48 protein-coding genes and 1 pseudogene (2 of these 49 cut by a window edge) are annotated in these 57,671 nt (G+C 65.7%); 14 read left to right on the top strand and 35 right to left on the bottom strand.

Annotated elements, in window-relative coordinates:
- Window positions 1-436, bottom strand: partial view of a cytochrome b gene (locus tag BGI01S_RS22250; RefSeq protein ID WP_042328195.1) — the 5' portion only. Its footprint begins 119 nt before the window's first position; only the first 436 of its 555 coding nucleotides appear in the window; the start codon lies at window positions 434-436; its stop codon lies off the left edge, out of view.
- 220 nt (window positions 437-656) lie between these two features.
- On the opposite strand from BGI01S_RS22250, the pseudogene BGI01S_RS29780 reads away from it, so the two are divergent.
- A pseudogene (locus tag BGI01S_RS29780) lies at window positions 657-869 on the top strand (sensor domain-containing diguanylate cyclase); the annotation flags it as partial.
- 125 nt (window positions 870-994) lie between these two features.
- A complete protein-coding gene (locus BGI01S_RS22240) occupies window positions 995-2,245 on the top strand; it encodes an arsenic transporter (protein WP_042328193.1) in 1,251 nt (416 codons plus the stop codon).
- 86 nt (window positions 2,246-2,331) lie between these two features.
- On the opposite strand, the gene BGI01S_RS22235 is transcribed toward BGI01S_RS22240, so the two are convergent.
- The gene (locus BGI01S_RS22235; RefSeq protein WP_042328192.1) at window positions 2,332-2,550 is read right to left on the bottom strand and encodes a hypothetical protein; all 219 of its coding nucleotides are present in this window, start codon (window positions 2,548-2,550) and stop codon (window positions 2,332-2,334) included.
- A gap of 537 nt (window positions 2,551-3,087) precedes the next feature.
- Here BGI01S_RS22235 and BGI01S_RS22230 point away from each other — a divergent pair.
- The 6 genes from BGI01S_RS22230 to BGI01S_RS22205 all read left to right on the top strand — a co-directional run bounded on the left by BGI01S_RS22230 (window position 3,088) and on the right by BGI01S_RS22205 (window position 11,768).
- The gene (locus BGI01S_RS22230) at window positions 3,088-3,381 is read left to right on the top strand and encodes a hypothetical protein (protein ID WP_042328191.1); all 294 of its coding nucleotides are present in this window, start codon (window positions 3,088-3,090) and stop codon (window positions 3,379-3,381) included.
- A gap of 240 nt (window positions 3,382-3,621) precedes the next feature.
- Window positions 3,622-5,193 (top strand): efflux transporter outer membrane subunit, encoded by a 1,572-nt coding sequence (locus tag BGI01S_RS22225; protein WP_052400512.1) that lies wholly within the window; start codon window positions 3,622-3,624, stop codon window positions 5,191-5,193.
- Window positions 5,194-5,509: 316 nt separating this feature from the next.
- Complete coding sequence (locus BGI01S_RS22220; protein WP_084585464.1) at window positions 5,510-6,541, top strand: efflux RND transporter periplasmic adaptor subunit; 1,032 nt, start codon at window positions 5,510-5,512, stop codon at window positions 6,539-6,541.
- On the top strand, window positions 6,538-9,693 hold the full coding sequence (locus tag BGI01S_RS22215) for an efflux RND transporter permease subunit (protein ID WP_042328189.1): 3,156 nt from the start codon (window positions 6,538-6,540) through the stop codon (window positions 9,691-9,693). Before BGI01S_RS22220 ends, BGI01S_RS22215 begins: the two co-directional genes overlap by 4 nt.
- A 15-nt stretch (window positions 9,694-9,708) precedes the next feature.
- Window positions 9,709-10,419 carry a response regulator gene (locus BGI01S_RS22210; protein WP_042328188.1) on the top strand — a complete coding sequence of 237 codons (711 nt, stop codon included), beginning with the start codon at window positions 9,709-9,711 and terminating at the stop codon, window positions 10,417-10,419.
- Window positions 10,419-11,768 carry an ATP-binding protein gene (locus BGI01S_RS22205; protein WP_042328187.1) on the top strand — a complete coding sequence of 450 codons (1,350 nt, stop codon included), beginning with the start codon at window positions 10,419-10,421 and terminating at the stop codon, window positions 11,766-11,768. Before BGI01S_RS22210 ends, BGI01S_RS22205 begins: the two co-directional genes overlap by 1 nt.
- Before the next feature lie 70 nt (window positions 11,769-11,838).
- Here the strand turns inward: BGI01S_RS22205 and BGI01S_RS22200 are convergent, their stop codons facing one another.
- The 4 genes from BGI01S_RS22200 to BGI01S_RS22185 all read right to left on the bottom strand — a co-directional run bounded on the left by BGI01S_RS22200 (window position 11,839) and on the right by BGI01S_RS22185 (window position 14,193).
- On the bottom strand, window positions 11,839-12,105 hold the full coding sequence (locus BGI01S_RS22200) for a hypothetical protein (RefSeq protein WP_042328186.1): 267 nt from the start codon (window positions 12,103-12,105) through the stop codon (window positions 11,839-11,841).
- Between the two features lie 104 nt (window positions 12,106-12,209).
- Window positions 12,210-12,560 carry a DUF1634 domain-containing protein gene (locus BGI01S_RS22195; protein ID WP_052400511.1) on the bottom strand — a complete coding sequence of 117 codons (351 nt, stop codon included), beginning with the start codon at window positions 12,558-12,560 and terminating at the stop codon, window positions 12,210-12,212.
- On the bottom strand, window positions 12,557-13,429 hold the full coding sequence (locus tag BGI01S_RS22190) for a sulfite exporter TauE/SafE family protein (protein WP_042328296.1): 873 nt from the start codon (window positions 13,427-13,429) through the stop codon (window positions 12,557-12,559). Before BGI01S_RS22190 ends, BGI01S_RS22195 begins: the two co-directional genes overlap by 4 nt.
- A 17-nt stretch (window positions 13,430-13,446) precedes the next feature.
- Window positions 13,447-14,193, bottom strand: coding sequence for a GntR family transcriptional regulator (locus tag BGI01S_RS22185; RefSeq protein ID WP_042328185.1), 747 nt, complete (start codon window positions 14,191-14,193; stop codon window positions 13,447-13,449).
- Between the two features lie 239 nt (window positions 14,194-14,432).
- Here BGI01S_RS22185 and BGI01S_RS22180 point away from each other — a divergent pair, with 239 nt between their 5' ends.
- The gene (locus BGI01S_RS22180; RefSeq protein ID WP_255219764.1) at window positions 14,433-15,200 is read left to right on the top strand and encodes a carbonic anhydrase family protein; all 768 of its coding nucleotides are present in this window, start codon (window positions 14,433-14,435) and stop codon (window positions 15,198-15,200) included.
- Window positions 15,201-15,455: 255 nt separating this feature from the next.
- Here BGI01S_RS22180 and BGI01S_RS22175 read toward each other — a convergent pair whose 3' ends face one another.
- The 4 genes from BGI01S_RS22175 to coxB all read right to left on the bottom strand — a co-directional run bounded on the left by BGI01S_RS22175 (window position 15,456) and on the right by coxB (window position 20,459).
- Window positions 15,456-16,781 carry a ferredoxin reductase family protein gene (locus BGI01S_RS22175; protein WP_052400510.1) on the bottom strand — a complete coding sequence of 442 codons (1,326 nt, stop codon included), beginning with the start codon at window positions 16,779-16,781 and terminating at the stop codon, window positions 15,456-15,458.
- Between the two features lie 110 nt (window positions 16,782-16,891).
- On the bottom strand, window positions 16,892-17,230 hold the full coding sequence (locus tag BGI01S_RS22170; RefSeq protein WP_042328183.1) for a hypothetical protein: 339 nt from the start codon (window positions 17,228-17,230) through the stop codon (window positions 16,892-16,894).
- The gene (gene ctaD / locus BGI01S_RS22165; RefSeq protein WP_042328182.1) at window positions 17,227-19,764 is read right to left on the bottom strand and encodes a cytochrome c oxidase subunit I; all 2,538 of its coding nucleotides are present in this window, start codon (window positions 19,762-19,764) and stop codon (window positions 17,227-17,229) included. The genes BGI01S_RS22170 and ctaD overlap by 4 nt, the downstream gene beginning before the upstream one ends.
- A complete protein-coding gene (gene coxB / locus BGI01S_RS22160) occupies window positions 19,761-20,459 on the bottom strand; it encodes a cytochrome c oxidase subunit II (protein WP_232624448.1) in 699 nt (232 codons plus the stop codon). The genes ctaD and coxB overlap by 4 nt, the downstream gene beginning before the upstream one ends.
- A 51-nt stretch (window positions 20,460-20,510) precedes the next feature.
- On the opposite strand from coxB, the gene BGI01S_RS22155 reads away from it, so the two are divergent.
- Window positions 20,511-21,023 (top strand): DUF2231 domain-containing protein, encoded by a 513-nt coding sequence (locus tag BGI01S_RS22155; protein ID WP_042328180.1) that lies wholly within the window; start codon window positions 20,511-20,513, stop codon window positions 21,021-21,023.
- On the opposite strand, the gene BGI01S_RS22150 is transcribed toward BGI01S_RS22155, so the two are convergent.
- The 12 genes from BGI01S_RS22150 to bcsD form a co-directional block, all read right to left on the bottom strand.
- Window positions 20,987-21,499: a CopD family protein gene (locus BGI01S_RS22150; protein ID WP_042328179.1), complete on the bottom strand. Its 513-nt coding sequence runs from the start codon at window positions 21,497-21,499 to the stop codon at window positions 20,987-20,989. The two genes, BGI01S_RS22155 and BGI01S_RS22150, sit on opposite strands and share 37 nt — an antisense overlap.
- Entirely contained in the window at window positions 21,496-22,218 is a 723-nt protein-coding gene (locus BGI01S_RS22145) for a cytochrome c oxidase assembly protein (protein WP_174447430.1), read from the bottom strand. Before BGI01S_RS22145 ends, BGI01S_RS22150 begins: the two co-directional genes overlap by 4 nt.
- A 315-nt stretch (window positions 22,219-22,533) precedes the next feature.
- Window positions 22,534-24,024, bottom strand: coding sequence for a CHASE2 domain-containing protein (locus BGI01S_RS22140; protein WP_042328291.1), 1,491 nt, complete (start codon window positions 24,022-24,024; stop codon window positions 22,534-22,536).
- A 38-nt stretch (window positions 24,025-24,062) separates the two neighbouring features.
- Window positions 24,063-24,629: an OmpA family protein gene (locus BGI01S_RS22135; protein WP_042328178.1), complete on the bottom strand. Its 567-nt coding sequence runs from the start codon at window positions 24,627-24,629 to the stop codon at window positions 24,063-24,065.
- 62 nt (window positions 24,630-24,691) lie between these two features.
- Entirely contained in the window at window positions 24,692-25,174 is a 483-nt protein-coding gene (locus BGI01S_RS22130) for a FecR family protein (protein ID WP_042328290.1), read from the bottom strand.
- Window positions 25,175-26,148: 974 nt separating this feature from the next.
- Window positions 26,149-30,867: a cellulose synthase subunit BcsC-related outer membrane protein gene (locus tag BGI01S_RS22125; protein WP_042328177.1), complete on the bottom strand. Its 4,719-nt coding sequence runs from the start codon at window positions 30,865-30,867 to the stop codon at window positions 26,149-26,151.
- Window positions 30,858-32,042 (bottom strand): cellulose synthase complex periplasmic endoglucanase BcsZ, encoded by a 1,185-nt coding sequence (gene bcsZ, locus BGI01S_RS22120; RefSeq protein WP_042328176.1) that lies wholly within the window; start codon window positions 32,040-32,042, stop codon window positions 30,858-30,860. The genes BGI01S_RS22125 and bcsZ overlap by 10 nt, the downstream gene beginning before the upstream one ends.
- Before the next feature lie 10 nt (window positions 32,043-32,052).
- Window positions 32,053-34,629, bottom strand: a complete 2,577-nt coding sequence (gene bcsB, locus BGI01S_RS22115; protein ID WP_042328175.1) for a cellulose biosynthesis cyclic di-GMP-binding regulatory protein BcsB — start codon at window positions 34,627-34,629, stop codon at window positions 32,053-32,055.
- Window positions 34,630-34,632: 3 nt separating this feature from the next.
- Window positions 34,633-36,855: a UDP-forming cellulose synthase catalytic subunit gene (bcsA, locus tag BGI01S_RS22110; RefSeq protein WP_042328174.1), complete on the bottom strand. Its 2,223-nt coding sequence runs from the start codon at window positions 36,853-36,855 to the stop codon at window positions 34,633-34,635.
- A complete protein-coding gene (gene bcsQ / locus BGI01S_RS22105; RefSeq protein WP_042328173.1) occupies window positions 36,852-37,640 on the bottom strand; it encodes a cellulose biosynthesis protein BcsQ in 789 nt (262 codons plus the stop codon). Before bcsQ ends, bcsA begins: the two co-directional genes overlap by 4 nt.
- Window positions 37,637-38,704: a cellulose biosynthesis protein BcsP gene (gene bcsP / locus BGI01S_RS31305; RefSeq protein WP_042328171.1), complete on the bottom strand. Its 1,068-nt coding sequence runs from the start codon at window positions 38,702-38,704 to the stop codon at window positions 37,637-37,639. The genes bcsQ and bcsP overlap by 4 nt, the downstream gene beginning before the upstream one ends.
- A 277-nt stretch (window positions 38,705-38,981) precedes the next feature.
- The gene (bcsD, locus tag BGI01S_RS22095) at window positions 38,982-39,437 is read right to left on the bottom strand and encodes a cellulose biosynthesis protein BcsD (protein ID WP_042328170.1); all 456 of its coding nucleotides are present in this window, start codon (window positions 39,435-39,437) and stop codon (window positions 38,982-38,984) included.
- Window positions 39,438-40,044: 607 nt separating this feature from the next.
- On the opposite strand from bcsD, the gene BGI01S_RS22090 reads away from it, so the two are divergent.
- Entirely contained in the window at window positions 40,045-41,193 is a 1,149-nt protein-coding gene (locus tag BGI01S_RS22090) for a sensor domain-containing diguanylate cyclase (protein WP_042328169.1), read from the top strand.
- 176 nt (window positions 41,194-41,369) lie between these two features.
- On the top strand, window positions 41,370-43,703 hold the full coding sequence (locus BGI01S_RS22085; protein WP_042328168.1) for a bifunctional diguanylate cyclase/phosphodiesterase: 2,334 nt from the start codon (window positions 41,370-41,372) through the stop codon (window positions 43,701-43,703).
- A gap of 81 nt (window positions 43,704-43,784) precedes the next feature.
- On the opposite strand, the gene hpaI is transcribed toward BGI01S_RS22085, so the two are convergent.
- From hpaI to BGI01S_RS22050, 7 genes are all read right to left on the bottom strand, one after another.
- A complete protein-coding gene (hpaI, locus tag BGI01S_RS22080; protein ID WP_042328167.1) occupies window positions 43,785-44,594 on the bottom strand; it encodes a 4-hydroxy-2-oxoheptanedioate aldolase in 810 nt (269 codons plus the stop codon).
- Between the two features lie 10 nt (window positions 44,595-44,604).
- The gene (hpaH, locus tag BGI01S_RS22075; RefSeq protein WP_042328166.1) at window positions 44,605-45,408 is read right to left on the bottom strand and encodes a 2-oxo-hept-4-ene-1,7-dioate hydratase; all 804 of its coding nucleotides are present in this window, start codon (window positions 45,406-45,408) and stop codon (window positions 44,605-44,607) included.
- An 84-nt stretch (window positions 45,409-45,492) separates the two neighbouring features.
- On the bottom strand, window positions 45,493-45,891 hold the full coding sequence (locus BGI01S_RS22070) for a 5-carboxymethyl-2-hydroxymuconate Delta-isomerase (RefSeq protein WP_042328165.1): 399 nt from the start codon (window positions 45,889-45,891) through the stop codon (window positions 45,493-45,495).
- A gap of 16 nt (window positions 45,892-45,907) precedes the next feature.
- Window positions 45,908-46,771: a 3,4-dihydroxyphenylacetate 2,3-dioxygenase gene (hpaD, locus tag BGI01S_RS22065; RefSeq protein ID WP_042328164.1), complete on the bottom strand. Its 864-nt coding sequence runs from the start codon at window positions 46,769-46,771 to the stop codon at window positions 45,908-45,910.
- Window positions 46,772-46,845: 74 nt separating this feature from the next.
- Window positions 46,846-48,303 carry a 5-carboxymethyl-2-hydroxymuconate semialdehyde dehydrogenase gene (gene hpaE / locus BGI01S_RS22060; protein WP_042328163.1) on the bottom strand — a complete coding sequence of 486 codons (1,458 nt, stop codon included), beginning with the start codon at window positions 48,301-48,303 and terminating at the stop codon, window positions 46,846-46,848.
- Between the two features lie 78 nt (window positions 48,304-48,381).
- Window positions 48,382-49,140: a fumarylacetoacetate hydrolase family protein gene (locus BGI01S_RS22055; RefSeq protein WP_042328162.1), complete on the bottom strand. Its 759-nt coding sequence runs from the start codon at window positions 49,138-49,140 to the stop codon at window positions 48,382-48,384.
- Window positions 49,137-49,910: a fumarylacetoacetate hydrolase family protein gene (locus BGI01S_RS22050; RefSeq protein ID WP_042328161.1), complete on the bottom strand. Its 774-nt coding sequence runs from the start codon at window positions 49,908-49,910 to the stop codon at window positions 49,137-49,139. Before BGI01S_RS22050 ends, BGI01S_RS22055 begins: the two co-directional genes overlap by 4 nt.
- A 184-nt stretch (window positions 49,911-50,094) precedes the next feature.
- Between BGI01S_RS22050 and hpaR the strand changes: the two genes are divergently transcribed.
- Window positions 50,095-50,502, top strand: a complete 408-nt coding sequence (gene hpaR / locus BGI01S_RS22045) for a homoprotocatechuate degradation operon regulator HpaR (protein ID WP_042328160.1) — start codon at window positions 50,095-50,097, stop codon at window positions 50,500-50,502.
- A 27-nt stretch (window positions 50,503-50,529) separates the two neighbouring features.
- Here the strand turns inward: hpaR and BGI01S_RS22040 are convergent, their stop codons facing one another.
- The 3 genes from BGI01S_RS22040 to BGI01S_RS22030 form a co-directional block, all read right to left on the bottom strand.
- A complete protein-coding gene (locus BGI01S_RS22040) occupies window positions 50,530-51,666 on the bottom strand; it encodes a DSD1 family PLP-dependent enzyme (protein ID WP_042328159.1) in 1,137 nt (378 codons plus the stop codon).
- Window positions 51,667-51,695: 29 nt separating this feature from the next.
- Window positions 51,696-52,349, bottom strand: a complete 654-nt coding sequence (locus tag BGI01S_RS22035) for an HAD-IA family hydrolase (RefSeq protein WP_042328158.1) — start codon at window positions 52,347-52,349, stop codon at window positions 51,696-51,698.
- 106 nt (window positions 52,350-52,455) lie between these two features.
- On the bottom strand, window positions 52,456-53,364 hold the full coding sequence (locus BGI01S_RS22030) for a LysR family transcriptional regulator (protein WP_042328157.1): 909 nt from the start codon (window positions 53,362-53,364) through the stop codon (window positions 52,456-52,458).
- A 222-nt stretch (window positions 53,365-53,586) separates the two neighbouring features.
- On the opposite strand from BGI01S_RS22030, the gene BGI01S_RS22025 reads away from it, so the two are divergent.
- Window positions 53,587-54,684, top strand: a complete 1,098-nt coding sequence (locus BGI01S_RS22025; RefSeq protein ID WP_042328156.1) for a hypothetical protein — start codon at window positions 53,587-53,589, stop codon at window positions 54,682-54,684.
- A gap of 72 nt (window positions 54,685-54,756) precedes the next feature.
- On the opposite strand, the gene aroQ is transcribed toward BGI01S_RS22025, so the two are convergent.
- The 3 genes in view from aroQ to BGI01S_RS22010 are tightly spaced (at most 51 nt apart) and all read right to left on the bottom strand, a layout consistent with a single transcriptional unit that may run on beyond the window.
- On the bottom strand, window positions 54,757-55,194 hold the full coding sequence (gene aroQ, locus BGI01S_RS22020) for a type II 3-dehydroquinate dehydratase (protein WP_042328155.1): 438 nt from the start codon (window positions 55,192-55,194) through the stop codon (window positions 54,757-54,759).
- A gap of 51 nt (window positions 55,195-55,245) precedes the next feature.
- Window positions 55,246-56,313 (bottom strand): Gfo/Idh/MocA family protein, encoded by a 1,068-nt coding sequence (locus tag BGI01S_RS22015; RefSeq protein ID WP_042328154.1) that lies wholly within the window; start codon window positions 56,311-56,313, stop codon window positions 55,246-55,248.
- A gap of 46 nt (window positions 56,314-56,359) precedes the next feature.
- Window positions 56,360-57,671, bottom strand: partial view of an MFS transporter gene (locus BGI01S_RS22010; protein ID WP_042328152.1) — the 3' portion only. 95 nt of this gene lie beyond the right edge of the window; 1,312 of the gene's 1,407 nt are visible here — the last part of the coding sequence; the start codon falls outside the window, past its right edge; it ends in the stop codon at window positions 56,360-56,362.

The following is a 57,671-nucleotide window of genomic DNA, read 5'->3' as shown; positions in this document are numbered from 1 at the left end:
GGACCGTGCGCAGCGTGGCCTTGAGCGCCTGATCCGGGCCGATGAGGGTGGGCAGCGGCAAGACGCCGAGGTACACCACCTGGATGCCGGCCGCCGAGCTGTAGAAGTAGCCGGACAGCGGAATCGCCAGCATCAGCAGATACAGCAGGCCGTGCACCAGATGCGCGGCCGCTTTCTGCCACGCGGGCGTGGCGGCGTCGAGCGGCGGCGCGCGGTGGCTGGCGCGCCACAGCACGCGGAGCACGGCGAGCACGAACACGGTCACGCCGATCCACTTGTGCCACGAGAAGTACTTCAGCTTGGTCGGCGTGAAGCCGGGGATATCGGTCATGATCCAGCCGATATAGAAGCCGCAGACGATCAGCGCCGCGATCAGCCAGTGCAGTGCGATGGCCGCGCCGTTGTAGCGTTCAGAGCCGGAAGGACGTGAGGGCATGTTGTTGTGCTCGTGGATTGCGAGGTATTGCCTGCGGTTGCCTCGATGTTGCCAGGCGTATTGCCGGGGCAATGCATGTGAATGCGGATGGTAGGGATGCCGATGAAAACTGAATAGGCGGGTGCGAGGGAACAGATTGTTGTAGCGGTGACGCTAATGTGATTGAAATACGCGCGCGCTGTGGTAATTTCCGGCTGACCCGCCAGAAGGAACCACACCCATGACCGGCACTGGAAAGCAATCTGTCGCCCTCAGCGCGAATTTTTTGCGGCACGATCTGCATGAAGCAGCGCCTCGCGCCGCACGCGTCGAAGGCTACATGGAACACGACGCCGCCGTCTATCGCACGCTGCTCGAATCGACCGAAGCGATCCTGTGGAAGATCGACTGGGCCACGATGGAGTTCGCCTATGTCGGCTCGCAGATCGAAGCGTCGCGAGCGGCGGCGACCGCACGGGCATGCTACGTGCGATGCGGCTTGCTCGAGGCATCCGTTTGTCGTCGACGCTTACCAGCGCCAACGCGCGCGCATACGACCATCCATCCAGGGCCCATGCTGTGAATTCCGTTTTTCTGTCTTGGGGCATCGCCGCCATCGCCACGGCCGGCGTCATCACGCGGCCATTCAAGTGGCCCGAAGCCGTGTGGGCCGTCGCGGGCGCGCTATTGCTGGTGTCGCTCGGACTGCTGCCGGCGCACCTCGCGTTCGAGGCGATCGGCAAGGGCACCGACGTCTATCTGTTTCTGTTCGGCATGATGCTGCTGTCGGAAGTCGGCCGTCGTGAAGGACTGTTCGACTGGGTCGCGGTGCTCGCGGTCAATCATGCAAAGGGTTCGCCGCGCCGGCTGTTCGTGCTGGTGTACCTGGTCGGCGTGGTGATCACCGCGTTTCTGTCGAACGATGCCACCGCCGTCGTGCTCACGCCGGCCGTGTTCGCCGCCGCGAAGAAAGCGAAGACGCCGCCGCTGCCGTTGCTGTTCGTCTGCGCGTTCGTCGCCAACGCGGCGAGCTTCGTGCTGCCGATTTCGAACCCGGCCAACATCGTGCTGTACGGCAACCACACGCCCGCGCTGGGCGCGTGGATGATGCGCTTCGCGTTGCCGTCGGTGCTGTCGATCGTCGCGACCTACGCGATGCTGCGCTGGACCCAGCGCGACGCGCTTGCCGGCGTCTGCGAGGCGAATCTCGAAGCGGTCGAACTGTCATCGAGCGGCCGGGTCGCGTTGGCCGGCATCGCGGTGACGGCGGGCGTGCTGCTGACGGTCTCCGCGTACGATGTCCCGCTCGGCATGCCCACCGCGATCCTCGGCGCGCTGACCGCGCTGCTAGTGCTGCTGATTGAGCGCAAGTCGCCGCTGCCGATGATCCGCGAGATTTCGTGGAGCGTGCTGCCGCTGGTCGCGGCGTTGTTCGTGCTGGTCGAGATGCTGGATCACACGGGTGTCATTTCGACACTCGCCACCACACTTCGGCGCGCGACCGAACACAACGAACTGGCGACGGCGGGTTGGGCGGGCGCGATCGTCGCGTTCGGCAGCAACCTGATGAACAATCTGCCGGCCGGATTGATCGCAAGTTCGACGGTGATGCAGGCGCACAGCCCGGAGCGCGTGATCGACGCGCTGCTGATCGGCGTCGATCTCGGACCGAACCTGTCGATCACCGGTTCGCTCGCGACGATTCTCTGGCTCAACGCGATTCGGCGTGAAGGCGAGGACGTGAGCTTCATGAAATTCCTGAAGGTCGGCGTGCTCGTGATGGTACCGGCGCTGGTGCTGGCGCTCGGCGCGCGGCTGCTGACGGGCTGAGCGGGGGAAGGCGGAAGCACTGCGGGTCGATGGGTCGTGCGCGCCGACCTTGGCGCTGCGGCGCGGCGAATCGCGCTGCTCGCGCGCTACCGTTCGGCGCAGACCGTTTGCTTCGCTTCGCCCAGCATGCGCAGTGTCGCTTCGAGCCGCGCGACGCGCGCGCGTTGCGACGGCATCATCGACGCATCGTGCAACGCGCGCAGCCGTCGATGCCAGTACGACAGCGGAAAGCGATCGCGCGTCGAGATCCGCCCGAAGACGACTTCAAGGTGCGCGATTTCCCTGTCTATGTCCTGATAGCCCATCTGCTGTTTCCGCAAAGTGTGGAGTGGTCCGACGCTAGTCAAGATCAGACAGCAAGCGCCATTCCACCGCGCCGCGATGCCCGCGATGCTCACGCGGGCGCGGTCTCGCTTTGGGTCGGATACGGATCGAATGCGCGTGGAAGCCCGGCCGTTCCGATGGTGTGCTCGTGACGCTGAAGTGCCGTGACGCAGGAAGCGCTGCTTGCGCAGGCCCGCTGTGCCGGCAGACGAAAGTTACGCCAGGTGCCGTCGCGACGGCACGACAAACTCATTTCATTCAATGTCACGACGAGGCTGCGTGCAGGCAGGCGCGGGCGTATCCGCGCGTGCGCGTATGTATGAAGCACATGCTGCGCGCGAACGGCGAAGCCGCAGGACGGCCTTCGCTGGCACTCACGCAAACCCGTGACATAAGTCGACATGATTGCGCGATTGCCAGCCGGCGACGCATCCCCAAGAATTCGGCCTGTCATCGAAGCGGATCGCGGCATGAGCAGGCGACGCAAGATGGCTCAACCGCAATCGAAGGAGTCAGTCATGAAAAAAATGCTCGCCGCCATGCTGCTGTGCTGCGCGTCCACCGTCACGTTCGCACAGAGCGCCGCGCCCGAAGCCGGCAACCCGCAGCGCATGGAGCGCATGGCGCAGCAGTTGCAAACGCGCTTTGCAAATGCCAACACCACGCGCGACGGCAAGCTCACGAAGCAGCAGGCCGACGCGGGCATGCCGATGGTCGCCCGGCATTTCGACGAGATCGACACGCAGAAAGCGGGCTACGTCACGTTGCCGCAAATCGCGGCATTCATGCAGGAACGCGGGGCAGCGCACTGAGCGGCGCAGGTATCGGCGGGATCGTAGAAGCGTGGAGCGACCCGACGTGCTCGATGCGCGTCACGTGCCGCACGGAATGCGCGAGCCACAGGTGTGCGAATCCGCAGCCGACGCGCAATGCCACGAGACTTGCCGTGCCGCTTATTCAGCTTTGTCCTGCTTCGTCTGGCGTCGTGCCGCGCGCGCCGCTAGCCCTTCAGTCGAACTGTCAGCCGTACGTTGACGCCAGAAAACCGCGCGATGAAACCTGCCACGTCCCGCCGCCTGCGCCTCGTCAGCACGTCGCTGATCGTCACGCTCGGCGCGGCGCTAACGGGCTGCATCACAGTCGGCCCGGACTTCAGACAGCCGGACGTGACACTCGAAGATCAGTGGTTCGAAACATTGCCGGCCGGCATTCCGAACGCGCCCGACGCGCAAGCGGCATGGTGGACCGCATTCAACGACCCCGTGCTCACCGCGCTCGAACAGCGCGCGTATGAACGCAACCTGACGCTGCAGGTGGCCGGCCTGCACATCTTCAAAGCGCGCGCGCAACTCGCGATCAGCGAACAGAACCTGCTGCCGCAATCGGGCAGCGTGTCCGTGGGTGCGAGCCATATCGACACGAGCGGCGTCGGTCCGATTCCGCCGGCTCATTTGTGGGCCGGGCATCTGCATGTGAACGCGGGCTGGGAAATCGATTTCTGGGGCAAATATCGCCGGCAGATCGAATCGGATCGCGCGCAGTTGCGCGTGTCGGAAGCCGCGTACGACAACGCGCTGGTGTCGCTGTTCGCCGACGTCGCCAACGCGTACATCGATCTGCGCGCGCTCGAACAGCGCATCGCGGTCGCGCGCGAGAACCTGAAGTCGGTGCAGCAGAGCCTCACGCTGACCCAGGCGCGCTACCGGAGCGGCGCGTCGAGCCAGCTCGATGTCGAGCAGGCCGCCACGCTGGTGGCCGAAACCGAGGCGCAGATTCCGCCGCTCATCAAGGCGCGCGCGCAGGACCGCGACACGCTGGCGGTGCTGCTCGCCGATCCGCCCCACGCCGTCGACGCGCAGCTCAAGGCCAGCACGTCGATCCCGGTGCCGCCGACGCAGATCGACGTCGGCATTCCCGCCGATCTGCTGCGGCGCCGCCCCGACGTACGGCAAGCGGCGCTCAACGCGGCCGCGCAGTCGGCGCTGATCGGCGCGGCGAAGGCGAAGCTGTACCCGTCGTTGTCGTTGACCGGATTGTTCGGCCTGTCGTCGGGCGAACAGCATGGCATCGGTCTGACGCAATGGGGCAGCAAGACGATCGGGCTGTTTTCGGCAGGCATCACATTGCCGATCCTCGATCGCACCCAGTTGCAAAACGCGGTGCGGATTCAGGACGCGGCGTTCCAGGAGGCGGTGTTCGATTATCAGAACACGGTGCTGCAAGCGCAGAAGGAAGTGGAGGACGCGATCTCGGGGCTGCGCACCACGCTCGATGCGCTGGCCGCGTCGGCGCGTGCCGCCGATGCATCGCAGCGCGCGTTGAAGCTCGCCAATGCGCAGTATCGCTCGGGCTCGGTCACCTACGACACGGTGCTCGACGCATCGCGTTCGGCATTGCGCGACGGCGATTCGCTCGCGCAGAACCAGGGGCTCGCCGCGCTCGCGGCGGTGTCGCTGTACCGCGCGCTCGGCGGCGGATGGGAGGTCGCGCAGGGTCAGCAAGTGGTCAGCGAGCAGGTTGCCGAACAGATGGCGCGGCGCACGGACTGGGGGCGGCTGTTGAATCCGCCCGCGAATTCGCCGCTGGCGCGCGCGAGTGGAGGGCAGCCTGAGAATGGGAAATAAGAACATGGCGAAGAACGACATGAGGCAGCGGGGCGGGGCAACCGAGCGTTGCGGGGCACAGGCTGAAACGGAGCCTCGCGCGCAATGCGAAGCGGGACGCTGGGCGGCAGCAGGCGCACGGTTGCGAGCGGCATTAGGAGTGGCATTGGGAGCAGCATTACGCGCGGCACTGCGAGGGGGATTGCAAACGGAGTTGCAAGCAGGACCCAATGCGAAACGTAGCGCTGGACTCGACGCGCGATCCAACGCGCCGCTCAACGCAACGCTAGCAGCACCCGCCACGAGACTCGCCGCCGCCCTCTGTCTCGCCCTCGCGATGACGCTCGCCGCCTGCCGCGATCGCAACGCGGCTGCATCACAAAGCGCGTTGCCGCAAGTCAGCGTGACGCGGCCGCTCGCGCGAGAGGTACGCGAGCAGATCGATCTGAGCGGCACCGTCGCGCCGTCGGCGACGGTTACGCTGGTGGCACGCGTGCAAGGCACGTTGAAGGAAATCGGCTTCACCGACGGGGCTTACGTCAAACAGGGGCAACTGCTCTTTCGCATCGAGCCGGACACGTACCGCGCGCAACTCGTGTACGACCAGGCCGCGCTCGATAACGCCGAGCAGGAACTGAAGCGCCAGAAACAGCTCACAACCGACAACGCGACCTCCGAGTCGACGTTGCAGAAAGCGCAGACCACGCGTGACCAGGCGGTGGCAAAACGCGACATGTCGCGCATCAATCTCGGCTACACGGACATCCGTGCGCCGTTCGCGGGCCGCATCGGCGCGCGCGCGTTCGACGTCGGCAATGTGGTCGGCGCGTCGGACGCCGCGAAGCTCGCCACGCTCGATCGCGTCCAGCCGGTTTATGTGAACTTCACACTGAACGAGCGCGACGCGACCCGCATTGGCCTCTTCACGCGGCCGCCGCGCACGGTGCGCGTGAACGTGCTCGGCGTGCCCGCCGCGCAGGGCGAGGACGCCGCGCTCGAATTCGTCGATACCCGGGTGGACCCGGACAGTGGCGCGCTCAGGTTGCGTGCCGACATCGCGAATCCGGACGCGCATCTGATTCCGGGCATGTCGGTCGAGGTGCATGTTCCCGCCGGCGCGCCGCATAACGTGCTGCTGATTCCCGATACCGCGTTGCTGCGCGAACAGGCCGGCGCGTTCGTGCTGGTCGTCAACGGCGCGGGCGTGATCGAGCGGCGCGCGGTGACGACCGGCGGGCTGTTCGGCGGGCAGCGCGCGATTTCCGCAGGCCTTACCGCCGAAGACCAGGTTGTGACTGGCGGCGCGCTGGCCGTGTCGCCGGGCGTCAAGGTGCGGGTGGTCTCAGGCGTCGCGCAGGGCCGTTCATGATCCGCTTCTTCGTCGAGCGTCCGGTTTTCGCCAATGTGATCGCGTTGATCGTGATGCTGCTGGGCGCGGTCGCGCTCATCAATCTGCCGATCGCGCAATATCCGCCGATCACGCCGCCGACCGTGCAGGTGGTCGCGCGCTTCCCCGGCGCGAGCGCCTCGACGCTGATCAATCGCGTCGCGCTGCCGATCGAGTCGCAGGTGAACGGCGTCGAAAACGCGCTGTACATGCAGTCGACCAGCACCAACGACGGTACCTACACGCTCACCGTCACCTTCGCGGTCGGCACCGATGTCGATAAGGCCCAGGTGCTGGTGCAGAACCGCGTGTCGGCCGCCACCGCGCAACTGCCGCAAGCGGTGCAGCAGCAGGGCGTGACCGTGCGCAAGCGCTCGACCGCGATCCTGCAGCTGTACACGCTCGAATCGCCCGACCCGGGCTATGACTCGCTGTTCCTCAGCAATTACGCGGTGATCAATCTGCGCGATACGCTCGCGCGTTTGCCTGGCGTCGGCGACGTGACTGTGTTCGGCACCGGGCAGTACAGCATGCGCGTGTGGCTCGATCCGCGCAAACTGAGTCAGCGCAGTCTGAGCGCCGCCGACGTGATGCAGGCGATCCAGAGCCAGAGCCGGGACGTGAGCGCGGGCCAGCTCGGTTCCGAGCCGAACGCGGGCGGCTCGGCGTTCCAGCTCACGGTGACGATGCAAGGCGCGCTCTCCACGCCGCGCGAATTCGACAACATCATCATCAAGGCCGATCCGAACGACGGCGGCCGCTTCGTGCGGATTCGCGACGTCGGGCATAGCGAACTCGGCTCGTCGAGCTATGGACAGTTCTTCAATCTCGACGGCAAGCCGGCGGCGGGCATCGCGATTTATCAGTTACCCGAAGCCAATGCGCTGCAGGTCGGCAATGCGGTGAAGTCGACCATGGCCCGTCTCGCGAAGAACATGCCGAAGGGCATCAGCTACCAGCTGCCGTTCGACACGACCGTGTTCGTTCGGCAATCGGTGATCGACGTGTACAAGACGCTGTTCGAAGCGGCGCTGCTGGTGCTCGCGGTGATCCTGCTGTTCCTGCAGAACTGGCGCGCGATGCTGGTGCCCGCCACGACGATTCCGGTGACGATCGTCGGCACGTTCGGCGCGATCTACCTGATGGGTTTCTCGATCAACCTGCTGACGCTGTTCGCGATCGTGCTGGCAATCGGCATCGTGGTCGACGACGCGATCGTGGTGGTCGAAGGGATCACCCAGCACATCGAGCGGGGCAAGACGCCGAAGCAGGCCGCGATCGACGCGATGCACGAACTGCTCGGACCGATCGTCGGCATCACGCTGGTGCTGATCTCGGTGTTTCTGCCGTCGGCGTTTCTCGGCGGCGTCACCGGCCAGATGTACCGGCAGTTCGCGCTCGTCGTGGTGGCGACCACGGTGATCAGCGCGATCAACGCGGTCACGCTCAAGCCGGTGCAAAGCGTGCGCTGGTTGCGCCACGCGCGGCCCGGCAAGCCGAACGTCGTGTATCGGGTGTTCGACAAAGGCTATGCACGCGTCGAAGGCGTCTATGTGCGCATCGTGTCGTGGTTCGTGCAGCGCTGCGGTCTCGCGCTCGCGATGGCGCTCGTGCTCGGCGCGGCATCCGCGTTTCTGCTCACGCGCGTGCCGACCAGCTTCATTCCGCTCGAAGATCAGGGCTATCTGCTGATCGCCGTGCAACTGGCCGATGCGGCGTCGCTCGAACGCACGCGCGAGGCGAGCACGCAGATCGAAAAGCGCATAGGCGCGATTCCGGGCGTGAGTCACGTGGTGTCGATCGGCGGCATCTCGCCGCTCGATAACAACGCGTCGCTGCCGAATTCCGCGCTGATCTACGTGACGCTCGACGACTGGAGCAAGCGCGGCAAAGGCGCGGACCTGCGCGCGTTATATCTGCGCATGAATGACGAACTCGCGAAGCTGCCCGATATCCGCTCGGTCGTAATCGTGCCGCCGCCGATCCAGGGCCTCGGCAATAGCGGCGGCGTGCAGATGCAGGTGATGCTCACCGACGGCACGCAGAACTATCGGCGTCTGCAGGAAGCCACCGACACGCTGATCGCGAGCGTGTCGAAACGCCCCGAATTGCAGCGCGTGTTCAGCCCGTTCCGCGCGGCGGTGCCGACCGTCGACCTCACGCTCGATCGCGCGAAGGCCGAGTCGTTGCAGGTGCCGGTCGGCAATGTGTTCGATCTGCTGCAGGATTACGTGGGGTCGAGTTACGTGAATCAGTTCACCGCGTTCAACCATACGTTCCCCGTGTTCGTGCAGGCCGACGGCGCGTTTCGCCGTCAGACCGACGACATCCGCCGTCTGCAGATTCGCAGCAACAGCGGGCATATGGTCGAGCTGGGCACCTTCATCGACGCGCGGCCGGGCGTCGGCCCGGCGGTGGCGACGCTCTACAACCTCGCGCCGGCCGCGGCGATCAACGGCAATCCGGCCGCCGGCTTCAGTACCGGCGACGCGATCGCCGCGTTCGAGCAGGAAGCCGCGCGCATCCTGCCGGCCAGCATCGGCTACGAATGGACCGCGATGTCGTATCAGGAGAAGCTGGTCGGTCATTCGGCGTACTGGATATTCGCGGTAGGCGTGCTGCTGGTGTTCTGCGTGTTGGCCGCGCAATACGAAAGCTGGCTGCTGCCGGTGGCCGTGGTGCTCGCGGTGCCGCTCGCGTTGCTCGGCACGGCCGGCACGCTCGCGCTGCTCGGCGCGGCGAACAACCTGTACACGCAGATCGGGCTCGTGCTGCTGATCGCGCTGTCGGCGAAAAACGCGATTCTGATCGTCGAATTCGCGCGGCATCTGCGCGCGCGGGGCGTGGGTATCGCCGAGGCTGCCGTGGAAGCGGCGCGGCTGCGTTTTCGGCCCATCATGATGACCTCGTTCGCGTTCATACTCGGCGTGGTGCCGCTCGTGCTCGCAACCGGCGCCAGCGCGAGCGCGCGCCGCTCGCTCGGAATTGCGGTATTTTCGGGGATGCTCGCATCGACCTGCATCGCCGTGCTGTTCATTCCGTCGTTCTACGTGCTGTTGCAGCGGCTTTCCGAACGGCACGCGGCGCGGGCGGGCTCACCCCGGATGTCATCCGGCATGCCGCCCGACGCTTAACCGAGGAGCTTTCGCATGGATCGCCCCGCCAAAATCATCGTGCTCGACGACGAAGTCGAACTGCGCAACATGCTGCAGCGGTTCTTGCGAGGACACGGCTTCGACGTGCGCGTCGCCGAGGACAGCAAGCGTCTGGACCGCTACCTGGAGCGCGAGCCGTTCGATCTGCTGGTGCTCGATCTGATGATCGGCGAAGAGGACGGCCTGCAGATCTGCGCGCGTTTGCGCGAGCAGGGCCAGACCTTGCCAATCCTGATGCTGACCGCGAAGGGCGATCCGCTCGACCGCGTGCTGGGCCTCGAAACCGGCGCCGACGATTACCTCGCCAAACCGTTCCTGCCGCGCGAACTGGTCGCGCGGATCAACGCGCTGCTGCGCCGCCAGAAGATCGCGTCGGGCGAGGTCACCGTGACGTCGCAAAGCGTGCGGTTTGGCGACTTCTCGCTCGATGTCGGCAAGCAGGAACTGTCGCGCGCGGGTACGCCGTTGGACATTCACTCGGCGCAGATGCTGTTGCTGGTCGCGCTGGCGTCGTCGCCGAACCGGCCCGTGAGCCGCGACAACCTGTTGGCGCGCGCGCGGGGCCGCGATCACGATGCGCTCGATCGCAGCATCGACGTGCAGGTGTTGCGTCTGCGGCAGATCGTCGAGGACGATCCGTCGAAGCCGCGCTTCATCAAGACCGTGTGGGGCATCGGTTACATGCTGGCCGCGGACGTCGAGTGATGGCGCGCTCGCTGCTGCAAAAGATGCTGCCGCGCACGCTGCTCGCGCGCAACATCGCGCTCCTGATCGTGCTCGTGATGCTGAGCCAGGCGTGCGCGCTCGGCGTGTTGCTGCACTACGTGCAGCGGCCTCGCGTGGAGCGCGCGGCGGCCGTGTTCGCCACCTACGTGAGCACGCTCGACAACCTGCTCGCAGCCACGCCGCCTGCCACGCGCAGCGCGCTGACCGCGCGGCTCGATGCGCGCGCGCAACTGCCGCCCGAAAGCGCCGAAACGCCGAAGCGCAGTCTGGTGCACGCGTATCGGACCTATCAGCGCAACGTGTTTCTCGACAGTCTGCGCGCGCATCTGCCCGCCGACATGCCGGCGCGCTGGCAGACCGAAGGCGGCCAGCGCTTGTGGATTCGCATGCACGCGCCGGCCGACGCGCCGCACGCGCCGTACTGGATTGCGTTGCCGATTCCCGAGGACGCGCAGGGCAACGGACTCGAAGCGGCCATTCTGTTGTCGCTCGGTCTGGGCGTGCTGGCCGCGCTGGCCGGCTACGCGATCCAGTTGCACCTGAACGAACCGCTTCAGGAATTGACGCGCGCCGCGCGCCGCGTGAGCGCCGGCGAAACCCCCGCGCCATTGCCGACCGACGGCCCGACCGAAATCGCCGCGGTGAGCGGCGCGTTCAATCAGATGACGCACGCGTTGCACGAAGCCGAAGCGACGCGCGCGTTGATGCTGGCCGGCATCTCGCACGATATCCGCACGCCGCTCACGAAGCTGCGCCTGTCGATGGCGATGGCGATGCCGCACGGCAGCGATAGCAGTTTCGTGGTCGCCGCCGAGTCGTATCTGGACCAGATCGAAACGATCCTGCAGCAGTTCATGGATTACGCGGGCAGCGGCGAGCGCGAGGCGCCGCAACCCGGTGATCTGAATGCGCTGATCGAGCGGCTTGCCGGCGATTTCGCGGGACTCGGGCACGAGTTCGAGTTGTCGCTCGCGACGTTGCCGACGCTCGCGTACCGGCCGATCAGCATGATGCGGCTGCTGATGAACCTGATGCAGAACGCGATCGTGTACGGCGGCAGCGGCCTCGCCGTGCGGACGTGGGCCAGCGGCGACACGGTGACGGTCGCGGTCGGCGATCGGGGCAAGGGGTTGTCGGCCCAGGAACTGGAGGCGCTGAAGGCGCCGTTTCAGCGCGGCCGCAATGCTCGCGCGCATAGCGGCGGCACGGGGCTCGGTTTGTCGATCGTCGAGCGGATCGCGCGGCTCCATGGCGGCAGCCTGCAGTTTCATCCGCGCGATGGGGGTGGGCTCGAAGTGTGGGTGGTGTTGCCCGTGGCGTTGGTCTGACGCCGGCGGGTGTGTGCTACGCGCTCACTGAGTGTTGGCGTCGCCGCACGTGCGGGCCTTGCGCGGCCGCTCACCCGCGATCGATCCACGCATCCAGTCCGACGCGAAACGCGACGCCCGCGATCACCGGTACCGTCAACATCAGGATGATGCCGAAGTTCGGAATCGGGTCGCCGTACATGAACGTGCTGTAGAGCACCACCGTGGCCACGATCGCGAACACCGCGACGCCCACGGCGATCATCAGCAGATTGCGCACGGTAATCGACATCGGCTTGCGTTTGGCCTTGCCCGGCGTGGTGCTGGCGGTGGGGGTTTCGTCGTGTTGGGCAGGCATGATGATTCTCGTGACCAGGAAGTGCGTGGTAAGGAGCGATGCTGTGCGCCGCTCCGGTGAAAGCGCATCCGGCATCATACCCGCCGCCTGTGCCAGCACGCGAATCAGGCCGCGCCGACCAGCAATCCCACGGCGACGATCGCCAGCACGAGCGCGGCAATCGCGCCGAACCGGTAGTCGCGTTGATGCAGGAACACCCCTAACATCAATATAAGCCGCATTATCGGCAGCAGGATGAAAAGCGCGATGCCGACGGTCATGATCGGCATGCCGGCCGTGGCCGGATGCGCGCCGCCGTGCGTGCGCAGCGCGAGCAACGCGAGGGCCAGGCCGGTTGCGATCGTGCCGGTGGCGATCCACGTCCCGTAGTGCAGCAGGGCCGCGAGCCAGTGTTCGAGCCGCGCGGCGGTTCTCGCAACGTCGTGAGTAGGGTTAGCTGGGTTCACGTCGTTCATGTGGACGCGCCGAACAGGTGGACACCGAACGCTTCGAGCAGCATCTGCACGGCCAGCACCGCGAGCATCGCGACGAACAGCACGCGCAGCTTATCGTTCGACACGCGCATCAGCACCCGCGCGCCGAGCACCGCGCCGGCGACCGAACCCAACGCCACAGGACCCGCGATCGCCGGCACGATTTCGCCGCGCAGAAAGTAGGCGCCCGCGCTGGCCGTCGCCGTGACGCCGATCATGAAGTTGGACGTGGCCGACGAGACCTTGATCGGCAGGCGCAGTGCGGTGTCCATCGCGGGGATCTTCAGCACGCCGCTGCCAATGCCGAGCAGCGCCGAGATCAGACCGGCGCCGACCATCAACGAGAGGCCGAGCGGGAGGCGCTGCACGCGGTACGCGACGTCGCGGCCCAGCGCCCGGTCCGGATAGCTCGAATCGAGTTGCAGCGACGCGCCCCATGAACGGGCGTGCGCATCGCCGACGCTGGACGCCGCGAGCGCCGGATCGGCGCGGCGCGCGAGCATTTGCTGCGCCGACAGAACCAGGACCACGGCGAAGATGAAATAGAGCAGGGGCACCGGTACGAAGCCGCTCAGCAGCACGCCGGACAATGCGCCGAACGTGGTCGCCGTTTCCAGCAGCACGGCGAGCCGGACGTTGGTCAGCCGGCCGCGCAGGAAAGGCGCGGCGCCGCCGCACGAACAGGCGATCACCGACACGATGCTCGCGCCGATCGCGACATGGATGTCGAGGTGGCCGAACATCGTCAGGATCGGCACGATGAAGATGCCGCTCGCCATGCCGAGCATGCCGCCCAACGCGCTCGCGCCCAGCGACACCGCGAAGAGCCACAGCGTGTAATGCAGATCCATGACCGCCGCCGCGCCGTTCATGCGCCGCCCGGTTTGCGCCGTGCGAGGCGCGTGACGAACTGGATCTGATCGCCGCGGTAGTACAGCTTTTCATAATCGACCGGCCGATTGCCTTCGCAATACGACGTGCGCTCGATCAGAAAGATCGGACTGCCCGGCGCGATTTCGAGCGCGCGGGCGACGGCCTTGCTGGCGGCGACCGCTTCTAGCCGGTATTCGGCTTCGATCAGTGGCAGTCCGTATTTTTCTTCGAGCAGCGCGAAGATCGGCTCCGCCTCCAGATCGTTTTTGATGATCTTCTCGCCGATGTCTTTCGGCAACCAGGTTTCGTCGAACGAGAGCGGGGTGCCGTCGGCGATGCGCACGCGCTGGATGTGTACGACCTGTGCGCCCGGCTTCAGCGCGAGCTTCGCGGCGACGGTGTCGCCTGCGCGTTCGATTCGCTTCGCAAGCACGCGCGCGCTCGGTTTGCGGCCGTGCGTCTGCATGTCTTCGACGAAGCCGCTGAGTTCGGTGAGCGGCTGGGTCAAACGCGGTTGCGTGACGAACGTGCCTTTGCCGCGGCGGATTTCGATCAGCCCGCGTGCAATCAGGTTCTGCACCGTCTTTTGCAGCGTGGTGCGGCTGATGCCGAAACTCGCCAGCAGGCTCGCTTCCGGGGGCAATTGCGCGCCCGGCGGGTAGGTGCCATCGGCAATGCGGGCGGCGAGCGTCGCTTCGACTTGCGCGTAGAGCGGGAGCTGGGTGGGTAGATCTGCGGGCATAGTGGACATCATGACGTCATGATGTCTTGGCGTCAAGCTGTCGGGCCGTCAGCGGTCATGCCGGCTTTACGGTCGCCGCATTGCAGGAGATGCATTCCGGGTTGGCCGGGCGATTGTCGTCGATCACGCGAGAAGATTCGCTCACCCGGCCTGACTCGGCGGCTCGTAGAAAATTTGTGAATCGTACGAAAAACAACCTAGACTGAACACTTGAGCCTTCAGCCTGCGGAGAACCAATCGTGGATCGCGATTCTCGTCGCTGCACCTGCACGGATTCCCTTCATTCCGTGGAAAAAGGCCGACGTACAGCACTGAAATCAGGCATCGGCATCGCACTTGCCGGAGCGGTCGGCACCGTTGGGCTCTCGGTGTCTCCGGTCTCTCTGGCTGCGGCGCTCACACGAAAAGAGCGTGACAGTCTCACGCCTGACCAGATCATCGAAAGCATGAAGAAAGGCAATGAGCGTTTTCGTTCAGGAAACGCGCACCAGCACGACTATCTCGCCCAGAAGCGGGCAAGTGCCGCTGGCCAGTTCCCCGCCGCTGTCATTCTCAGTTGCATCGACTCCCGCGCTCCCGCCGAACTCATTCTCGATTCCGGTATCGGCGATACCTTCAATGCACGTATAGCGGGCAACGTCGCGAATGAAGATCTCGCCGGAAGCCTCGAATTCGCTTGCGCCGCAGCCGGCGCGAAAGTCGTGTTAGTCATGGGACACACGGATTGCGGCGCGATCAAAGGCGCTATCGACAACGTGCAACTCGGCAATCTGACCGGCTTGCTTGCGAAGATAAAGCCCGCCGTCGATGCCACGCAATATGAAGGCAAACGCACTGGCAGCAACATCGAATTCGCGGACAAGGTAGCAAGAGTCAATGTCCAGAACACGATCGACGACTTGCGCAAGCGCAGCGACATCCTTGCTTCAATGGAAAAGGATGGAAAGATAAAGATGGTGGGCGCGATGTATCACCTGAGCAACGGCAAAGTCGAATTTTTATCCTGATGCAGTTTCTGGGCGGGTTGCATCGAAAGCTCTGAGAGCGGATGCATGGCCGGCGATCCATTGTCGGTCACGGGAGGTGTGCTGCCGATTCGCTTACCTCAACCCACGTAAGCGCCGCCACCTAATGCAGCGCGCCCATCCGCACCGCTGCAAATACCGCCGCCAGCACCACCACAACGACCCCGGTAACAACAGCCAAACGATCAGCTAAAAGTCGGCGCATCGCAACTCTCCAGGACTGGAAGCTCTTCAAAACTAAACAAAGCTATACCGCTCCGAGTGATACCGGGCAAGCGGCACTTTCATCTCGCCGAGCGCGGTCTCAATCGCATCCATCATCACATCCGGGCCGCAAATAAAGTACTCGTGCTCCGCATACTCAGGCGGCAAATGCCGCCTGAACACTTCGGCATTAATACGTCCACGTTCTCCGCTCCACCCATCGGGCGGCTCGGAAAGCACATAAACGACTTTGAGATCGAGCCGCGTTTTCAAAGTCTCCAACTCTTCACGAAAGGTCAGCGACTCCCATGTCTTGCTGCCATACAAAAGAACAAGCGGCCGCCGATCTCCGCGATCGGCTAACGTACGGATCATGCTCATCATCGGCGTGATACCGATGCCGCCTGCGATCAGCACGTGCATGTCGGTCGGATGCCCAATCGTGAAAGCGCCATACGGTCCGTCGAGATAAACCCGCTGCCCGACCGACACCGTCTTCACGGCACTCGTGAAATCGCCGAGATCGCGGATCGTCATTTCAACGCGGCCGTCCGCCGCTTCCGCGCTCGACGAAAACGAAAACGGATGCCCGGTGATGCGAAACGGACTCGCCCATAACGTCAGCCAGCCGAACTGCCCCGGCTTGAAACGAAAACCCGCATGCCCGTCGGGCTGCATCACGAGCGTCGTGGTGTCGCCGCGCTCGGCGCGTACCTCGGCGACGCGATAAGGACGCCGCAGCATGAACAGGGGCTTGAACAGTCGCACATAAAGCAGCAGGCCGATCCAGAAGATCGTCATGCCGATCCACAACGCGCGCTTGAGCGGATCGACCAGATAAAAGCCCCAGCCGACCATATGCAGCATGCCGGCGGCGATCGCGAGCAACGCGAGCACGATATGCGACAGATGCCAGAGTTCGTAGCGCAGCCTCAGCTGCTTGCGCCACAGCGCCATGATCACGAGAAGAATCAGCGAGCCGATCGACAGTACCGCGAAGCGTGCGCCCCACGGAATGTCCCACACCGAATCGGGCAGCGCGAGCGACGGCGAGCGGATCGCGATCAGTATCAGCGGATGCGCGACGACGAGCCCGACCGCCAGCAGCGAGATGCGTCGATGAAAGTGATAGATGACGTCTTCGCCCCACGGTTCGGTCACGTGCCGGAAGCGCGCGGTGAGACCGAATTGCAGGCCCATCATCGCGAGGCCGGAATAGCCGAGCGCGACCGAGAACTCGGTGGCGAAATTGCGCGCGGGCGGCAGATTGCCCGCGAGCAGCGCGAACAGCGGCGCGAGAATGAACAGCAGATAGATGGCGGACCAGACGGCCTTGCGCAGGAGATCGCGACTCTGCATGAAATCCCTCTCTGTTCGAGCATTCAGGCATGTCAACCAAAGCGCCCACGCATCACGCGCGCAGCAGCACTTGCGTCACCCGCAGCGTCGAGCGTCGCGGCTGGCCGCTTTCATATGCAGGTAGTCAGCAGAAGTGCGGGCCCAAACGTAATCACCGTAGCCACCAGCGCCGCGATCAGAGTCCAGATGACCACGGTATGCATGAACGTGCTGATGCGTTCCGGACCGGGATCGCGAATCGCGGCGGCACGATAGCGCCACAGCCAGCCAATCGCGACCAGATGCAGCAGCAAAATGATCGCAAGGCTCACGCGCAGTGGACCGGTCGGCCACCCGAACGCGCAGCCGATTGCGTGCAGCGCGTACAGAATCACCAGCGCGACGCACCAGATCGTGAAGCCCACGGCGAGCCACCACAACCGCCGTGGTGCGAGCGGCCGCCCGTTCATGGCCGTGCTCCGAGCATCGCGACGAGTCCCGGCAACGCGAGCACGAGGCCCAGCGCGATGATGCCCGTCGCCAGCGTGTAATCGACCCATAAGCGCGTGAGACGCAGATCCGTGAGTCGTCGCGGGGAAATGAAGCCGGCCCCGACGCGCAGCACATTGCTGATCAGGAACAGCAGCCCGATGCCAGCATGAATGCCGACGTACGTGAGCAACGCCGCGGCCGTTGCGCCGAGCGCGTGCTCACGCGGATGCGGCATGACCCCGCCGATCAGCGCGACGTCGGCGCCGATCGCGGCGACCAGCGCGAGTACCGCGATGCCGATCCAGCCATGCACGCCACGGTTCGAGGCGGCGGCGCGCAACGAACCGCGCGCGGCAACCGCCGCCACGGCCAGCGCCACGACGGTGACGAGCGCGAGCAGGCGGCTCGGTTCGGGCGTCACCGCCGCCGGCCAGTTCGGCGCGGCGATCCATAGATAGAACGTGCCGAACACCAGCGACGTGAACAGTGTGCCGTTGGCCACCAGCGTGCAGATCAGCGCGAGCCACGCGGGCGCGCCGGCCACTTCGGTATGCGGCGGCACGCTGACGCCGCGGCCCACCGGCAGCGGGCCGTAGTCGCGCGCATGACCGGCGCTTTGACCGGCGTAGATGAACAGCCCGAAGGTCACGAACGCAAAAGCGAGCGACAGCAGATAGAACTTGAACAGCATCGCGAGCACCGCCGCGCAGGTCACGAGCGCGGTGACGAGCGGCAGATAGGTCGCGTTCGGCAGCACGATCAGCTGCTCGGGCTCGCCCGAAGTCATATGCACGCCGAGCGTTTCCTGCCAGCCGTTACGCGTGAAGCCGAGATAGCCGTCGCCGCGCGCGAGCAGTGCCGCAAGCTTGCCTGGCGCGACGCCGTCCGTTTCGGCGCCCACGCGCGGGATCGACGCGAACGCATACGGCGCGGGCGGAATCGGCATTGCCCATTCGAGCGTGGTCGAGTCCCACGGATTGCGCCGCACGCGCCGCCCGAAACGCACTTGCACGATGATGTCGATCGCCACCAGCGCGAACCCGATCGTCATCACGAAGCTGCCGACCGACGACAGCAGATTCAGCCAGTTCCAGCCCTCGTCGCCGCGATAGGTAAAGATGCGTCGCGGCATGCCGAGCAGGCCGGTCAGATGCATCATGAAGAACGTCATGTTGAAGCCGATGAACACCAGCCAGAACGCCGGCAGCGACAACTTATGCACGGCGCTGCGCCCGGTCAGCAACGGCAGCCAGTAGTAGAACGCGGCCAGCATCGGGAACGCGAGCGCGCCGGCCACCACGTAGTGCATGTGCGCGACGACGAAGTAGGTGTCGTGCGCCTGCCAGTCGAACGGGACCATCGCGAGCATCACGCCGGTGAGACCGCCCGCCGTGAACACGAAGAAGAAGCCGAACACGTACAGCATCGGCACGTCCCAGCGCGGGCGTCCGTGCGAGAGCGTCGCGAGCCACGCGAAGAACTGGATCGCCGTCGGCACCGCGACGATCGCCGAGCCGGCCGAGAAGAACGCGAGCGCGAGATGCGGAATGCCCACCGTGAACATGTGGTGGACCCAGATGCCGAAGCTCAGGAACGCAAGCGCGATGATCGCGACCACGATCGCGCGGTAGCCGACCAGCGGCCGCCGCGCGAACACGGGGATGATGGTCGAGAGCACCCCGGCCATCGGCAGGAAGATGATGTACACGTCCGGGTGGCCGAACAGCCAGAACAGGTGCTGCCACAGCAGCGGATCGCCGCCGCGTCGCGGGTCGAAGAAGGGCAGGCCGAACGCGCGCTCCACTTCGAGCAGGATCGAGCCGAGTATCAGCGGCGGAAACGCGACGATCATCATCATCGCGGTGACGAGGATGTACCACGCGAAGATCGGCATGCGATCGAGCGACATGCCCGGCGCGCGCATCTTCAGGATCGACACGACGATCTCCATCGCGAGCGACAGCGCCGAGATTTCGACGAAGGTGATGCCGAGCAGCCACACGTCGGCGTTGATGCCCGGCGTGTAGACGTTCGAGCTGAGCGGCGTGTACATGAACCAGCCGCCGTCGGGCGCGGCGCGCAGGATCAGCGAGACGGTGAGGATCGTGCCGCCCAGCAGATAGCACCAGTAGCCGTATGCGGTGAGGCGCGGAAACGCGAAGTCGCGCGTGCCGAGGATCTTCGGCGTGAGGTAGACCGCGAAGCTCTCCACCATCGGAATGGCGAACAGGAAGAGCATCATCGAGCCGTGCATCGTGAAGACCTGGTTGTAGGTCTCGGCGTCCATGAAGGCTGCGTGCGGCGTCGCGAGTTGCACGCGCGTGAGCATGCCGAGCACGCCCGCGATCGCGAAGAACATGAACGACGTGATCATCATGCGCATGCCGAGGACCGTGTGGTTCACGGCGGCGAGCCGCTGCACGCCGGGTCCGGTGGCCCAGATCGCGGCAAGCTGACGGTGCAGCCGCAACGCGCTCACGCCCTCTGACGGCGGCTCGACGGGCACACTCATTTCTTCACCTCCCCGGTGGCGGCCGCCTGCTTGACGGCGGCGGCATAGTCTTCCGGACGATCGACGATCACCGTGAAGTGCATCCCCGCATGTCCCAGTCCGCAGAACTGGTTGCATTGGCCTTCGTATCGACCGGGCTGATCGGCCTGGACGCGCAGACGCGTGGCGTGCCCCGGTATCGCGTCGATCTTGCCGGCGAAGCGCGGAATCCAGAACGAATGCACGACGTCCTCGCTGGTGACGACGATGTCGACCGGCGTGCCCGCCGGCAGGTGCAGCACGTCATGCGTTTCGAGGCCGCCCTGGTCCGGATAGCGGAAGGTCCAGTTCCATTGCTTTCCGATTGCGTCGACTCGCGTGGGCGCGTGGCCCGGCAGCGGCAGCAGCCGTTCGCCGGCAAGTAGCGCATAGCAGATCAGCGGGATCAGAACGACGGCGGGCAGCACGAGGCCGCCCAGTACGATCCAGCGCGCGGGCGACACGCGCGAACCCCAGCCCGGCCGACGCGTCACCAGCGCGAATAGCACGAGCACCAATACGAACAGCACGGCTGAGCCGGCCAGCATCGTCCACCATAGACCGGCGATCGACGCCGCCGCGGGACCGGACGGCGCGAGCGTCGACAGCGGACCGGCGCAGCCGCTCAGCGCCGCGCCGAGGCCCGCCGTCAATGCAGCTTGGACCGGTCCACGCAAGCGACTATGATGATTCGCACGATCACGCATTCGACGCGAGGAACAGCGACCATGGCAAAGAAAGGCGAAGCCGGATTCAAAGGCAAGAGCGAGGTGCTGCTGGAACTGTTGCGGCTCGATGCGGGTTCGGCCGTCGCCTTCGTCGGTCATCCGATTCACGTGATGATGGTGCACTTTCCGATCGCGTTCGTCGTCGCGACGCTGGGCATCGACGTTCTCTACTGGTGGTCGGGCGATCCGTTCTGGGTGAGGGCGGGTCTGTGGTCCGCCGGCTTCGCTTTCTGGAGCGGCGTGGGCGCAAGCCTCGTCGGCACCGCCGAGATTGTGCTCGTGCCAGGCATCCGCCTCAGGGAAGCGAGCTGGTCCCACGCGGTGGCCGCGATGACACTGGTCGCGATCGCGGGCGCCAACTGGGGCGTGCGCCTCTACTATCCCGAACAGATCCTGCCGCACGGGCTCGCCTTGTCGGCGCTCGCGTCGGTGATGACGGGCTTCGCCGGCTGGCATGGAGGCAAGCTCGTGTTCGATCATGGCGTCGGCATTCTGGTGTCGCCGAAGGACTGATGCAGCCAGCGGGCGAGTCCACCCGGCTCGAACAGATGCGGGGCGAACAGGGTTGAGTCGAGATGCGGCTTGGCCAGCACGATCCAGATGATCGCGACGATCACCAGTACATACGCGCTCGTCAGCGCGATCGAAGACAGCCGCCCGAAGTGTCCGTCGGGCAGGAACAGATGCAGCATCACGAGGCCGGCCACCACGTGCAGCATCGCCATGATGCCGACCAATACCATCTTCAGCGAGAACCATTCGACGAAGGTCGCTTGCAAAAAAATCAGCGCGGTGCCGCTCGCAATCGCGACGAAGGCAGCGGGAGAAGTCAGTTCCACATAAACCAGCCGCGTGATGCGATGCAGGCGGTCGAGGTCGGCGCCGGGCGTCAACCCGAGGCGCTGCCGGAACAGAAACGGCAAGACGATCAGTCCACCTGACCAGATGGCGATCGCGCCGAGATGGATGAACTTCAGCAGGGTCGTCACAGGGCGGGCTCTCTGACGCGCAGGCTCGACCACGCGAGCCACAGTCCCACCGCGAGATAAGGGATCATCGCGAGCACCCACATCAGCAGTCCGGCCAGTTGCTGATCGGCGAGCGGCGTGAGCCGCCACGCGGCGGTGCTGGCGAAATGCACGACGTACAGCGGCGCGGGAGCGAACACGATCAACGCGCCGAGCAGACCCATTTGCCCGATCGTCGCGACGAGCGCCATCAGGGCGGCGGCGGTGGGCACCGCAGGCGCGAAGACGCCGCGCCACATCAGCCATGCGCTGCCGAGCAGCGTCGTCTGCATCAACCAGTAAGCGGGCACCGTGGCGAGTCCCCACGTGTACGGACCCGGCGCATGCCAGAGCCACACGACGACCGCGTGCGCGGCAACCACGGGAACGAGCGGCGCATGACCGAGGCGCGGCAGCGGAAAGGCGCGCGCGAGCAGCGGCGCGACAGCCGCGATGAGAATGATGTGATGCGTGACGCGCGCCGAGAACAGGGCCGACGACAACGCGCACAACGGAGAGACGAACACGACGGCCATCAGCGCCAGCGCGGTCCAGCCCGCGCGCGCATCGGCGCTGCGGCCGCTCGCGATGACAAACGCGAGCGCGGCAAGCGCGGCGAGCAGCAGCGGGTCGGTGTTCCAGCGCAGCCATAGATCGGCGGGGATCGCGGCCGGCCCGCAGTACGCGATCAGATAGGGCATCGCGCGATGTGTTCCGATGGTCCGGCTTCAATCGCGCTACACGCGGCCTGTTTTCTTTTTCGTGACTCGCGCCCGTTGGTCTTGTGGGACACGTGAGCGTCTGAATGCGCGCTCACCGGGACACTTTCCGCATCTGTCATTTCCGTCACCTCGACGTTGTATCGAACGCGTTGGAAGAACCTGGAAAATTATCGAAACGGCTCGCGATCCAATTGACCGCCAATCTACTGTAGCGCAATTAACGCGCTTTAGGGACAGCTAGTCGGGAATAGGCGAGTCGCCCGGTTGACAACGAGCTTTCAAAGGACGCGCGATTCAGGCTTCCGGCGCTTTGCCGGTACTGTCCTGATCGGCTTGCCGGGCTTGCGCGCGGACGGCTTCCAGACGGTTCTGTTCCTGCTGGTGGAGCAACGCGGGGGACAGGAAGCAGCCCATCACCGCCGACAGAATGATGAAGATCGCGGCCGCATCGACCAGTAGTCCGAAGCGCACGAAGATATAGAAGCAGCACAGCAGATTCAGCAGGTGCAGCAACAGACCGATCACCGTCGCGCCCTTCGGGACCGCGCGGATCAGCACTGCGAGCCGCGATTGCCGGCGCGGCACATACCAGATGATCAGCAGGCCGACGCCCATGATGAAAGCGCTTTCGACCCACTTGAGCCAGGTCGGCCGGCGCAGGAAACGTCCCTCGACGATCGTCTCGATCACCTGCGCCTGAATCTCGATGCCCGGCACCAGTTCTCCCAAAGGGGTGGTGCGCATGTCGGTGACGCCGGCGCCGGTCAGTCCGACCAGCACCAGCTTGTCGTGGAAGCGGTCCGGATCGACCTTGCCTTGCAGCACGTCGCGTGCGGACACATAGCGGCCCAGTGTGGAGCGGATCGACGCGAAATGCAGCCAGATGTCGCCGCCGGGTTGCGTGGGCACCTGCACGTCCGCGACGCCGACGGCTTGCACGCCCGCCGCGTCCGTCAGCACCTCCAGTGCCGCCGAACCGGTGGCGACGCGCAGCATCTCCATCGGCAGGCTTGGCACCAACTCGTCGCGCAGACCCATGATGAGCGGAATATGCCGGACCACGCCCTGTTCGAGCGCGACGCTCAGCATCGCCTGGCCGTGCGCCGCCGCTTGCAGTTGCGGCAGGCTGGCGAGCACGTAGTCGTAGCGCAGCACGCGCGGCAGCGGGTCCGCGCCATGCACGAGGATCGGCGCGCTGCGCAGCATGATGCTGGTGGCGAAGGCGGCGTGATCGAGCGCGGCCGCGCCGAGGATGGTCGGCGCCGCGCGCAGCGAGCCGGCGAGAATCGCGTCGTGACTCGGCAGCGCGCGCAACCCGGCGGCGAGCGCCGCGGTGCTTGCCGTCTCCGGCAGATTGTCCGCGACCTTGTCGGGCGACGTTTGATCCGGCTCCGGCATGTAGAGATCGAGTCCGATCGCCAGCGGTTTGCTTGCGGCGATCGCGTCGATTAGCGCCGCGAGCCGGTTGCGCGGCCAAGGCCATTGACCGACGCTCGCGAGCGTCTCCTCGTCGATCTCGACGATCGTCACCGGCTGCGCGGTCGGTACGCGCGGGTGGTGGCGCTGATATTGATCGAACAGCAGTTGCCGCGCGGATTTGAACGAGTCGGGCAGGGTGTCGTCGAGCGTGGTCACGAAGGCGGGGCGCGCGAGGTTGCTCGGCCATTCGCTCGACAGGTTCAGCAGGCTCAGCGCGAACAGCACCGCGAGTGCCACCGGCCGCCCCTGGGCCGTCTTCAGCAGCGGCTTGATGCGGGCGAGCCAGAGGTCGTAATAGCGTTTCATCGAAGCGCGGGCCATTCAGCGCCGACGGCCGGTGCGAGTCATTGAATGGTGATGACGACTCGCCGGTTCATGCGATTGGGCACGCCGTCCTGCGTGGGCACCAGCGGCTCGCGTTTGCCCCGGCCCGCTGTTTCGATTTTGTCGACGGGGATGCCTTCCTTGACCAGAAACGCAGCCGCGCTCTCGGCGCGCCGCAGCGACAGCCGGTCGTTGAATTGTTGCGAGCCGGCCAGATCCGTGTGACCGATCACGACGACCTGCGGCGCGGGCCAGTTCGCGAGGACGGCCTTTATCTTCCTGACCGTGGCCGGCGATTCGGGCGCGAGTTCGGTGGCCGAGTCGAACAGGAAGAAAAGGGTGAAAGTCATCGGACGAGGCGGCCGGGCGGCGAGCAATTCGCCATAACGGGCTTGCACGGCGGACTGGCTGTCCATGGTCTTTTCGATCGCGCCGTTCTTTGTCACGTCGACGCCGGCGTAGGCCTTGTCGATGGTCTGCTCCGAGTTCGCGCTATGGACGATCACCGCGCCGACTTTGCCTTCGGGATCCGGCAGTAGAACGATGCGATCGGGCGGCGTGCTGCATCCGGCGAGCAAGGCCAGCATGACGAATGTGATGACGGCTGCCGCTGTCGAGGCCGCTGGCCGGGGATGGCGGAGGATCGCCTTCAACGGGAGTTCTCCCCCTGGTCGCCGACTTCGATGATGAACTCGGTGCCGCGCACACCGAGCGTGGTGGTCGGCGTGCTGAAGCGCACGGCATCCGGATTCGCCTTGGCCAGCTTGCCGGAGATCACCGCGAGCGAGCCGCGTTTGACGCTCGCGTTCAGCACGCCGTCGTGGGTCGTGCTGTTGAACGCGAACTGGTTGAGCTCGAGCGTGGTGTTGGCGCCCGCCGACAGCAAAGTCGCGTCGCGCAGCGTGACGCCGACCGACGACTCCGGCCCGGTCACGATGCGGTCGCTGCTGTACACGTCGCTGCCGATCGACGCGCCCGAGCTCGCGCCCGCGTGCTCGATCCGCACCGTGCCTTTGACGGTCTTGACGACGCCGGCGGCATCGGCGGGCTCGCCGGCAAGCGCGCCGGTGACGCTCACGCATCCGCATCCGCAGGCAAGAATCAACGCATAGGCGATGGATCGGAGAGGCATCGGCGGCACCTGCTGGCTGCTGGCGGAAACGCTAAGGTCCACGGGGCAGCGCGGCCTGCCGATGTCGACGTGGTGTGGCGGCCGGTTATGGCCCGACTGCTCGTGGAGCTGGGAGTGGCGAAGGACGGCAGAAAGGCGGGTCCAGGAGGGGCCGGGGAGGCGTTTCTGCGGTATCCAGCAGCGTAGGGCGGGTGTTGCGCGCGGCTCTGTGCGGTGGCGCGCATATGGGTGAGGGATGGGGGCCGCGGGGCGAGGTTCGGGCGCGCCTGCCAGGCTAACACCCGCCGAACGGGCGGTCTGGCGCGATGTCGTCGACAGTTTCCCCGGCTGACAGTTCAGGCCATGCGACCGACCACTGCCGATGGCCGCCCACTGCTGATGGCGAGCGGTGTCGCGGCGGTGCCTCGCCCGGAAGAAACAGGTAAAACACCTGAAATCACGCGCAACCTGGTAGCTCAACAATAAGCCATCATCCCCTCGACGCGCCCGGTTCAATCTCAAATCAACGCCGCACACATCCGAAGCCGAACAAACCAACCTCATTACGCTACCGCCCCACCGGGCGTAAGATAGCCGGACCTTGTGGCGGAGGCCCTCATGTTCCACGACCCGATTCAGATCCCCGCGTTTATCGAATTGGCCTTGCTGGCGATCGTGCTAGTTGTCGTCAGTGTGGTACGCGCCCGGCGGTACAGGGAGCGGCAACGCAACCGGGCCACCGCCAGGACGAACGTCGGCCGATAGCGCGCGCCGGGTGTCGGCTCGCATCGCTTCGATGGCGAGTGACAATGCGCTTTGAGCGCAGCTGCGCGGCTGGGTCGCTGGGTCGCTGGGTCGGTTTACGCAGCGCGGCGCCCGACGCTCGTGACTGCATACGCACGACCTGACCACAACGGTCAAACCAAACGCATCAGACTTCGACGTCGGCACCCGCAACCGCATTCCACCGCCAAACCCCAACCTCCACACCCACGTCAATTCGACAACGACAAATATGGCGAACCGAGCGGCGTCGGCGGGAACGGCTGCGCGCCCGTCTGTTTGCTGAAGCTGTAGCGCACGTACACCGCCGCGAGCCACTCGCGATACTCATAAGCATTCCCGAGCGAAGCGGTCGCCCCGAACGCCAGCTGCGGCGCGAGTTGATATTCACCCACCGCGCTGAGCGAGTACGACACGCCGGTCTTGCTTTGACCGGGATACACCGCGCCGCTATCCACGCCGCTGCCGACGAACGCCGCGTTCGCCGCCGCCGCGCCCTGGCGGCCCGAATTGTCGTTCAGCGGGAAGTAATTCGACGCATCCTGCCGGTAGTGCTGCACGCCGATCGACCCCTTCAGGTCATAGGTGAACAAACCGTTGCGGCCGGTCCATTCCACCGGCAGGTTCAGGATCAGGTACTGTTGCGGGCTGAAGTAGCCGCCCTGGCCATACGTGAAGTACGACAGGTTATTGTTGTAGCGCATCAGCGTCGTATTCACGCCGACCGTGAGCGTCTGGTCCGCGTCTTTCAGCAGGCGTGTGTAGACGCCGCCGCCGCCCTTGACCGCGTTGTTGCTCGCGACGTTATGGCCGCCGTAGTACTGAAACGAAGCGTTCACGTACAGGCCGCTCGTGCCGTCGTCCCAGGCGAGACTGCCGAGGCCGCCGGTCGACGTGACGCCGCCCCATTCGAGCCCGGCGCCCGAGTCGCGCGCGCCCGCATACGACAGCAGGCTGTCCGTCACCGCGCGCCGCGCGACGGCGAGCGAATACGTCACCTTGTCGGTAATGCCGCCGTTGTACTGCGCGCCGCCGACGATGTTGGTCTCGCGGAAGCCGAGCGGCGTCACGCCGATATCGGCGCTCACGGCGCGGCTGTCGTAGCCGACCGACAGTCCCACACCGCTCGCCGTCTGGCTGCCGTAGGTGTTGTTGCCCGCGATCGCCGCGCTCTCCGACGTGCTGTTGGACAGCCCGGCACCGAAACGCGCGAGCGTCGATACATTGCCGGACGCGGAGCCGGCATCGAGCGTGACGGGCGTCGCCGTCACGACGACGTGACCGTTGCCCGCCTTGATGCGCCCCTGGATCGGCGCTTCGATGTCGGTGAGCGTGGACAGGCCGTCTTCGCCGCTGCGGTTGCGGAACACGATCCCGCCCGACACGGTGCTGGCCTGCTCGCGATTGACCTGCGCGAGTTCTTCCGCGACGCCCAGCGTCTGTGTGTTGGCGACGTTCGACGGCGCGTAGCTGCCGCTATTGGCATCCGGCTGCTGCGGGTAATAGGGCTGCGCATAGCCGGTCGGCGGCTGCGGAATGTAGGGCTGCTGCTGCGCGTAGTAGCCCTGATTCGGATACGCCTGCTGCTGCGGCGGATACGGCTGATAAGGCTGCGCGTAGCCTTGCTGCTGCTGCGGATAAGCCTGCTGGCCGTAATACGGTTGCTGCTGCGCATAGGGCTGCTGCTGCGGATACGGCGCCTGAGCTTGCGCATAAGCAGGCGCGCCGCGGCTGGTCTTCGACGCGCTTTGCTTCTTGCTGCCGGTCGTACGCCTGGCGTTTGCAGCGGACGTGGTGTAGGGCTGCGGTTGCACCGAACCGGCATTGGCTTGCGCCTGGCGCGCGGCCGGCGACATCGGCCACGGCGTGGCGGCATAGCCATCCGGCGCGCCGTAGTGCGCCTGCTGCGGATAGGGCGCCTGCTGCGGATACCCCGGGTTGTACTGCTGCTGTTGCACCGGCGCCGCCTGCATTTGCGCCTGCGCTTGCCCTTGCCCCGGATACGCCTGCAAAGGCGCACCCGACTGGCTCGACCCGTAGGCCTCCTGTCCATAGCCGCCCGAGTCGGCGCCCGGGCGGGGCGCGTTGTACGGCAACGCGGCGGGCGCGGCAGGAGCACCGTTCGGCGCATAGGGCTGGGCGGGCGCGGTATAAGGCGCGACATACGGCGCGGGCTGCGTGGGCGGCGGATAGTTCGGCACGGTTTGCGTCGGCAAGGAGGACTGCGAATACGGAAGGGCAGCGCGCGCGGCATTGAAGCTGCCGCCGGCAGGCGCGGCAGTGTCGGCGCTGGTCGATGTCACCGTGGCCGTCTTGCCTTCGAATGGATTGGTGCCGGGCAGCGGCGTCGCGCCGATCTGGCGCATCGCCGTTTCCCAGCCGCGCGGCACGTTGCTGTGCGGGTTGCCGCGCGGTGCGGCGCCGATTGGCGTATTGGCCGCGACCAGCGAGCGCTGCAGATACGTCGACGCGAGCGACAACTTGCCCTGCGCGCGATACATGCGGCCGACCGTCGCCAGCACGGCGGGATCGTTGGGCGCCTGGTTCAGCGCCTGCTGCGCGAGCGCTTCGGCGTAGCTGTTCTGCTTCGCGCCGACTGCGGCCGGGATCGCCGCCTGCAGCAGGCTCAGGTCGTCGGGGCGGCGCTGCAGCGCGACGCGATAACTGGCGAGCGCATTGCGATCGTCGCCGGCGCTCGAATACAGGCGGCCGAGCGCGGCCTGCAGATCGGGGTTGTCGGGCATCGCCGCGAGCCACGGGGCGATCACGTCGTAAGCGCTTGCGAGATCGCCGCGCTGCCGCACCGCATCGGCCTGCTTTATGACGATGCCGAGATTCAGGTTGCCGAAATCGGTGCGCTGCTGCGGCGTCAACTGCATCGACGCGAGCCGGCGCATCACCATGCCGAGTTCGCCTTCCTGCCCGGTCGCGGACAGAATGCCCGCGTATTCCAGCAGCAGATCGGTATTGCCGGGCGCGGCGTTCATCGCGCCGCGCACGAGGCCGAGCGCGCGGTTCGGATCGCCGGCCTGCTGATACGCGCCGGCGATCACGCCGATCAACTCGGGACTGTTGCCGGCCACCGGCTCGGCGGCGCGCAGGGTCGCAAGCGCCTGTTGCGTCTGACCGTTGCGCGCCATTCGTGTAGCGAGATCGGCCTGCTGATGCACCCACAGCCGATGCTGCAACGTGGTCATCGCGTCGGTGCGTTGCGCGACCGGAATGCGGTCGAGTTGCGCGAGACCCGCGCTCCAGTCCTGCGTTTCCGCCGACAGCAACGCGCTCGCATACAACGCGTCGGTCATGTCGGGATGCGCCGCGAGCAGGCCGTCCATCATGCTGCGTGCGTTCGCGACCGCGCCCTGGCGCACGTAGATGCGCGCGAGGTCGAGGCGCAGCCACGGATCGTCGGGCGTGTTCAGCAGCGCGTCTTCGAACAGGCTGCGTGCGCTGCCGAGGTCGCCGCGCGCTTCGGCGGCGCGCGCCTGGGCGGCCTGCGCCTCGCCGCGCAGACGGTTGATGCCGCCAGCCTTCGACTGCTGTTCGGTGTTCAGCTGATTGGCGAACTGCAGCGCCTCGTCGCCGCGGCCTTGCGCGGCGAGCGCGCCGACGAGTCCGCGAATCGCGTCGGGATTGTCGGCCTGGCGGCGCAGCGCCATCCGGTATGCCTGTTCCGCGCCGGGCGCGTCGTGGTTAGCGAGCAGCATTTCGCCGAGCAGCACCTGCGCGGTGACGTCGGACGGGTTCATCGCGATCGCGCGTTCGAACAGCGACTTCGCTTTCGCGAACTCGCCGTTGCTGCGCGCGCCGATCGCGTCGCTGGTGTACGTCCAGTAGGTTGCGCTGTCGAGCGCGGTCTTCCAGCGCGCCGGATTGCCGCCGCGCGACGCGCGCTCGAGATAGTTGCGCGCCTCCGCGAAGTGCTCCTGCTTCAACGCGGCGATGCCCATGCCGCCGAGCGCGTCGGTATCGTTCGGACTACTGGCGAGCACCGACGAGAACTTCGCGCGCGCGGTGCCGATGTCGTTGCGGTCGAGCGCGGCGAAACCGTCGGCGATCACGCGGCCGCGCGCATCGACGGCGGCGTTTTCCTGCGAGCGTGTGCGCGCCGTGCTGTCTTGCTGCACCATCGAATCGAAGCGCGCCTTGACGGCGGCGTCGTCGGAGGCGGTTTGCAGATAGGCCTGGTACAGCGCCGCGTCGGAGGGCCGCGCATCCAGCCACAACAGCGCCTGACGCCAGCTCTTTTTCGCGGCCGCACCGACCGTGCCGTCGCCGGCAAGCTTCTGCAAACGCGCAATGCCGTCGCGCCGCGTGACGTCGCGATAGGTCAGATGCTGCGCGTAGGCGAGCGCGTAACGCGGGTCGTCGGGGTTGTCGCGCGCGAGCTGTTCGAGCCCGCGACGTGCCTGATCCCAGCCTTGCGGCGTCGCCGACAGCGCCTGGTAGTACTCGAGCTGCAATTGCGGCGTCGCCGGTTTGCCCTGCAGCGCGCGTTGATACTCCTGCACCGCGCTCGCGCTCTGGCCGCTTTGCGCGAGGCGTCGCGCGTCGTTCACGGTCTGGTCGCGCGGACTCGTTTCGCCGAGACGCCGGCCCAGTTCGTCCAGATTCGGATAGCCCGGTGCGACCGCCTTCAGGCGCGCCAGATACTGCTGCGCGCCGGCGCCGTCCTTGCGGTCGGCGAGCACCATGCCCATGCCGTACAGCGCGTCGGGCTGCTTCGGATCGATGCGCAGCACCTTCAGCCACGCCTGTTCGGCGAGGTCGCCGCGTTGATGCGACTGCCAGTACTTGCCCTGATCGATCAGCACGCTCAGCGGATCTTTCGCCGCCTGCGCCAACGCGTCGGGCGCGGCCGTCGCCACATAGCAGGCGGCCGTGACGCTCAGCGCGAAGCGCAATGACAATGCGAGGGCGCTCAATCGCATGCGTTTCTCCAACTCGGCACGAGACGGCCGGCTTCGTCGAAGCGATAGCGGCCGTCGATGAAACCCGTGCCGAACAAGCCCAGCACACGATCGTAATAAACCGGTTCGCGGCCCGGCACGCCGCCGTCGAGCGCGGCCAGATGCGTGCGCGCGAGGCCCAGGCCGTGCTCGTCGCCGAGCGACCTGAAGTACGGCGCGAGCGCGCCCCAGTAGCTGAGCGGGCCTTCGCCGCTGGCCGCGCCGGTGGTCGATGAAACCTTCTCCGGCGGGAAGCCGTTTTGCGCGACCTTCGCGCGCATGCCGCCGAGCGCCGCGAGCCACGGCTTCGCGAGCGGATCGGCGGACGACGCGAGACCGGCCCACAGATACACGCGGATCGCGTCGTAGCTGCCGACGTCGCCGTTCTTTGGATCGACTACGAACTGGCCGTTCTGCCAGGCTGCCCAGTCGGGCGCGAAGCCTTGCGGCGAGGTGGTTTTGACGAGCTTGTACGCGCTGTCCGCGAGCTTGCTCCACGGACCGTTAGGCAAATCGTGCGCGAGTCCGCGCAGCACCGGCAGCGGCAGATAGCTCGGATTCAGGCGCGTCACGCCTGCGTTCTGGAAGCCTTGCGGTCCGGGCAGCAGCATCGGTCCGACGCCCGGCAGCGTGGTGAGTTCCTCGCGCGCGATCCGCGCGGCCAGCGCTTCGCCGAGTTGTGTGTAGCTCGCGTCGCGCCACAGGCGTCCGGCTTGCAGCAGGTCGTAGGCGATCCACAGGTCCGAGTCGGAAGCGGAATTCGGATCGAGCACGCCGTACGAGCCGTCCGGTTTTTTGCCCCACTGCCATGCGGGCAGCCGCACGTTGCGCGCGTCGAACTGATTGCCCGCGAGGTTGGTGCGGGTCCACGCGAGCAGCCGGTCGAAGGTCGCGCGGTCGTTCGCCACGAGCGCGAAGAACATGCCGTACGACTGGCCTTCCGAAGTGGTCTGCTGGGCCGGCGTCGAGTAGTCGATCACGCGGCCGTCGGCCTGCACGAAGCGTTCGACGAAACTGCGATAACTGCTCCATTCGCCGCATGCGCCCAGCGCGGCGTTCGCCTGCGCAACTTTCACGATCCCGCCAGAACTCGCCGACGCAGCGAGGCCGAGCGTCAGCGCAACGGCTATTTTCTTGTTGAGTCGAAGAACCTGCATAACAGTCCTATCAGTCCTTCAGGCGGCGCGCGGCGATCGAGCGCAGCGTCCGGTAGAACAGGGCCGCGACGATCAGCGCGGCGAGCACGCCGCCCAGCATCAACAGCAGCGGATGCGATGACAGCGCCCAGCGCAGATACTCCTGCGGCGATAGATGGCCGACGTAGTACGCGTCGCCGTTCGACGTGATAGTGACGTCGCGGCCGTGCACGACAGCCATCGCGCCTTGAATCTTCGGCAGCACATCGGCGTCGAGCAGCGCGCTCGACAGGTCCGCGTCCGACTGGCCCGCCGCGCTCACCAGCGCCACCGCGCTGCGGTTCTTCTGCAGCGGCGATTCGAAGCCGGTCAGCAACGCGGCGCCGTTCGAGCTGACCAGCGTCAGGTCGGCGCGCGCCGGTGTGCGCTCGACGCCGCGTTCGCCATGCCACCAGTCTTCGAGCTTGAAGACGATGTCGGAGATCTGGAAGGTGCGCGCGTCGCCGTCGCTGGAGAACGGCATCGACTTCGACCAGCGCTGCAACAGCGGCTGTTTGCCGGGCGCGCCGAAAACCAGCAGGTCCTTGTTCGCGTACTTGTCGGCGTCGTCGGCGTTGCCCACCGTCACGCCTGTGGCCGGATAGCCGGTCGACGCACCCATGCGGCCCATCGTCAGCAGATACAGGCTGTAGTCGCTCGAATCGGCGTCGTTCGGCAGGATCACGGCGGTCTCGGAGAGGTCCGCCATGCGCGTGAACGGGAAGCCGCTATTGGCGAACGCGGCCAGATCGGGCAGCGCCATGTAATGCGGGAACGACGACAGGTCGATGGTCGAGTTCGGATCGATCGCGCCGACCACGTTGTCGAGCACACGGCCGTGACATTCGCCGGTGTTCGGAATGTCGTAGTAGAAATGCAGGCGCACCTGTGCGCGCGGCGTGAGCAACAGCGGCGGAATGTTGATGGTGCGGCGCGCTTCGGCGGTCCTGTCGGGCAGCACGCGCCCGAAGTAATGGCTCAGCTCGAATACCGATGCGGACTCCGCCGGAATCGGCAGCGCCTGCACGAAGCCGTTGTTCACGCTCACGTTCAGCGACGAGCGGTCGCGCAGCGGACGCACCGTGTAGCGGTAGCGCAGATCGATCGGCGCGCCCTTCGTGTGCCACATGAACAGATCGGGCGGCACGCGCAGATTCACGTGCACCGCGTCGGCGTCGTAACCGGACACGCTCAGGTCGCGCGGGTCGGCCAGTTCGCCGAAGCGCACCGGACGGTTGGTCGGCAGCCAGTTCGGTGCGTCGTACGGCTCGCGCGGCGCGAGTTCGGTCAGCTGCGTAATGGTCGCGCTCTGGCCAGACAGCGAGTTCTGGCCGATGCCGAGCGACTTCGCGGCGGTCTTCAGCTCCGCTTCGGTACGGCCCAGCACGAGCAGCAGCTTGCCGTGCGCGGGCGCTTCGCGATCGACCACCGCGATGGTCGGCCCGGAGATCGCCGGCAGCGTGACGCCGGCCGGGCGTTGATCGTCGGTCGCGAATACGACCGCGTTGCCCGACAGCGGCGCGTTGTCCAGTTGCGTCGGAAACATCGCGCCGCGATAGCCGGCGAGCGCGCCGAACCACGACGCGACAATGCCGCCCGCTTCGAGCGTGCCCGCGCCGGGCTTTTGCGGAAACACGAACGGCAGTTCGAGGCGGCGCACGTCGCGCCGGTCGAAGAAGGGCGCCGGCAGCGCGGCCAGATCCGGCTTGCTGGCGAGCGACGCGTAGGTCAGATCGAGCGAACTCGCATTGCTGACGGTGGCCCACAGCGACGAATTCGCCGGGTCTTCGCAGTTCGTCGTGTAATGGCCGATCAACTGCACGTTCAGATGGTTGAACTCGGTGATGAAGCGCGGATCGATCGACACGTCGCGCGCCACCAGCATGCCGGCCTGTTCCTTCGGCACAGGCAGCGTCGCGGCGACTTCGCCATTCACCAGCACCTTGAGCTGCGAGATGTTCCCGAGCAGAGCGGGCGAGTAGCTGTAGATCAGATGCAGCATCGCGCCGGTGACGACTTCATCGCCGGGCACCGAAAACGCGACGCCGTTCTGGCCGTCGACGCCGCGCAGTTGCAGCGGGTCGAGCGCGCCGAGGTCGGCGAACGTGAGGGTTTGACGGCGGCCGCCCGGCACCAGCGTGCCCGGGTCGGCGGTGGTCGGCGTCCTGACGCCCAGCGCTTTTGCCGCCGTCGGGGCGAGCGCGGGTGTCGGCGTGGCGAGTTGCGGCTGCGGGATCGCGTTGGGGTCGAACGGCAAGGCGGGGCCGGGGGCGGGCACGCTGCCCACCCCGGTGGCGGTGCGGACAGCGCCTGCCTGAGTGGCTGCACGAGTCGCGCTTGTGCCGCCGCTCGACGCGGCCGCCGCCGCTTCAGCCGCCGCAGCCAACGGAGCCAGCGGCGCCGCCAGCGCGGTCTGCAACGCGAGCCAGCACGCGAGGCCGCGCATCAGCCGCGTCGACGCTGTGCGTGCGACGCGTCGCGCCGGCAACGCCGGCAACGTTTGCAATCGGGTCCTGCCGCGCTCGTGAGTCGAGCGTTCGATCTTGTCCTTCGCCATCCTCTTGCCCATTGATCAGTCTTTGGTTTTTAGCTTCTTCACGTCCACCGGACGGCTTTTCATCGAAGTGCGAAGGTCGGCGTAGAGATGTTCGAACAGCCCGCCGATGCCGCGTGCGCCGACCGTCAGCACATGCGACAGACCGCGCAGCGGCGTGTCCTGCTGGCGGCCTTCGGCCCAGCCGGTCCAGGCGTCCGCGCGCGCGAAAGTGGTCTTGACGAACTCGTACTCCTGCTCGCGCGTCATCGCCGAAAAACGCAGGCCCACGCGTCCCGGCGCGGTGAAGCCGACGGTCGCCGGGAACGCGAATTCCTCGTCGCCGCGAAACAGCGACACGGTCACGCGCTCGTGCATCGGCACCTCGATCGCGGCGGGCAGCGCGACGCCGACGCCGCCTTCCGAGTAGTCGATGGTCTCGCAGGCGAGCGTGCGGCCGGTCGAGAACTTGAGCATCACCGGCATCTTCATCGCCACGCGGTGCACCGCGCGAATCTGCCGACGCTCGCTCGCGGCGGCCACGCTCGCGCCGAGAATCAGCATGTTGTAGCCGGTCCACGCCAGATTCAGAACGGTGGTCTGCACCACGCTGCGCACATGCCAGTTCAGATAGATATGCGCGATGCCGACGCAGAAGCCGATCAGGTTCAGCAGCAGCAGGAACAGATACGGGCGCGAGATCGCCCAGTCGAAATAGTTCTTCTCGATCTGGCCGCCCTTGGCCGTCACGTTGAACTTGCCGAGCTTCGGGTTGATGAGCGCGAGCAGCGTCGGCGCGGTGATGTACGACGCGAGCACCGACTCGTAGACCTCGGCCCAGAACGAATGGCGGAACGAGCGCTGCATCCGCGAGTTGGTGATGCTCGCGTGCATCATGTGCGGCAGCGCGTAGATCGCGATCGTGCTGGCGGCGGCCTCGATCACGTGCGCGCCGAAGAACAGATACGACAGCGGCGCGGTGAGGAACACCAGGCGCGGGATGCCGTAGAAGAAGTGCATCATCGCGTTCAGATAGCACAACCGCTGGCCCAGTTTCAGCCCTTTGCCGGTCAGCGGGTTGTCGATCCGGAAGATCTGCGTCATGCCGCGCGCCCAGCGAATTCGCTGGCCGATGTGGCCGGACAGGCTTTCGGTGGCGAGCCCGGCGGCTTGCGGAATCGCGAGATACGCGGTGGTGTAGCCGAGGCGGTGCAGCTTCAGCGCGGTGTGCGCGTCTTCGGTCACGGTCTCGACCGCGATCCCGCCGATTTCCTCGACCATGGTCCGGCGCAGCAGCGCGCACGAGCCGCAGAAGAAGGTCGCGTTCCACAGATCGTTGCCGTCCTGCACGAGTCCGTAGAACAGTTCGCCTTCGTTCGGCACCTTGCGGAACGTGCCGAGGTTGCGCTCGAACGGATCGGCGTTGAAGAAGTGGTGCGGCGTTTGCAGCATCGACAGCAGCTTGTCGCGCAGGAACCAGCCGAGACCGACCTGCAGGAACGAGCGGGTCGGGATGTGATCGCAGTCGAAGATCGCGATGTACTCGCCGCTCGTGATCTTCAGCGCTTCGTTGATGTTGCCGGCCTTCGCGTGGCGGTTGTGCGTGCGGATCGTCCAGTTGACGCCGACTTCCTCGCAGAACGCCTTGAACTCGGGACGGCGGCCGTCGTCGAGCACGTGAATCGAAATCTTCTCGGGCGGATAGTCGAGCGCGAGCGCGGCGTAGATGGTCGGCTTCACCACCGTGAGCGGCTCGTTGTAGGTCGGAATGAACACGTCGACGCTCGGCCATTCGTCGCGCGACGCGGGCAGCGGCATCGGCGTGCGCTTGAGCGGCCACGCGGTCTGGAAGTAGCCGAGCAGCAGCACGATCGTCGAATACACTTCGGCCGACACCAGCAGCAGACCCCACGCGGCGTCGAGCGGATGTTCCCAGTAAGTGGTCTCGGTCAGCCGCCAGTACATGTAGCGGCCCGACGTGACCACCGACAGCATGATCATCACCATCGTCGCGTAACGGCCTTGCAGACGGCGGAACAGCAGCGCAATCAGAAAGCAGCAGGTGGCGAAAGCGAGTTGCTCGTAGAACTCGAGCGGCACCGTGAACACGAAGTACAGCATACCCAGCGCGAACGCCGTGACGAACACGGTGACGATGCGGCTGTTCCAGAAGCGCGCGTCGACGAAGCGCTCGAAGCGCGACGGGTTGGCGCCTTCGCCGCCTGTCGCCGGCTGGGCTTGCTGCGATTCCGGCGTGCTCATGCGACGTTCCTCGGCGAGACGGCGATCGCGTCGAGCGCCGCCATCAGCCACGTGCCGCACGCGCGGAAATCGGCGGCCGCCTGGCTGAGCGGATCGTAGTGAATCAGCGTGGTGTCGCACGCGAGCGCTTCGCTCACGCCTTCGTCCAGATGGATCACGCCGGGGAATACCTTTGCCCCGAGCATCTGGCGCAGCACCTTCAGCACGTCCTTGGTGAGCTGGCGCGACTGGTCGATCTGGTTGATCACATAGCCCTCGCCGCCGAACTCGGCGCGTGGCGCGGCGTAAGTGGCGATCAGACGCTCCATCTGCGGAATCGCCGCGTACGACGCGGCGTCGGCCAGCACCACGTTCAGTGCGAAGGTGGCCGCGCACAACGCGGTGCGCACATACGCGGACGAACCCGGCGGCGTGTCGATGATGACGATGTCGGTCGGGTCGAGCCGCAGGTTCTGCAGCGACTGCGCGAGCCAGCGCGGTTCGTGGTCGATATACGCCTCGAAGCGGCGGCGGTCGTCTTCGAGCACCGCGCCGTACGGCAACACGGTCACGCCGTCGACGCCGTCGAACATCACCGATTGCCACGGGTCGCCGCTCAGCGTCGCGCGCGACAGGCCGTCGATGCTGTCGAGCGGCACGCCGAAGTGCAGACGCAGCGCGTTCTGCGGGTCGAGGTCGAGGGCGATCACGCGCCGGCCGCTGGTGGCCAGCACGGAAGCGAGGTTGGCGGCGAGGGTGGTCTTGCCGACCCCGCCCTTGGCGGACACCACCGCAATGACTTTCATGAGCGACGCGGGCCGTTGACCAGCCATGAATTGGCGACGCCGGCCGTCGTGGCGGCAGTGGGAGCGGGTGCGCCCCGCAGACGGTCGAAGACCGATTGCAGCGGCGCGGATTCGCTGGCGGCCGCGGCGGGTTGCGGCGCTGCGGCTTGCGGGTCCGTAGCGAACAGTTTGCCGAGGATGGAGGCGGGCTGTGCTGGTTGCGCCGGCTGTGCGGACGCAGTGGGAGTTGCCGGGGCATACGCGTGAGCGTAGGCGTGCGCCGGTGCTGTGGCCGGTGCCGGCGCGAATGCGGGCGACGCCGCAGGCGCGGATGCTTGTGCCCACGTGGGCGCGGCGGCCTGGGCGGGCGCCTGCGTTTGCATGGCCGGCGTGCGGAACAGGAACGCAGGCGGCGCACTGGGGGGCGGGCTTGCCGGTGGCATCGATGCGGCCGGCGGCACGGCGGAGACCGGCGCAAGCCGGTGCGACGTAGCGAGAGGCGGTATGGCGGCCGGCGCGGCAGCGGGCACGGACGAAGCCGCATCGACTACCGGAGCAGAAGCGGAAGCTGCGGAAGCAACAGGCGCGACAGAAGCGAACGGTGCCGAAGCACCGGCTGCAACAGGTGCAACGGGAGCCGACCCAGTCGACTGCGTCCCTTGCGCCGACCCACCGATCCGACCGCTCGCGGACGCCGCGCTGTCCTCTTCGGCTTCGAGCGAGCCGAAACGCGACGCGCCGCTCGGCGCGGCGGGTTGCGGCGCAGCCACCGCCACCGGCGGAATATCCCGCCGCGGCGAGCGCGCGAACAGCGGCGCCTTGGCGCGCGTGACCGCGGCAACATCCTTCGGCGTCGTGTCCTGGCGATCGACCGCCAGCGGCGTCGCGCTTACCGGCGCCTGAGGCTTCGGCTCGCGCGGTTGCCCGATCGCCGGAATCGCCGGTTGCGTCAGATCCAGCGTCACCAGAAGCGGCCAGCGCGTGCGCGCCGAACGCGCTTCGTTTTCGCGGCCGATTTCCTGGTACGCGTTGGCGTCGCCGCCAAAGTGATCGAATAGTTTTTCGATGTCGCTCGATGAACTCATAATGCCGCCGTCTTGTTCATGACTTGCCTTGCCTCGATCCTTAGTTCTCGCGGCGCTAAAACCCTTGTCTTGCCACTGCACGCGCTCCGGTCCGGCGCGTTTGCTCTACTGCGTCGCTACCTTGCCTGATGCTGATGCCGGTGCCGCTGCGCCGTGCGCTGCGCTTGATCGGTTGCGAGCCGCCGCGAGCCGTTTGCGAGCGCGTGTTGCACGACGCATGCCCGGCGCATGCGTGCCTGATTCGCGAGCCATCGCGTCGCGCGCCATGCGCCGCCTATCACGCGGGATGACGCCCCAGACGAAACTCGAGCGCGGTGTCCTCACCGTACGCACTCGTCTGCGCGACCGACAGGCCTTGCGCGCCCAGCGCGCTCAACCAGGTCTGATAGACGCCTTCGAGAAACGCCGGGGTCCAGCTCAGCGCGGTATCGCCGAAAGCCTGCAGCGGTGCGCAGTAGTGAACGATGCGCAGCGACTCGGCTTCGTCGGCCAGTTCGACGTAGCCCCAATCCATCTGCTGCCAGTAAAAATTCAACGCCTGCGCAAGCTCAGCCGTCGATCCGCATGCGGGCAGCGGATGCGCCGCCGCGAACCGGCTGCCCACACGGTGCATCAACTGGCGCAACTCCGCGCGACCGATCTGTGCTTCGAACTCGGCGGCCAACGCGCTCAGCATGCCGCGCCACTGCGGCGAGATCTGGCGTTCCAGCAGGTAATCGAGAATTGGGACCATGGTTTCCGGGAAATGGCCGCTGCTTCAAGCCGCATAAAAAAACGGGTGCGACGGCCGGGTGAATATCAAAGTGCTTCGGGAAAATCGCGCGTTGCACGCGTCCTAAGTGACTCTTGCCAGGATGTCTAGTCGGTCCGACACACTTCGGGGGAAGTCTACTTAAGAGATTAAGTTTTAGCCACTTAACATTCGTCAGCTTATACGCAGAATCGCCTGCGATGGATGCACGGTGATTACGTAATTTTTGCTGATGCGGATGCACAGGACGCTTTTCCACCGTCGATGCGGAACGTAAAGTCGTCCGCCATAGGTGGTTTAACGGATAATTCCGCCGATCTTTTAGCTTTTACGTTTCGTGCTAAATGCAACGTTTTCGGGAGCCGCGCCGGTTGGTCGTGACGGCTGCCTTGCAAAATCTTGCGCGCAGCGTGATGCCGCAATTTTTACGTGGTCCGGATAAGCTTACGAGTTTGCAACAAACCGCCGCGTAGACAATGGCTCACGAGTTGGTGTGAGTTTGCGTATTAATCGCGCGTATAAAGCGCTCGCCCAGGCACACGCAATCAGTACCGTGTCGTAGTCACGTCGTTCGATTCACTCAAATGCCATGCTCAATCCACTCAGTATTCTGCTGGTCACCGTTTTATCCAGCGCGATGGCGATGGCCGTGCTCGGCTCATTGTGGCGCGCGGCGATCCCCGGCGTCGGCTACTGGATCGCCGCCAACGCGGTCGCGATCGTCGCGCTGCTCGCGTTCGCGATGCAAGGGCATGCGTCGCGCTGGCTGACCTTCGTCGCGGCGAACGTGTTGCTGGCTCTTTCGCTACTGCTGGTGATCGAAGGCTGTCTGCGGTTTCTCGGCCGTCGCACGCGGCCGTGGGTCGCGTATGCGGGCCTCGTCGCGGTGCTGATCGGCATTTCGTACTGGACCTTCGCGGCGCCCGATTTCAATGCGCGCGTCGCGCTGGTGTCGACGTATCACGCGGCCCTCTATGCGACGCTCGCCGCGCTGATGCTGCGCGGCCGTCCGTCGAACCGGCCGCGCTACAGCTATTACTTCCTCGCGGTGGCGGCGCTGCTGTTGTGCGCGGGACATGCGTCGCGCGGTGTGATGTACGGCTTCGGCATGTTGAAACAGTCCGGTCTGATGGAGGTCTCGCCGTCCAACATCATCTTTCTCGCGCTGGGCATCCTCGCGCCGCCGTGTCTGTCGATCGGCGTCGTGATGCTTGCGCACGACCGTCTCGCCGAGCGGCTGGAGCGGCTGGCGAACGTCGACGACCTGACCGGCGCGCTGTCGCGCCGCGCTTTTCTCGCGATCGGCGACGCGCTGCTGAAGGCGTCGCTGCGCAGTCGCTCGCCGCTGACGCTGGCGATCATCGATATCGATTCGTTCAAGGCCGTCAACGATACCCACGGCCACGCGGCCGGCGATCAGGTGCTGGTGCACTTCGCGGCGTTCGTCGCGGACAACCTGCGGGTCGGCGACGTGTTCGGCCGGCTGGGCGGCGAGGAGTTCGGCGTGCTGTGCCCGGCGACCACCATCGCCGACGCGGTCGCGCTGCTGGATCGTTTGCGCGGCCGGCTTGCCGCGCAAACGCCGGCCGAATTGCCGCGCGGGCTGCGCTACACGTTCAGCGTCGGCGTGGACCAGCATCGGCGCGCTGAATCGCTCGCGCAGTTGATGGCCCGCGCCGACGGCGCGTTGTACTCGGCCAAGGAGGCGGGCCGAAATCGCGTGATGGCGGCTGCATGAGGGCGAGCGGGTAGCGGGCGAAGGGAGAAAGGCGACGACGCGAAGGGCGAGAGGCGAAGCACGACCGCAGCCCGCATGAAATTTTTACCTCATTGCGCGGCAGGCATAAATATTGGTAAGACATTTGCCGATAACCATTGGCGGAGTGACTGGAACCAGCCTGATAACCCATCAATATGTCTGCCACCTCAACGCAGCACCTGCCCGATCCCGGTGTGCGCGAGCGCTTTCACCAGCGCTCGCTGGAACACCAGCGGCCGCTCTCCACAGTGACGATGGCGTTCACGGTGGTCGCGTTCCTCTGTATGGTCGGGGCGCGCAACCTGGTCGACGGCCCGGCAACACCGCTCGCCTACCGGCTGCTCTGTGCGCTGTTGCTCGTGCTGCTGGTGCTGGCGATTCCGACCGCGAAGTCGACCTGGGCGTTCGGCGCGATCGGCGTCGCGTACATGCAGGTGTTGCTGGCGGGCCTCGCGCTGAATACCGCCGGCGTTGCGCAACCTCTGCTGTGGGTACTGCCCGCGCTGGTGGTGGTGCCGATCTGCGCCGCGCCGCTATGGCTCACGCCGACGCATTTTTTCACCGGCAGCGCGCTGTTTTACGCGGCGGCGTTCGCGCTGCTGCTCGGCGAGCCGTTCGCGCATGACGTCGACGTCGTACTGTGGATGTGGATCGTGGCGATCGGCATGCCGACTTCCACGGTGTTTCACTTCGGCTTTTACCGCTTCAGGCGCAGCCACTTCCTGCTCGAAAACCAGCTCGCGCAACTCGCTGCGACCGATCCGCTGACCGGCCTGCAAAACCGCCGCGCATTCGTCAAGCAGGCGGAGCGCCGGCTCGGCGCGAGCGCGCCCGACGCGCGCATCAGCGCGATCTTCGTCGACATCGACAACTTCAAGTCTTTGAACGACCGCTTCGGCCATGCGCTCGGCGACCATGCGTTGCATCGGGTCGCCCAGGTGCTGATGGACGAAACCACTGCCAACGACAGCGTGAGCCGGATCGGCGGCGAGGAGTTCGCGGTGCTGCTGCACGACGGCCTCGCGGGCGCGCTGCAACTGGCCGAGCGGCTGCGCGGCGCAATCGCGGCGATCGAGCGCCCGGACGGCAACCTGACCGCGAGCTTCGGCGTGGCCGAACATCGGCGCGGCGAAAGCATCATGGTGCTGCTCGACCGCGCCGACGAAGCGCTGCTGCGCGCGAAGCAATCGGGCCGCAACCGCGTGTGCGCCGAGCGCGCGCTGCCGCTCGACGCGCTGCAATCGCCCGGCGCCGATGCGCCCGCTGCGGAGCGCGATGGGCAACGGCGGTATCGGTGGGACGATTTTTATCTGATCTCGCACTTCCAGCCGCTTTACAGCCTGTCGCATCAGAAGCAGGTGGGGTTCGAGGCGCTGCTGCGCGGCGAGCAGGACGATGGCACGCTGGTACCGCCCGTGGTGATGTTCGCGCCGAAGCCGTCGCACGACGAAGGCGCGCTCGATCGCGCGAGTCACGCAGTGCACGTGGGCAACGCCTGCCGATCGCTGCCGGACGACGCGTGGCTGTTCCTCAACATCCTGCCGGCCACGTTCATCGCCGAGGGTTACGCCGACCAGCTCGCGACGATCGTACGGACCTCGGGACTCGACACCGAGCGCGTGATTCTGGAGATTCTCGAATCGCACGGCGGCAGTGTCGACGACATGTCGCGCGCGGCGGCCGTGTACCGCGAGCACGGCTTCCTGATCGCCGTCGACGATTTCGGCGCGGGGCAGTCGAATCTCGACCGGCTGCTGCGGATTCGCCCGGACCTCGTCAAGCTCGACGGCGAACTGATTCGCGCGACCACGCACGGCACCGGCCAGCCGATCCTGCCCAAGCTCGTGTCGCTGCTGCACCAGGCGGGGATGCTGGTGGTCGTCGAAGGGGTGGAGACCACCGAGGAGCTGATACTCGCGGTCGAATCGAACGTGGATTTCGCGCAGGGCTATCTGCTCGGCCGGCCGGCGGTGGAGATTGCGCCGCCGGAGTCGATGCACCAGCAGATCGACGACGCGTTCGACGTGATTGCGCAGGGGCGCGCGCATCAGCACGCGCTGTTCGAATCCGAAGTCGAGCCGTACCGGCTCGCGTTGCGGCGTGCCGCCGATGCGTTGCTGGCGGGCGTCGTGATGGACGAAGCGTTTGCGACGCTCGCGACGTTCGAGCGTTGCATCAGCTGCTTTATTCTCGACGATTCGGGCCGGCAGATCGGGCACGAGGTGCCGGGGCCGGCGTGGAGCAAGGAGGGCGCGTCGCTGCATCCGGTGGCGAATCCGCGCGATGCGCGCTGGGATCATCGGCCGTATTTCCGCAATGCGGTGCTGTTGCCGGGCGTTGCAATCGCCAGTAATCCTTATCTTTCGCTGGCAAGCGGACGGCCTTGCATCGCGGTGACGCTTGCCGTGCAGTTCGCGGCGGAGCGATCGGTGATTGGGGTGGAGTTGGACTGGTCGGAGTTGGGGTTGCCGTGGCCGGCGGGGGAATGAGGCGTGGCGGGGCGCGCGGGGCACGAGGAGTCACAAGCCGCGCGCGGCTCATGGCCCGTAGCTGTTAACTCGCGGCTCAGATCAATAACCGCCTTTGTCTTTGGCCGACGCAGCCGCTGCGGCCGTGTTCTTATACGACGCGGCAAGCTCCGCCGCCGCGCGGCTCAACAGGCCCGTGTCCGTGCCGACTGCGACGAAGCTCGCGCCCGCCGCGAGATATTCAGCGGCGATCGCCGGGTCCGGTGCGAGCACGCCCGCCGCCTTACCCGCGCCGCGCACGGTGTCGATGCCGTGGCGAATCGCGGCGCGCACGCTCGCGTCGCCCGGCTTGCCGAGCAGGCCCATCGACGCGCTCAAATCCGACGGCCCGAAAAACACACCGTCGACACCATCGACGCGCGCAATCGCCGACAGATTCTCCATGCTCTGCACGGTTTCCGCCTGCACCAGCACGCACAACTCGTGGGCCGCCGTGTTCAGATAATCGGGGATCCTGTTCCAGCGTGATGCGCGCGCCAACGCACTGCCCACGCCGCGAATGCCCTGCGGCGGATAGCGCGTCGCGGCCACCGCATCCACCGCCTGCGCGGCCGTGTCGATCATCGGCAGCAGCAGCGTTTGCGCGCCGATGTCGAGCAACTGCTTGATTAACGCCGCGTCGCTGCGCACCGGACGCACCACCGGATGCGACGCATAGGCGGCCACCGCCTGCAATTGCGACAACGTGCTGCGTACGTCGTTCGGCGCGTGCTCGTTGTCGATCAGCAGCCAGTCGAAGCCGGCGGTGGCCAGCAACTCGGTCACGTACGCGTCGGCGAGTGCGGCCCACAGGCCGAATTGCGGCTGGCCTTCGGCGAGCGCGCGCTTGAATGTGTTGTGCGGTATGGACATGTCGCTCCACTCAGATGAAATTCAAACCGATGCCGCCCAGCGGACCATAGTCGACGTGGAACGTGTCGCCCGCGCGCGCGGCGATCGGGCTCGTGAACGAGCCGCTCAGGATCACATCGTTTGCGTTCAGCATTTCGTCGTACGGCGCGATCTTGTTGGCGAGCCACGCGACGCCCGTCGCCGGATGATTCAGCACCGCCGCCGCGAGGCCGCTTTCTTCGACGGTGCCGTTTTTGTAAAGCAATGCGCCGACCCAGCGCAGATCGATATCGAGCGGACGCACCGGACGGCCGCCGAGCACGATGCCCGCATTCGCGGCGAAGTCCGAGATCGTGTCGTAGACCTTGCGCGGCGCTTTGGTATCGCGGTCGAACTGTTCGATGCGCGCGTCGATGATTTCTACTGCCGGGCTCACGTAAGCGGTGGCGTCGAGCACGTCGAACAACGTGACGCCCGGCCCTTTCAGTGGCTTGCCCAGCACGAACGCCAGTTCCACTTCCACGCGCGGCGCGATGAAGCGGTCCGCGCGAATGTCCTGGCCGCTTTCGATGAACATGCTGTCGAGCAGCGGCGCGTAGTCGGGTTCGTCGATCTGCGACGAACGCTGCATCGCGCGCGAGGTCAGCCCGATCTTGCGACCCTTGATCACGTGGCCTTCGGCCAGTTTGAGCTTGACCCACTGGCGCTGGATTGCGTAGCCGTCCTCGATGGTCATCTGCGGATATAGCGCGGAGAAATGGCGCAGTTGCGTGCGCGTCTTCTCGGCGCGATCGAGTTGCGCCGCGAGGTCGCGGATAATCTTTTCGTCTAGCATGATGGATTCTCGGTGGACCGCGTGATCGATGGACGGTCTTCGGGTGTCGTCTCGCGAGTTAAGCCGCTTTTTTTAGCCCCGCTTTCAGCCTTTGAGCCGCGCGTGCAAATTGTTGTGCTTCCACGTGCCCGCTTCGCTGAACTCGCCGATCTCCAGCGACAACGCCAAACCCTGTCGCTCGAATTCGGCGGCGAAGTACTGCTTGATCAACGCGAACAGCGCGTCGCCGGTGGCGCGTTTGACGGCCTCGGAGCGCCCTGCGCCGATCTTCAGATTCGCATGCAGGAACGCGGCGTCGGGGCGTCCGTCGGCGATGCAATACTGCTCGCAGCGCAACGCACGCACACGGATGCCGCCGAGCGGATAGACCTTTTGCTCATTGTCGCGCTGTGCGTCGAGGCATTGCGCGAGCGCGTTGCACAATTCGCCGATGCGTTCCGCGCCGGTGAGATTGGCGCTGTATTCGAGTGTCAGATGGGGCACGTTGTCTCCTCAAAACTCAGACGGGCAGCGGGGTGACTGGGAAGATCGCGTTGATCTGGCCGGTGCCGGAACTGCCGAAGTACGGCGTGACGACCTCGACCTTGCCGTCGTATCGATCCCAACCAAGCGCGCCGAGCAGCATCGCGGTGTCGTGCATGCCGCCTTCGCCCCAGCATTTCTCGTTGTAGAGCGGCAGCATTTCGCAGAAGGTCTTCCAGTCGCCGGCTTTCCACAACTCGACGACGCTACGGTCCATCTGTTCGAGAAACGGGTTCCACACCTTGTGCATGAACTGCTCGGCCGTGCCGTTATTGGCGAAATGATGACTGAGCGAGCCGCTCGCCAGAATCGCGACAGTGCCGTCGTAGCGCTCCTCGATCGCCTTGCGCACCGCGAGGCCGAAGCGTGCGCTCGTGCCGAGGTCATGCCACATGCACCAGCCCGACACCGACACCGCCTTGAAGTGCTGGTCACCGTTCATATAACGCATCGGCACCAGCGTGCCGTATTCGAGGCCGAGCGTGGTCTCGCTGTGTGCGCGGCTTTTCACGCCCATTTCGTTGGCGACGCCGGCGATCAGATGACCGAGTTCGACATTGCCCGGATACGCGTACGGCATGTTGCGAATGAAATGCGGCAGTTCGTTGCTCGTGTACACGCCTTCGAAATGGGGCGCGCAATTGATGTGATATTCGCTATTCACGAGCCAGTGGACGTCGAACACGACGATCGTATCCACGCCGAGTTCGCGGCAGCGCCTGCCGATTTCATGATGGCCGTCGATGGCCGGCTGACGGCAACCCTTGTGCGGACCGTCGAGTTCGGACAAATATAACGACGGGACGTGCGTCACTTTTGCGGCCAAGGCGAGTTTGCCCATCGCAGTCTCCTGTTCATGTTGCGTCGCCGCGTGCGAGGCATTCCGCTCGCTTGCGTCGCTTTCTAACGTAAGTGTCACACGCCCCAGCGCGGAATATGATGCGAACCGAGCGATACGCAAACGTTCTTCGGTTCGAGAAACACTTCGTAGCTCCACGTGCCACCTTCGCGGCCCACACCTGAAGCCTTGGTGCCGCCGAACGGCTGACGCAGATCGCGCACGTTCTGGCTGTTGACGAAGCACATGCCCGCTTCGACGGCGGCAGCGACCCGATGCGCGCGGCCCGTGTTCTCGGTCCAGATGTAGCTCGACAGGCCGTATGAGATGTCGTTGGCGAGCCGGACCGCATCGGCTTCGTCGTCGAACGGAATCAGGCACGCGACCGGACCGAAGATCTCTTCCTGCGCGATGCGCATGCGATTGTCGACGTCGACGAACACGGTCGGCACGACGAAGTTGCCCTTGCGCATCGCGTCAGGCAAATCGGGCGTATCGAGCCCGCCGCACGCGAGCGTGGCGCCTTCCTTCGGACCCAGTTCGATGTAGCCGCGCACCTTGGCCAGATGCGCCTGACTGATCATCGGACCGACGATGGTGCTGTCGGCAAGCGGATCTCCCACGGTCAAACGCTTCGCGCGTTCGATGAAGCGCTCGGCGAAGCGCGCGTAAATCGAGCGCTGCACCAGAATGCGCGAACCGGCAGTGCAGCGTTCGCCGTTGTTCGAGAAGATCATGAACACGGCGGCGTCGAGCGCGCGTTCGAAATCGGCGTCGTCGAAAATCACGAATGGCGACTTGCCGCCGAGTTCCATCGAAAACTTCTTGAGCCCCGCCGTTTGCACGATGCGATTGCCGGTCGCCGTCGAGCCGGTGAACGACACCGCGTGCACGTCGGGATGCGCGACCAGCGGCTCGCCGGTTTCCTTGCCGAAGCCATGCACGACATTCAGCACGCCGGCCGGAATGCCGGCTTCGAGTGCGAGCCGGCCGAGCATCGACGCGGTGAGCGGCGACAGCTCGCTCATCTTCAGCACGGCCGTGTTGCCGAACGCGAGGCAGGGTGCGACTTTCCACGTGGCCGTCATGAACGGCACGTTCCACGGCGAGATCAGCGCGCAGACCCCGACCGGATGAAACAGCGTGTAGTTCAGGTGCGTATCGGTGGGGTACGTGTGCCCGTCGACGCGCGTGCACATCTCGGCGAAGTAGCTGAAGTTGTCGGCGGCGCGCGGCACGAACTGCTTGCGCGTTTGCGAAATGGTCTGGCCGGTGTCCTTCGTTTCGGTTTCCGAAATTTCCGGCACATGCTTCGCGATCAGTTCGCCGAGCTTGCGGACCAGCTTCGCGCGCTCTGCCGCGGGCTTCGCGGCCCAGGCGGGAAACGCGTCTTTGGCCGCGCGCACGGCGGCGTCCACGTCCTGCGCGCCGCCTCGGGCGACTTCCGCGAGCACCTCCTGCGTAGCCGGATTGACCGTTTCGAAGTAGTCTTTCGCGGCGCACGCCTCGCCGTTGATCAGATGGTCGATTCGCATTGCGTTGTCCTTTCTTTTTCGTCGGCCGAAGTTAGTCGTGCTTCTGGCACGTACTCCGGGCTCATGCGGGGCAGTCACTCAGGCGCGGCCGAAGTCCGCGTCCGATCCAATCGTGTTGACGAGACGCCCCAGCCCGTCGATTTCGCAGACCACTTCGTCGCCGGCATTCACGTTGACGATGCCTTCCGGCGTGCCGGTGAGGATGACGTCGCCGGGGGCGAGCGTCATGAAGCCGCTCAGGTATTCGATCAGCGCGGGGATATCGGTGACGAGGTCGCGCGTGTTGCCATGCTGTTGCAGCGTACCGTTCACGAACGTGCGCAATTCCAGTCGCGTGACGTCCGCGATGTCGGCGGCGTCGACGAACCAGGGACCGAGCACCGTGCCGCCGTCGCGATTCTTCACGCGCAGGTTGGGGCGGTAGTAGTTCTCCAGGTAGTCGCGGATCGCGTAGTCGTTGGCGATCATGTAGCCGGCCACGTGCCGCATCGCGTTTTCGCGTGTGACGTTGCGCGCGGTCTGGCCAATCACGACCGCCAGTTCGCACTCGTAGTGCATGAACGTGACATCGGCGGGGCGGCGCGTGACGCCGCGATGACCGAGCACCGTGCCCGGTCCCTTGAGAAAGACGAGCGGCTCTTCCTGCTTGCCGAACTGCAATTCCTTCGCGTGCTCGGCGTAATTCAGGCCGAGCGCGAAGATCGTGCCGACTTCGATCGGCGCGAGCCAGACCACTTCATCGTCGCGCCGCACGCGACCGTCCGCGAAGCGCACGCCGTGGGCGTCCGGATAGGCTTCGTGAATCGCTCCCGCGTAGGCAACCCGGCCGCGCATCATCGTTGTTCTCCCTCTTGTTCCTGTGCGCCAACGAACGACACCGTGAGCGATGGCAATGCACCAATCGTCAGCGTGGCCGTGTCGCCGACATGCGCGACCGGCGAGCCGTGACGCACGCCGAGCGTGATGACGTCGCCTGCGCTCAATGTCATGAAATCGGTGACGTCGGCGAGCAGTTGCGCGACCTTGCGCACCGACGACGCAGTGCTTGCTGTGAAGACCTTTGCGCCGTTGAGCGCGACCTCGATGGCGAGGTCGTCCGGGGTTGCAACGTGGCATGCCGCGACCACAGCCGGGCCGATCACGCAGAAGCCGTCGCGCGCGCGCAGGCGCACCGAAGGCCGGTACACGTTCGCATGCGGGACGCTCAGATCGGCCACGAGCGTATACCCGGCGATGTATTCGGCCGCGCGGTTCGCGTCGATGCGTGTTGCAGTGCGGCCGATCACGATGCCCAGCGACGCGCCGACTTCGACACCCGACGCGTCGTCCGGCACGACGACCCGCGCGCGATGCCCGGCGAGCGTGTTGCGCGGCTTCAGATAAAGCACCGGCGCTTTCGGGGGCGCTTTATACGGAGCCGCATGCACCGCGTCGCCTAACGCCTCCAGCGCGGCACGGTCGTTCAGCAAGGTGCCGTACACCGCGCCGCGCACCGGCGCATGGCAGGCGACACCGCGCGCGAGCAACGCGGCCGCGGTGCGCGCGTCCACGTCGCGAGGCAGCGGGTCGCCTTCTGGATGCAGCAGGTGATCGGCAAGGACCAACATGGGTGAACGGTCTCCTGGAAAAATCCCGGTGAAAACACTAACATGTTAGTAGTATTGCGCTTGATATGATTCACGGTCAATAGGCTGTCGATTGATCGCGGGTTTTCCCTTAAGCTTCGACCGCTGCTTTTAAACTTTCTCCGACATGTCCGCTGCCACCCGAGTTTTGCACCGCAACCTGCCGATGCTGCTGTTGCGCGCCAGAGAAAAAATGATGGAGCGTTTCCGTCCGTTGATTACCGCGCATGGACTGACCGAACAGCAATGGCGCGTCATTCGCGCGCTCGACGAACACGGCCCGATGGAGCCGCGTCACATCTCCGACATCTGCACGATTTCGAGTCCAAGTATGGCCGGCGTGCTCGCGCGAATGGAGAGCATGGACCTGGTAATCAAGGAGCGTTTCGCGGAGGATCAGCGCCGCGTGCTCGTGTCGCTGACGGACACGAGCGTGGAACTGGTGCGCGTGATTTCGAAGGACCTCGAAGCGCACTATCGCGCGCTGGAGCGCAAGGTGGGGCCGGAGATCGTCGAGCGCGTCTATCGCGCGGTCGACGATCTGTTGGCCGGGCTGGGCGAAGAGGACGAATAACCTGGGCGCCTGGAACGGCGCATGTGCTTACCAGCCCTGAAAGCGCCGCCACTCCACGCTATTGCCGTCCGGCATCACCGCGTGATACTCGGGGAACTGGGCGCCGGTCGCGCATGCGTGATTCGGCAGAATGCGCAGCTTCATGCCAATCGGAAAGCGCTGCTCGATGTCGGTGACCTGTGTGTCCGCGTCGGTCGACGAGAGAATGCCGTGCTCCTGATTCGCGCCGCTCACCACGTAGCCGGGTAGCAGAGTACCGTTCAGCAGACACGGCTGGCCATAGCCGAAATCGTGCGCTTGCTTCGACGTGCCTCGATCGCGGCTCATCGCCATCCAGCCTGCGTCGAGAATCGCCCAGCCCTTGTCCGCCTGATGGCCGATCACGGTGGCGAGCACGCTGAGCGCGATGTCGTCGAGCGCGCATACGCCGACGTTGTGCATGACGAGATCGAACAGAACGTAGACGCCGGCCCGCACTTCGGTGACGCCGTCCAGTTGCGCGGCGGCGAGCGCGGTCGGCGTCGAGCCGACGCTGACCGCCGGGCACGCAATGCCGGCTTCGCGCAACCGTTGCGCCGCGCGCACGCAGCCGGCGCGCTCCTGCTCGGCGAGCGCGACAAGCGCTTCCTGCGTGTTGAGCTCGTAGCTCGAACCCGCATGGGTCATCACGCCGCCGACCTTCACGCCGTTCTCATGCAGAATCCGCCCGACTTCGAGCAGCGTGTCCTGTTCCGGCGTGATGCCAGAGCGATGCCCGTCGGTGTCCACCTCGATCCACACTTCGAAGGTCGCGCCGTGCTGCTCGCCGAATGCGGCGATCGCCGATGCGGCGATCGGGTTGTCCACCACCAGCTTCAGATCGCAGCCCTGGCGGCGCAGCGCCAACGCTCGCGGCAACTTCGACGGTGCGATGCTGACCGCGTAGAGAATGTCATCGACGCCGGCGGCAAAGAACGCTTCCGCTTCCTTCAACGTCGACACGGTGATGCCGCGCGCGCCGGCGGCGATCTGCGCGCGCACCACGTCGATACATTTGGTGGTCTTTACGTGCGGGCGGAACGCGACGCCCAGCGTGTTCATGTGCGCCTGCATGCGCGCGATGTTCTTCTGCATCCGCGCGATGTCGATCAACGCGGCCGGGGTTTCGATCTGTTCGAGTTTCATGCTGTCACCGGGAATTGAAGTGGTGTGGCTCACAGGCGGAAGCGGGCGAGCCACGGAATGAGCGCATCGAGCGTCGGCGCTTCGAACTCGGGCGGCTGCGCCCCCGCGACAAGCGGCAGGCCCACGTGGTTGTGCCAGTATGTACGCAAGCCGACGGCGGCGGTGCCGAACATGTCGTAGCTGGAGCCGGCGACGAACGCGGCCTGATCGGCTTCTATGCCGAGTTTCGCGAGCGCGAGCCGGTACGGTCGAGGGTCCGGTTTGTAGACGCCGGCTTCTTCGGCGGTCACGATCGCGTCCCAGCGGACCGGCAACAGTTCGGCGGCCTGGGTGCCGAGGCGGGTCGAGCAATTGGTGACGACCGCGAGCTTGCAGTGCGGTTCGAGTGCGCGCAACGCGTCGAGTGCGCCGCGCCACGGCGTCAGATTCAGCCAGTCCGCCTCAAGTGCGAGCGCGGCGGATTCGGGCAGGCCGACTTGCGCAGCGGCCTCGCGCACGAGCTGTTCATACGCAATGTAGCGGCCGCAGCCATACGTCAGACGCAAATAGGCGGCGCGCCATGCCCGGCCCGCTGCTTCGGAGCCTGCCGCGCGGTTCCATGAGGTCCACGAATCGAGCAGCGCGGTCAGCAGGTCGAACAGAACGGCATGCGGGTAGGCGGCGGAGACGGATGCGGAAGTCATGATGTAACCGGCTGTGGCGGTGAGTCGATTATAGAGTCTGGTCCGCGGCCAGGCGTTTAGACGAAGCAACTCATAGATTCAGGGAAACTGAATGGCCGCGTGGCGCCTAGCGCCGCCATGGTGGCAACGGCCTGAATCGACTCTGCAAATACTGCATGAAATGACGCGTGCGCGCCGGCAGACCCGTGCGTTGATGCGTCAGCGCGATCACGTTGGCATCGGGCGCTTTCCATCCGGGCAGCAAACGCACGAGCTTTCCTTTCGCGATGTCGTCGGCGACGTCCCATTCGGAACGCAGGATCACGCCGCGGCCTTCGCAGGCCCACTGGCGGATCACATCGCCATCGTTGCAACTGAGGTGGGCGGAGACGCGCACGCTACGGCGCGCGCGGCCCTTGCTGAACTGCCACAACGACACGTCTTCGTTGTTCTCTCGCAGCAGGATGCAGGGGAGCCGATTCAATTCGTCCGGCGACTCCGGCGCGCCGCCCAGCCGCTTGACCAGCGCGGGCGCCGCGCAGACGAAGCGCGCATTCGGCGCGATCGTATAGCCGACCAGATTCGATAGCGGCAAGTCGCCGATATGCACGACGATGTCGAATCGATCCAACGTCTCGGTCAACGGCCGGTCGGAGAGCGTGAGCGCGACGTCGATATCCGGGTTCTGCTGCTGGAAGTCGCCGATCGCGGGCGCGAGGTGGCGTCGTCCGAATCCCAGCGGCGCATTGATTTTCAGCGTGCCGACCAGACCGCCGCGGCGCATCTGCAAGTCTTCAAACAGCGCGTCGAACTGCTCGACGAGCTCGGCGCCGCGTTCGCACAGCAGCATGCCTTCGTCGGTGAAGTGCAGGCGGCGCGCGGTGCGGTTCACCAGTTGCGCGCCGAGCTTCTTTTCGAGTTGCTGGAGGCGCTGCGTGATGGCCGACGGCGACAGCCCCAGTTTGCGCGCCGCGGCGATCAGACTGCCGCTTTCGCGCAGAGTCAGCAGGAGGCGGATATCGGCCGAATCGTTCATGTGAGCAAGCGGTGAGGGCGGGATCTGGCAGCATAATGCGTTTGGCCGCGCGGTTCCATCGCGGCTCGCGCAGGAGGCGGACGAACGCGGCGCTGCGTCGCAAGGTAAAGTGGCATTTCCTTAACGAAGCCGACGGATCGACCCGCTGAAGTAGCGGCCTCCATAAGGTGGCGCAGGTGGCGCGGGCCGCGCGCTTTCCCAAGTTTTCACAAGAGATGTGTTATGCCGTCGTCAAAAGAGCCATCGAGCGGTCCGTCAAGCGCCGCTGACCATGCAGGGCCAAAAAACGCCTTGAAACAGGCGGTATTTCTGCACACCGGCTGGCGCAGCGCGGGGACGTGGGTCTGGTCGCGTCTGCGTGAACTCGACTCGGCAACGGGTTTTTATGAACCGCTCAGCAACGTGCTGGCCGAACTGAGCCTCGCCGACGTGGCCGCCTCCCGTCCGACGCTGACCTCGGGCCACCCGCCACTCGCCGCGCCGTACTTCGACGAGTACCGGCCGTTTCTTCAGGACAGCGCGCGCGGTGTCGCCGGCTATCGCAAGCGCTTTAGCATCGACCGGTTCGCGAGCGCGCCGGATGCGGAGTTTCCCGCTTTGCAGGCCTATTTGCGCAATCTGTGCGATCGCACCGTCGAACAGGGCCGCGTGCCAGTGTTCAAATTTTGCCGCTCGTCGGGGCGGCTGCCCTGGCTGAAGCAGGCATTTGCGCAGGCGATGCACGTGGGCGTGCTGCGCAATCCGGCGTCGCAATTCGCGTCGGGATGGCTGCTCAGTCAGCAATGGAGCAATCCGTTTTTTGTCGCCGCGCCGTTTCGTGTGCTCGGCCTGAATCAATCGGACCCGCTGGTCAGGCAAGCCGTCGAGGTCTGCGGCGTGAGCTTGCCACCCGTCGGGTCGATGACGGAAGACGCCTATGCGATGACGTGCGAGCAATACGCGCGCACGGCTGAGGGCAACAATGCTTATCGCGCGTTCATTGCATTGTGGATTCTCTGCGCGTTGCGAATCGCGCAGGGCGTCGATTTGCTGGTGGACATCGACCGGCTAGGGCAGTCGCGCGATTACGCAGCCGCATTGCGCGCCGCGTTCGACGCGCAATGCGGACTGTCGCCGGACTTCGGCAGCGCGCGCGATCTGGTCGAAGAGACGCGGCGCAGCGCGGCGCGCATGGCGGGGATCGACGGCCGGGCCATGCGCACAGTGCACTCCGCGGCGCTGAAGTTCCTCAAAGCGCAAGTCGGCATCGACGCCGCGTTGGTCGACGTGGTGCGCGAGAAGATGGTGCTGGCCAACGAACTGACCGAGCCGTGGCGTTAAGCGTAAAACGCGGGCCCGGCCACGCAGCGTGCGTGAAATAATCGTCACGCTGCCGGCACCGCGAGCCGCTGTTTAGCCTGCCGCCGACACCGCCGCCCGCAGCGCGAGCAGATAACTGTCGACGCCAAAGCCGCAAATCTGCCCTTTGACGATCTCCGCGAATACCGACTGATGCCGGAACGCTTCCCGCGCGTGGATGTTCGACATGTGCAGTTCGACCACGGGCACAGTGAGAATCGCGAGCGCATCGCGAATCCCGTAGCTGTAATGAGTCCACGCGCCCGCGTTGATGAGCACGCCGTCGACGTCGTCCGTGAACGCCTGGTGAATGCGTTCGCACATCTCGGCTTCGCTGTTGGTCTGAAAGCTCTCCACCTGAACGCCGAGCTCCTTGCCCAACGCCTGCAACTTGCCGTCGATTTCGGCGAGCGTGATGGTGCCGTATTGCGCCGGGTCGCGCTTGCCGAACATATTGTGGTTGATGCCGTGCAGCATCACGAAGGTTTTCATCGGGCTTCCCTGGAAAATGAAACGGGCCGGCGCGGCGAGCGCCGCGCGGACCTAGTGAGCCGACGCGACGGCCGGCATGGTATCGACAACCGAGCCCGCGTTCGCGGCTTCGGCGATGGCCTCGGTAATGCGCAAGTTCTGCAAACCGTCGCGCGCGCTGACGAGCGGCGCCACTTCACGGCGAATCACGCGTTCGAAATGGGCGAGCTGCAGCTTGAGCGGGTCGTCTCGCGTCATTGCGGCGACGCTCACCTCGAACGGCTTCCACCACGAACGGTCTTCGGCTTTGCCGTACGTTTTCAGACGCATCGTCGGCACCGACAGCGAGCCGAAGGTGCCCGCGATCACGTAGCAATCTTCGTCCGGGTACGATGGATACGCCTTGTTTTCCTGCGAGGTCTGTTCCCAACTGCGCGCACTTGCGGCGGTGTCCGAGAGCATGAAGCTGCCGAGCGCGCCGCTCGCGAAACGCAGATTGATCGCCACCGTGTCTTCGACCGGAAAGCCGCGCGTCGCATGCGATGAGAAAGCCTGCACGGCGACGATGTCGCCGCACAGCATGCGCAGGTTGTGCACCTCGTGAATCATGTTCAGCAGAATCGGGCCGCCGCCTGGCTTCCTGCGCCATTCGGCGTCCGAGAAGTACTGGTCCGGCTTGAAAAACACCGCACTGCCCATCACCGCGACCAGTTTGCCGAGCCGGCCTTCGTCGATCAGTTGCCGCGCCCGCGCCATGATCGGGCTGTGCGCGCGGTGATGGCCGATCAGCAACGGCACGCCGCTGCGTTCGACTTCGCCGACCAGCGTCTCGGCTTCGGCGACGCTCGGCGCGATCGGCTTTTCGAGCAGCGTCGGCACGCCGGCCGCGAGGCAGGTCAGCGCGTGCTCCACATGCAACTGGTTCGGCGTCGCGAGAATCACGCCGTCCGGACGGTCCCGTTCGAGTAGCTCGTCGAGCGTGCGGTAAAGCGGCACGCCGGCCTCGGCGGCGATCGCCCCGGCCGCCGGCGACGGATCGACGATCGCCGACAGCGTGCACGTGCCGCTCTGTTGCGCGACGGCCATGTGAGCGCGGCCGATGTAGCCTGCACCGGCCACGGCGATCCGGGTCCTGTTCATGAATCGGGTCCTTTGCGGTTGCGATCGGATGCGTAAGCGTCGGCGCTTACGCGACGGCTTTTTTTGCGTCGGCCATCGTCTGCGCGCGCAGTGCCTCGTAGCTGGTCTTGTCGATCGGGACCGCGTTCGGCTGGCCGAGATCGCTCAGCTTGACGCGGAAGTTTTCGCGCGCGCTCCATGCCGTCACCGCCGCGATCACGGTGATGCCGAACGTGATCGCGCCGATGGTCATCGGGATGTTGTTCGATCCCGGCGGCGCGACGTAGGCGAACAGGGCCGGCAGGAGCGCGGTGATCGTCGTGCCGATGTTCTGGCCGATCGCCATCGCCGAGACGCGCGAGCGGGTCGGGAACAGTTCCGGATAGAAGCTTGGGAAGATCGCGTTATAGCCCTGATACACGATGCCCCACATGAGGATCGACATGACCATCGCGAGCGGCACGTTCCGGATGCTGATCGCGTAGAGGTACCCGAACGACAGCAGCCCCGCGCCGAGTGCGCCGACGATGATCGGCAGACGCCGGCCGATGCGGTCCGACAGATTGCCCACGAACGGAATCACGAGCACGGCGACGATGTTGCCCACCACCGGGATCCACAGATAGACGCTCTTCGAAAAACCGATCCCGTAGGATTGCTGCACCGCATACGCCGCGCCGAAGATCGTCGCGACCACGGGAATCACGTTCATCAGCGAGCAGCCGATCACGCGCAGCATATCCCCCCAGTTGTAGCGGAAGGCCTCGACGATCGGCGACTTCGGCACGCCGCCGGTCGCGTCTTCCTTCTCGAACGCGGGCGTTTCGTGCACTTCGCGGCGAATGATGTAGCCGGCGATCAGCACGACCGCGCTGAGCAGGAACGGAATCCGCCAACCCCACGAATTGAACGAGCCTTCGTCCATGAAGTAGGCGAGCGGCAGGAACACGGCCGCGGCGAGAATCTGGCCGGCCTGCACGCCTTGCAGCGTGAAGCTCGCGTAATAGCCGCGTCGTCCGAATGGCGCGTGTTCGAGAATCATCGAACTCGCGCCCGAGATTTCACCGGCGACGGCGAAGCCTTGAATCAGACGCAGGATCACCAGCAATGTCGGAGCGAGCATGCCGACGGAATGGTAGGTGGGCAGAAAGCCGACGGCCATCGTGGAAAAGCCCATCAGAAACATGCAGACGAGCAACACGTTTTTGCGGCCGTGGGTGTCGCCCCAGTGCCCGAGCACGACCGCGCCGATCGGCCGCGCGACGTAACCGACACCATAGGTTGCGAGCGACGCGACGATCGCGATCTTGGGATTGCCCGATGGAAAGAACAACTGAGGGAAGATGAGCGCAGCCGCCTGAGCGTAGATGAAGAAATCG

The sequence above is a fragment of the Paraburkholderia ginsengisoli NBRC 100965 genome (assembly GCF_000739735.1).
GTDB classification, from domain to species: domain Bacteria; phylum Pseudomonadota; class Gammaproteobacteria; order Burkholderiales; family Burkholderiaceae; genus Paraburkholderia; species Paraburkholderia ginsengisoli.
This window is presented reverse-complemented; position numbering and strand designations above follow the sequence as displayed.

Coding starts and splice junctions, on each gene's coding strand:
- bcsZ (WP_042328176.1), bottom strand. CDS start 32,042: ATGCAGGTTCTTCGACTCAACAAGAAAATAGCCGTTGCGCTGACGCTC.
- BGI01S_RS22145 (WP_174447430.1), bottom strand. CDS start 22,218: ATGCCCTATCTGATCGCGTACTGCGGGCCGGCCGCGATCCCCGCCGAT.
- BGI01S_RS22155 (WP_042328180.1), top strand. CDS start 20,511: ATGGCAAAGAAAGGCGAAGCCGGATTCAAAGGCAAGAGCGAGGTGCTG.
- BGI01S_RS22085 (WP_042328168.1), top strand. CDS start 41,370: ATGTCTGCCACCTCAACGCAGCACCTGCCCGATCCCGGTGTGCGCGAG.
- BGI01S_RS22235 (WP_042328192.1), bottom strand. CDS start 2,550: ATGGGCTATCAGGACATAGACAGGGAAATCGCGCACCTTGAAGTCGTC.
- BGI01S_RS22055 (WP_042328162.1), bottom strand. CDS start 49,140: ATGATGCGCGGCCGGGTTGCCTACGCGGGAGCGATTCACGAAGCCTAT.
- BGI01S_RS22015 (WP_042328154.1), bottom strand. CDS start 56,313: ATGAACAGGACCCGGATCGCCGTGGCCGGTGCAGGCTACATCGGCCGC.
- BGI01S_RS22035 (WP_042328158.1), bottom strand. CDS start 52,349: ATGACTTCCGCATCCGTCTCCGCCGCCTACCCGCATGCCGTTCTGTTC.
- BGI01S_RS22030 (WP_042328157.1), bottom strand. CDS start 53,364: ATGAACGATTCGGCCGATATCCGCCTCCTGCTGACTCTGCGCGAAAGC.
- BGI01S_RS22135 (WP_042328178.1), bottom strand. CDS start 24,629: ATGCTGGCCTTGCTCGCCGGATGCAGCACGCCGCCCGATCGCATCGTT.
- BGI01S_RS22175 (WP_052400510.1), bottom strand. CDS start 16,781: ATGCAGAGTCGCGATCTCCTGCGCAAGGCCGTCTGGTCCGCCATCTAT.
- BGI01S_RS22090 (WP_042328169.1), top strand. CDS start 40,045: ATGCTCAATCCACTCAGTATTCTGCTGGTCACCGTTTTATCCAGCGCG.
- BGI01S_RS22200 (WP_042328186.1), bottom strand. CDS start 12,105: ATGCCTGCCCAACACGACGAAACCCCCACCGCCAGCACCACGCCGGGC.
- hpaD (WP_042328164.1), bottom strand. CDS start 46,771: ATGGGCAAACTCGCCTTGGCCGCAAAAGTGACGCACGTCCCGTCGTTA.
- aroQ (WP_042328155.1), bottom strand. CDS start 55,194: ATGAAAACCTTCGTGATGCTGCACGGCATCAACCACAATATGTTCGGC.
- BGI01S_RS22190 (WP_042328296.1), bottom strand. CDS start 13,429: ATGGATCTGCATTACACGCTGTGGCTCTTCGCGGTGTCGCTGGGCGCG.
- ctaD (WP_042328182.1), bottom strand. CDS start 19,764: ATGAGTGTGCCCGTCGAGCCGCCGTCAGAGGGCGTGAGCGCGTTGCGG.
- BGI01S_RS22050 (WP_042328161.1), bottom strand. CDS start 49,910: ATGTTGGTCCTTGCCGATCACCTGCTGCATCCAGAAGGCGACCCGCTG.
- BGI01S_RS22140 (WP_042328291.1), bottom strand. CDS start 24,024: ATGAAACGCTATTACGACCTCTGGCTCGCCCGCATCAAGCCGCTGCTG.
- BGI01S_RS22225 (WP_052400512.1), top strand. CDS start 3,622: ATGAAACCTGCCACGTCCCGCCGCCTGCGCCTCGTCAGCACGTCGCTG.
- bcsQ (WP_042328173.1), bottom strand. CDS start 37,640: ATGAAAGTCATTGCGGTGGTGTCCGCCAAGGGCGGGGTCGGCAAGACC.
- BGI01S_RS22130 (WP_042328290.1), bottom strand. CDS start 25,174: ATGCCTCTCCGATCCATCGCCTATGCGTTGATTCTTGCCTGCGGATGC.
- BGI01S_RS22220 (WP_084585464.1), top strand. CDS start 5,510: ATGACGCTCGCCGCCTGCCGCGATCGCAACGCGGCTGCATCACAAAGC.
- BGI01S_RS22210 (WP_042328188.1), top strand. CDS start 9,709: ATGGATCGCCCCGCCAAAATCATCGTGCTCGACGACGAAGTCGAACTG.
- bcsA (WP_042328174.1), bottom strand. CDS start 36,855: ATGAGCACGCCGGAATCGCAGCAAGCCCAGCCGGCGACAGGCGGCGAA.
- BGI01S_RS22185 (WP_042328185.1), bottom strand. CDS start 14,193: ATGCCCGCAGATCTACCCACCCAGCTCCCGCTCTACGCGCAAGTCGAA.
- hpaH (WP_042328166.1), bottom strand. CDS start 45,408: ATGCTAGACGAAAAGATTATCCGCGACCTCGCGGCGCAACTCGATCGC.
- bcsP (WP_042328171.1), bottom strand. CDS start 38,704: ATGAGTTCATCGAGCGACATCGAAAAACTATTCGATCACTTTGGCGGC.
- BGI01S_RS22195 (WP_052400511.1), bottom strand. CDS start 12,560: ATGAACGACGTGAACCCAGCTAACCCTACTCACGACGTTGCGAGAACC.
- bcsD (WP_042328170.1), bottom strand. CDS start 39,437: ATGGTCCCAATTCTCGATTACCTGCTGGAACGCCAGATCTCGCCGCAG.
- BGI01S_RS22230 (WP_042328191.1), top strand. CDS start 3,088: ATGAAAAAAATGCTCGCCGCCATGCTGCTGTGCTGCGCGTCCACCGTC.
- BGI01S_RS22170 (WP_042328183.1), bottom strand. CDS start 17,230: ATGAACGGGCGGCCGCTCGCACCACGGCGGTTGTGGTGGCTCGCCGTG.
- hpaE (WP_042328163.1), bottom strand. CDS start 48,303: ATGCGAATCGACCATCTGATCAACGGCGAGGCGTGCGCCGCGAAAGAC.
- hpaI (WP_042328167.1), bottom strand. CDS start 44,594: ATGTCCATACCGCACAACACATTCAAGCGCGCGCTCGCCGAAGGCCAG.
- BGI01S_RS22025 (WP_042328156.1), top strand. CDS start 53,587: ATGCCGTCGTCAAAAGAGCCATCGAGCGGTCCGTCAAGCGCCGCTGAC.
- BGI01S_RS22040 (WP_042328159.1), bottom strand. CDS start 51,666: ATGAAACTCGAACAGATCGAAACCCCGGCCGCGTTGATCGACATCGCG.
- bcsB (WP_042328175.1), bottom strand. CDS start 34,629: ATGGGCAAGAGGATGGCGAAGGACAAGATCGAACGCTCGACTCACGAG.
- BGI01S_RS22125 (WP_042328177.1), bottom strand. CDS start 30,867: ATGCGATTGAGCGCCCTCGCATTGTCATTGCGCTTCGCGCTGAGCGTC.
- BGI01S_RS22205 (WP_042328187.1), top strand. CDS start 10,419: ATGGCGCGCTCGCTGCTGCAAAAGATGCTGCCGCGCACGCTGCTCGCG.
- BGI01S_RS22215 (WP_042328189.1), top strand. CDS start 6,538: ATGATCCGCTTCTTCGTCGAGCGTCCGGTTTTCGCCAATGTGATCGCG.
- hpaR (WP_042328160.1), top strand. CDS start 50,095: ATGCTGCTGTTGCGCGCCAGAGAAAAAATGATGGAGCGTTTCCGTCCG.